Genomic DNA, 56,655 nt, shown 5'->3' with positions numbered 1-56,655 from the left:
AGTAGCAGGCGGAGTGGTATTCGACGATGTCGCCGGTGAACATCACCTCGGCATCGGGCACCCAGATCGCGGCGTCGCCTGCGGTGTGCGCGCGGCCGGGCGTGAAGATGTCGACGCGACGGTTGCCGAGGTAGACGGTCATGGCCTCGGAAAAGGTCGTCGTGGGCCAGGTGAGGCCGGGGATCTCCTCATGCCCCTGGAACAGACGGGGGAAGCGGGCAAACTCGCTGTCCCAATCCTCCTGGCCCCGCTCGACCACCATGGCGCGCGCGGTGTCGGACATGATGATCTGCGGCGCTCCATAGGCGGAAGCCCCCAGCACCCGGACGGCGTGGTAATGGGTCAGCACAAGGTGCGATATCGGCTTGTCCGTGACGGACCGCACGCAGTCGATCACCTTGCGCGCAAGGCGGGGCGTGGCCTGTGCCTCGACGATCATCACGCTCTCGTCGCCGATGATGACCCCGGAATTGGGGTCGCCCTGCGCCGTGAAGGCATAAAGCCCTTCGCCGATTTCGGTGAAGCTGGTTTTCTTTTCGGACAGGTCGCCCGCCGATGCGAAGGCCTTGGCCATGATCTTCTCCCCACTTCTCGGGTCAAGATTAGTGCAGATGCAACGATCCGTCGATAGGGGGGGACATCTGGACACGGGGGCCGCGCCTGCTAGGGTCCGGCGCGACGGCAAACCGGCATTAAGGGGCGAACAATGGCGAAACTGGCATTTCTGGGCTTGGGCGTGATGGGCGCACCGATGGCGGCGCATCTGAAAAACGCAGGCCATGAGGTGACGGTTTATAACCGCACGACGGCCAAGGCAGAAGCCTGGGCTGCGACCCATGGCGGTGGCTTTGCCGCGACGCCCCGCGAAGCGGCCGAAGGCTGTGATTTCGTGATGGCTTGCGTCGGCAATGATGACGATCTGCGGTCGGTCGTTACCGGGCCGGATGGCGCGCTGGCGGGCATGAAATCGGGCGCAGTGTTTGTCGATCACACCACGGTGTCGGCCACGGTCACGCGCGAGCTTGCGGCACAGGCCGCAGCGCAGGGTGTGGGCTATGTCGATGCGCCGGTGTCGGGCGGGCAGGCGGGCGCGGAAAACGGAAAGCTGGCGATCATGTGCGGCGGCGATGCGGCGCATTTCGCCGCCGCCGAGCCCATCGTCGCCGCCTATTCCAAGGCGACCGTCCATTTCGGCGATGTGGGCGCGGGGCAGCTGACCAAGATGGTCAACCAGATCTGTATCGCGGGCCTTGTGCAGGCGATGTCGGAGGGGCTGTTCTTTGCCATGCAGGCGGGCCTTGATCCCAAAAAGGTGGCCGATCTGGTGTCTCAGGGCGCGGGTGGGTCGTGGCAGTTGCAAAACCGCGCAGGCACGATGGTCGACAACCACTTCACCCACGGTTTTGCCGTCGACTGGATGCGCAAGGATCTGGGCATCGCGCTGGGACAGGCCAAGGAAATCGGGGTCTCGCTGCCCGTCACGGCGATTGTCGACCAGTTCTACGCCGAGGTGCAGCAGATGGGCGGCGGGCGCTGGGATACCTCCAGCCTGATCCAGCGCTTCCGCAAGATGACGGGCGGCGACGTCTGACGCCCGTGGCCTACCGCTTTACCGATCCGGGCGTGCTTGCGGCGGCGGGGTTCGACGCGATCCTTGATGTCAGGAGCCCGTCGGAATTCGCCGAGGATCATGTGCCCGGCGCGATCTCCATGCCGGTCCTGTCGGATGCGGAGCGGGCTGAGGTTGGCACGATCTATGTGCAGGACAGTCCCTTCACCGCGCGTAAGATCGGCGCAGCCTTGGTCGCACGGAATGCGGCCGCCCATATCGAGGAACGCCTGATGCAGTTCGGCGGCGGCTGGCGGCCTCTGGTCTATTGCTGGCGCGGCGGGCAGCGGTCGGGGTCTTTCGCCTCGATCCTGCAGCAGATCGGCTGGCGGGCCGAGGTGCTGGAGGGCGGCTATCGGACGTGGCGGCGGCATGTTGTGGGACGCTTGTACGACGCCTCGCTGCCGGTCCGCGTGATCCGGCTGGATGGATATACCGGCACCGCCAAGACCGAGGTTCTCAATCGCGTGGCCGCCTTGGGGGGGCAGGTGATCGACCTCGAGGGTTTGGCGAACCATCGCGGGTCCATCCTTGGCGATGTGATGGGCGACCAGCCTGCGCAAAAGGGCTTCGAGACGGCGCTGATTGCAGCCTTGTCCGGCCTCGATCCCGCCCGCCCCCTTCTGGTGGAGGCGGAGTCGGCGCGGATCGGCACCTTGCGCTTGCCTCCTGCGCTGTGGGTGGCGATGCGCGACGCGCCAAGGATCGTGTTGGTGGCGGAGCCGCAGGCGCGTGCGTGCTATCTCGCGGGGATCTACGCGGATCTGATGGCCGATGCCGAGGGTTTAGCGCGGCGGCTGAACGGGCTGCGTGCGCTGGCGGGCAATGCCACGGTCGACGGTTGGCTCGCCCTTCTGGCGGCGGGGGAGGCGGAAGCGCTGGCGGCCTCGCTCATCGCGGCCCATTACGACCCGGCCTATGCGCGGCTGAGGCGCGCGGACGAGAGCGCCGTGATCGCCCATGTCGATGGCGGTGATCTGGGGCCCGCCGCGCTGGATCTGGCTGCGGAACGGGTTCTTGCGGCGATCGCCTGATCCTCTGCCCCCTTTCCCTTGGTCCCCCCATTGGGTAACTGACACGGCAAACCCGAGACGAGAGGCGTGATCCCATGGACAAGAGCTTTGACGCGACCGAGGCCGAGGCCCGCATCTACGCCGAATGGGAAGCCGCCGGCTGTTTCAGCGCGGGCGCCAACGCGAAACCGGGGGCAGAGCCGTTTGCCATCATGATCCCGCCACCCAATGTGACGGGCGTTTTGCATGTGGGCCATGCCTTCAACAACACGCTGCAAGATGTGCTGACGCGCTGGCACCGGATGCGCGGCTTTGACACGCTGTGGCAGCCGGGCACGGACCATGCGGGCATTGCCACGCAGATGGTCGTCGAGCGGGAACTGGCGAAAGAGGGCAAGACCCGCCGCGACATGACGCGCGAGGACTTCTTGTCCCATGTCTGGGCGTGGAAGGCGAAATCGGGCGGCACGATCCGCCAACAGCTCAAGCGCCTTGGCGCGTCCTGCGACTGGTCGCGCGAGGCCTTCACCATGTCGGGCGCGCCGGGGGCGCCTGCAGGCGAGGACGGCAATTTCCACGATGCCGTCATCAAGGTCTTCGTGGACATGTACGAAAAGGGCTACATCTACCGCGGCAAGCGGCTGGTGAACTGGGACCCGCATTTCGAGACGGCGATCAGCGATCTCGAGGTCGAGAATGTCGAGACCCCCGGCCACATGTGGCATTTCAAATATCCGCTCGCCGGTGGACAAACCTATGAGTATGTCGAGAAAGATGAAGCGGGCAACGTGACCCTGCGCGAGACGCGCGACTATATCTCCATCGCTACGACCCGGCCCGAGACCATGCTGGGCGATGGTGCGGTCGCAGTGCATCCGGGGGATGAGCGATACAAGCCCATCGTGGGATTGCTGTGCGAAATCCCTGTAGGGCCCAAGGAACACCGCCGCCTCATCCCGATCATCACCGACGAATACCCCGACCCGAGTTTTGGCTCGGGCGCGGTCAAGATCACCGGGGCGCATGATTTCAACGACTATGGCGTGGCCAAGCGCGGGGGCATCCCGTGCTACCGGCTGATGGATGGCAAGGCTCATCTGCGCGACGATGGCGCGCCCTATGCCGAGGCGGCCGCCGTGGCGCAGGCCGTGGCCAATGGCGAGCGGACACTCACCGAGACCGAGGCCGATGCGCTGAATTTGGTGCCTGACCATCTGCGGGGGCTGGATCGGTTCGAGGCGCGCAAGCGCGTGGTCGAGGAGATCACGGCCGAGGGCTTGGCCGTGATGACGCAGGCCGACGACCCTCGCCTCGGGTCATCCTCGGGCGCGAGCCGGTCATCCTCGGGCTCGACCCGAGGATCTCAGGGGCAAGAGATCCCCGGTCAAGCCGGGGATGACGGCGCGCAAGCCGCGACTGAGGGCGAAGACCTGCCCAGCCTCGTCCCGCTGGTCGAGGCTAAGGTGATCACCCAGCCCTATGGCGACCGGTCCAAGGTGGTGATCGAGCCCATGCTGACCGACCAGTGGTTCGTCGACACCGCCAAGATCGTTGGCCCCGCGCTGGATGCGGTGCGCGACGGGCGGACCCAGATCATGCCCGAGCAGCACCGCAAGGTCTATTTCCACTGGCTGGAGAATATCGAGCCATGGACGATCTCGCGCCAGCTGTGGTGGGGGCACCAGATCCCGGTGTGGTATGGGTTTGACCTTGGCGCGCATGGGTTCCGCGACGATGAGGGCGACGGCGTGCTTGATGTGGTCGAAATGGGCCGCCTTCTGAGTGCGCAGACGCTGCTGAAGGGGGATGAACGCCACCACGCTGCGGCCGGGTTCGAGGCCGTGAAGGACAAGTTCGCCGATGTGCTGGCGGGTCTGCCCATGCCGCTGAACCACGCCGCCGTGGTCGAGGTCGCCGACCGGGCCGAGGCCGCGCATCTGTTCGCCGAAAGCCTTGCGCAGTACGCACTGACCGAGGATCTGACCCATCTGGTCTACCCGGTCTGGCGCGACGCAGACGTTCTCGACACCTGGTTCTCCTCCGGGCTCTGGCCCATCGGGACGCTGGGCTGGCCGGAGCAGACGCCGGAACTGAAACGCTACTTCCCGACCTCAACCCTGGTGTCAGGCTTCGACATCATCTTTTTCTGGGTCGCCCGGATGATGATGATGCAACTGGCCGTGACAGGCGAGGTGCCGTTCCGCGACGTCTATGTCCACGCCCTCGTCCGTGACGAGAAGGGGCGCAAGATGTCGAAATCCATCGGCAACGTGCTCGACCCGCTGGAGCTGATCGACGAGTTCGGCGCCGATGCCGTGCGGTTCACGCTGACCTCCATGGCCGCCATGGGGCGCGACCTGAAACTCAGCAAGGACCGCATTGCAGGCTACCGCAATTTCGGCACCAAACTTTGGAACGCCGCCCGCTTCGCCGAGATGAACGCGTGCAAGCCGGTGCCGGGCTTCGATCCCGCCGCCGTCACCCAGACGGTCAACCGCTGGATCGTGGGCGAAACCGCCCGCGCGCGGCTGGCCCATGACGAGGCGCTGGCAGGCTACCGCTTCAACGACGCGGCCAACGGGCTTTACGCCTTTGTCTGGGGGCGCGTCTGCGACTGGTATGTGGAATTCGCCAAGCCGCTCCTGTCTTCGGGCGACGAGGCGGTGATCGCCGAGACGCGGGCCACGATGGCTTGGGTCATCGACCAGTGCCTGATCTTGCTGCACCCCACCATGCCCTTCATCACCGAAGAGCTTTGGGGCGCGATCACGACGCGCGACACCATGCTGGTCCATGCCGATTGGCCGATCTACGGGGCCGAGTTGATCGACGAAGGCGCAGACCGCGAGATGGGTTGGGTCATCGGGCTGATCGAGGAAATCCGGTCCGTCCGCAGTCAGATGCATGTGCCCGCAGGCCTCAAGGTGCAGCTCTTGCAGGTGGAGCTGGACGCGCGCGGGCAGGCAGCTTTCGCGCGCAACGCGGCCATGATCGAGCGGCTGGCGCGCCTGTCCGAGGTGACGGTGGTCGGCGCCATGCCGAAGGGTGCCATAACCGTCGCGGCCGAGGGCGCGGTGTTCGGCCTGCCCATCGCCGATCTGATCGACGTGGCCGAGGAAAAGGCGCGGCTCGACAAGGTACTGGAAAAGCTCGGAAAGGAGATCGGCGGTCTCAAGGGGCGCTTAAGCAACCCCAAGTTCATCGAAAGCGCGCCCGAGGAGATCGTTGACGAGGCCCGCGAAAACCTTGCCGCGCGCGAGGATGAGGCTGGAAAGATCAAGGCCGCTCTGGAGAGGTTGGCGGCGATCGGGTGAGCCGCAAACCTGCAGTTTCTCGTGTCGGAAAACCCGGGTTTTCCTGCGGCGAAACTGGTGGGATACCGCCATTGCGGGAAAAAGGTCAGAACGTCAGGCTGTCGGATGACAGATCACACCTGACAGGAGATCAGCCATGCACCGTCTCGCCCTTTCCGCCCTTTCCGCCCTCGTCCTTGCCGGGCCCGCCGTTGCGACCGCCGATGGCCCCGATGCTTGGCGCGTTACAGGCGTCGCCTCGAACGACGTGCTGAACGTGCGCGTCGGGCCGGGGACCGAGTATTTCGCGATCACCGCCCTGCCGCACAATGCCCGCGGCCTACAGGTCGGCACCTGCACGCCCACGGTCACGCAGACGCAGTATTTCAGCCTGTCCCCGGCGGCGCAGCAGCAGCTTGGGCGCTACAGTCGTTGGTGCGTCGTCAGCTTCGCGGGCGAGCAACTGGGGTGGGTCAACGCGCGTTTTCTGATGGAAGACGGCTGACACGCCTCATGCGTGGTTCTTTTCGGACGCGCTTCAGGCGTGGTTCTTTTCGGACGCGCTTCAGGCGTTGTTCTTTTTGTGACGCGCCTCAGGCGCGATGCGCGCCCGCGGCCAACCCCGCGACGAAGGCGGCAATCTCAGCCACCGTCTTGCCCGCCGCGATTTGCGCCACGATGGCCGATCCCACCACACAGCCGTCGGCCACGCCCGCGATGGCCTGCGCGGCCTCGGGCGTCTTGATCCCGAACCCCACGATCACCGGCAGGTCTGTTTGCGCCTTGATCCGCGCGACCTCGGGGCCGACGTCCGCTGCCTGCGCCTCGGCCGCGCCCGTGATGCCGGTGATGGAAACATAGTAGACGAAGCCCGACGTGTTTTGCAGCACCTTGGGCAGGCGCTTGTCGTCGGTCGTCGGCGTTGCCAGCCGGATGAAATTCAGCCCGGCCTTCTGCGCTGGGATGCAAAGCTCGTCATCCTCCTCGGGCGGCAGATCGACGATGATCAGGCCGTCGATCCCGGCCTCTTTCGCCTGTGCCAGAAAAGTATCCACGCCGCGCGACCAGATCGGGTTGTAATAGCCCATCATCACGATCGGCGTCTTGTCATCATCCTTGCGCAACTCGCGCGCGATCTGGAGCGTCTTGTCCAGCGTCTGCCCGCCCTCAAGCGCGCGCTGGCCGGCCAGCTGGATCGTCTCGCCATCGGCCATCGGGTCGGTAAAGGGCATGCCAAGCTCGATGATGTCGACGCCCGCCTCCGGCAAGGCCTTCACGATCTGGAGCGAGGTCTCATAGTCAGGGTCGCCCGCCATGACATAGGCCACGAAGGCCTTCTTCCCCTCGGCCTTGAGCCGCGCGAAAGTATCGTCGATCCGTGTCATGTCCGCCCCATTGGTCCGTGGTCCGGCCGGGTTTGGGCCATGGGCGCGGGGAAATCAATGGGGCAGGGGTGGTTTCGGGGGCTGCGTCAGGTGCCAGTAGCGCAAAGGCAGCACCACGGCGGCCGTCGCAAGGCCAAGCGCAAAGCCGATCCAGACGCCGACCGCGCCAAACCCAAGGGTAAAGCCCATCGCATAGCTGGCGGGCAGGGCCACAGGCCAATAGGCGATCAGCGACACCATGGTCGGCCAGCGCGCGTCAAGCATGCCGCGCAGCGCGCCCAGTGTTGTCGATTGTACGCCGTCGGCCACCTGCATGGCCGCGACGGCAAGGAACAGCGTGGCCGCCAGCGCCACGACTGCCGGATCGTCGGACAGCGTGCCCGCGATGGTCTCACCCGCGATCAGCAGGACGGCCATGACCCCCAGCATCCAGACCGTCACGATCAGCAGCGCGGCCTTGAGGAGCGGCCTGAGCCGCGCGCCTTCGTCCGCCCCTACTGCCAGCCCGACGCGGATGGAAGCCGCCCCCGCCATGCCCAGTGGAAAGACATAGGCGACCCCCGCCACCGCATGCACGATCTGGTTTGCCGCCAGCGCCTCGGCCCCCAGCCAGCCGATCATGACGCCGATCAGCGCATAAGACCCGCCCTCGCCTGCGTAGCCCAGCATCAGCGGCCAGCCGTCTCGCCATTGGGCGCGCATGCGGGGGGCAAGGCCGCGGGCAGGCTGGCGGAAGGGGGCAAGCGCGCTCCAGTGCCGCCAGGCGAGGAGAGCGGCGGCGAATGTGGCCAATTGCGAAAGCAGGCTTGCGAGCCCGGCGCCTGCGAGGCCAAAGCCAAGGTGGTAGATCAGGAGCCAGTTGAGCGGCACATTGAGCGCCACGCCGAGATAGCTGAGCGCCACGCCCGCCCAGGGCCGCCCGATGGTGTCGAACAGCACCTTGAGCGCGAAGAACATGGTGAAGGGCACCAGCGCCACGGCCACCAGCGCCCAATAGACCGGCAGGGCCGTCACAACCTCGGGCGGCTGGCCGATCAGCCCCAGAAACGGCAGCAGCGCAAGCATCAGCACCGCGCCCGCAGCTCCGCTCAGGCCGCCAAGCGCCACCCCAGCCCGCAACTCGCCCGAGACCGCGCGCGCGTCGCCCCCGCCATGGGCTTGCGCCATGCGCACACCGATGATGGTGATGATCCCCCAGAGGCTGGCGAGAAACAGGATGCCGACCGCCGAGGCGATGCCCACGGCCGCCAGCGGCACGGTTCCCAAAGGGGCCACCATGACGGTATCGACCACGCCCATCAGCGTCATCGCCGAAAGACCCACCATCATCGGCACGGACAGCGACACGAGCGGGCCTATCTCGGCGCGAAGCGCGCCGGGGGCGGGGCGGGGAGGGGCAGCCATGGGGCAATCCATCTGCACCCGCGGCGGGCCCCCGGGATGCATCATTGTCTGAACAGGCCCCAGCCACGCGGGGGCGGCCATGCCGCAAGCCCGAGGTGGGCCGCCCGCCTGCCCAAGTCAAGCCCGCGCCCGCCTTGACGCCAGTGCCCCGCCCCCCCTACATGCCCGCGAATTCCCCGTGCCGGCAAAGGATGCGCAGATGGGCTTCAAGATGGGCATCGTGGGCCTGCCGAATGTCGGCAAGTCGACGCTTTTCAACGCGCTGACCAAGACCGCGGCGGCGCAGGCGGCGAATTTCCCCTTCTGCACCATCGAGCCCAATGTGGGCGACGTGGCCGTGCCCGACCCGCGGCTGGAGAAACTGGCCGCGATGGCCGGATCGAAACAGATCATCCCGACACGGATGACCTTTGTCGACATCGCCGGTCTGGTGAAGGGCGCGTCGAAGGGCGAGGGTCTGGGCAACCAGTTCCTTGCCAACATCCGCGAGACCGACGCCATCGCCCATGTGTTGCGCTGCTTCGAGGATGGCGACGTGACCCATGTGGAGGGCCGCGTTGACCCGATCGCGGATGCCGAGACGATCGAGACAGAGCTGATGCTGGCCGATCTGGAAAGCGTGGAAAAGCGTCTGCAGAACATCACCCGCAAGATCCGTGGCGGCGACAAGGAGGCGGTGGCGCAGGAACGGCTCCTCAAGGCCGCGCAGGCGATGCTGGAGGAGGGTAAGCCCGCCCGGCTGGTTCCGGTCGACGCGGATGACCAGAAGGCGTGGAAGCTGCTGCAGCTTTTGACCTCCAAGCCCATCCTCTATGTCTGCAACGTGGAAGAGGCCTCGGCCGCCACCGGCAACACCCAATCCGCCCGCGTGGCCGAGATGGCGGCGGCGCAGGGCGCGGCCCATGTCGTGATCTCCGCACGGATCGAGGAGGAGATCGCACAGCTGGATGCCGAAGAGGCCGCGATGTTCCTAGAGGAAATGGGGCTGGAGGAGGCGGGTCTCGATCGGCTGATCCGCGCGGGCTATGCGCTTTTGGGGCTGCAGACCTATTTCACCGTCGGCCCGAAGGAAGCGCGCGCCTGGACCATCCGCCGCGGCACGCTGGCCCCGCAGGCGGCCGGCGTCATCCACGGCGATTTCGAACGCGGCTTCATCCGGTCCGAGACGATCGCCTATGACGACTACGTCGCGCTGGGCGGCGAGGTCGGCGCCAAGGAAGCCGGCAAGATGCGCGTCGAAGGCAAGACCTACGAGGTCAAGGACGGCGACGTGCTGCATTTCCTGTTCAACGCCTGAGGTTTGGGGGCCTCGCAGGTCCCGGTGCGACAAACCGGTTCACAGCCGTGCTGGACATGCGCTAGCTTTCCCTGGGGACACGGCGGGTAGGGCGCGGATGTTTGAGTGGTGGGCGGGGTTTGTAGCCTAGGCAAACGCCAATGGCGGATTGATCAGCCTTCTTGTGGGTGTTCCGGCCGTGGTGGCCGTGTTTGTCATAGGGTCAAAGGCGCGTGAGGGATCTCCATCCTTGGGCGAAACGCTTCAGGATCGTGGGTCATGGCCAGAACTGATCCGCCGCTGGCGGGGCAACTCTGCGCAATCTTATGACATGGCCATCGCCGAGGTTCTGGCCTTGGCCGACGCGGTCTATGGCCCGCGCCCGCTGTCATGGCGGGCCTTTGATCGGTGCCTATTGCTGGCGCTTTTCTACCCGCTCATCGCCGTGGTGCTGGGCTGGGCGCTGTTCAACACCCACAGCCCGGCGGGTCTGACATTGTTCGTGGACGAACCGCGCCTCCTGCCCCGGATCGGGCGCGCAATCGCACTGGTTTTTGCCATGGCGGTGGCGGCATGGGTTGTCGCGAATGCACAGCGGTTTGCGGATTTCGTGGTGGACAGGGTTTTCGGTCCGCCCGAGAATTCGCCCGCCCGGCCCGGTTTTCTATCGAAGGCGGGCCGGGCGGGCGTCGATCTTGTTGCCGTTGCCGTTGCCTTTGCCTTTGCCGTTGCCTTTGCCGTTGCCGTTGCCGTTGCCGTTGCCGTTGCCTTTGCCTTTGCCGTTGCCTTTGCCGTTGCCGTTGCCTTTGCCTTTGCCTTTGCCGTTTTCAACGACGACACCGCGACCGCAGCCTTTGTCCTTCTGCTCTATGCCTTCCTGCCCCTCCTCAATGCAGTTGCCGACTGGGTCTCGCTCGCGATCACCCGGTCCTTCCTGCGCGGTCACGGTCGCGGCCCGCGTCCGGCCTTGGCGGTCATCGGGGTCCGGGCTGTCGCCGATCTGGCGCTTGCCCTCGTCTGCCTTGGGGTCCTTTTGGCGGCGATTGCCTTGGGCCTCGACCTCTGGGGCCGGATCAGCCCCGCGACCCTGCCTTTCACCGCCGCCACCTATATGGCCGAGATCAGGGCCGACCCGACGCGGGGCATGGCGCTCTACCTGATGGTGGCGACAACTCTGCTGCCCACCTTCGTGCATGTCTTGCTTGGCCTTGGCGCTGTGCTCAGTCATCGTGGTCACATGCTGTCGGACGCGGCTTTGGTGCTGGAGGCGAAACTGGCCAGCGGTGCCGCGCTGACGGTGATCGAGCGTGCTGACATGGTCGGCCATGTCCGCAGGGCGCGCTGGGCGGGATATGGTGCGGCGGCAGTGATCACCGGGGTGCTCTTCGCGCTTGTGCTCTACCCGATCTGGCACCTTGTGATCTGAGACCCCGCCGCCTTCACCACAGATAGCCGCCCCCTCAGGTTTCCCCTTGCCGACCCCGCCCCCGATCCTTAAACGGGTCAGCGGAGACGTGGCCGAGTGGTCGAAGGCACACCCCTGCTAAGGGTGCAGGCGGGAAACCGTCTCGAGGGTTCGAATCCCTTCGTCTCCGCCACCAGCCTTTGTTCGCAATCATTAATCCTGTGACTTTTCGCTCAGGCCGGCGTTGCTGCACAACTTTGACTTCCGAGGATTCACACTCTGAATCCAAGCGGTTGGACGGGCTGGATGAGCAAGCCATCGCCCGCCCGTTACCGCACCACAAACTGGTCCAGCTGCCCGGCGTCGCTGCTCAAGCGCGGGTCATTGCCGATCTGGTTGGACATGGACATGACCTGGCGGACGCCGTCTGACGGCAGTCCGGGTAGGCCCGCCGTGTTCTCCGATGCCGCGATCCAGTTCTGCTTGACCATCGCCCGGCAGGGCACTGCGCCGCCATGTCCCGAGAGGGGATCAAGGTTCTTTTCAATCTGCCCTTGCGGCAAACGACCGGGTGATGGCCAGCCTGGTGAAGTTGGCTGATCCGCATTGGGCTGTGTCGGACTATACGACGCTGTGTCGGCCGCAGAAAACGCGGGTGGTCCCGATCCCTTACCGATACGCTGATTACCCTCTGAACCTGCTCACCGACAGCACTGGCATCAAGTTTTTGGGTGATGGTGAATGGCAAGCCCGCAAGCATGGCGTTCAGGGCCCACGCCCGTGGCCCAAGGCGCATCTGGCAATGGACACGATGACTTCGGACTTTCGAATTGTCGAGATCCCGCCCGGCAGCGACAGTGACAGCCCCATTCTACCGGAACTGCTGGAGCCGATCCCCGGAGCTGAGACAATCGGCACCGCCACCGCAGATGGCCCCTAGGGATGCTGCACTGAATCTGGCTCCGCATGGCGCCACCAAAAAACGATATGTTGCGCTTAAGTTCGGCACACGCGCTTTCGGTGGAAACAGTTGCTAGAGCCATCCGCAAGTTGGTGGCACGCCACCAGATGCAGGCTGCTGAACGAGCAAGCCGGACGATACGATCCGCGTACTGATCCCCCCTGAAGATGCGCGAATAAGGGGCGGACGAACTTCCTGCCCCCCCTGCTGACCAGAGGCCCGGCGCAGACCAAACTCAAGACCCGCATATCCCGCGCGCCATTGGCCGGGCATGGGACTGTCGGCGGCGCAGGGAGGCCGGTGACTTCGGCACGGCCCGTCCCGCGCTGGTGCCGAAGGCGAGAGTGTGCGCCGGCCTATAGCGCCGGCCACAAGGCTCAGACTAGCGGGTGGATGACCGTGTATTGCGCCACGATAAAGGCGATGTAGCATAGCACCATCGCCGTCCCCGCTGTCCTGCCGATCCGGCTGCCAAACAGCAAAAATCCCGCGAAGAGGATGGTGACTGCCACGACCACAGGCATGTCGAACACCGCAAAGCGCGGTTCGATCACCAGCGGCTTGAATGCGGCGCTCAGCGCCAGCACCGACAGGATGTTGAAGATGTTCGAGCCCAGGATGCCGCCGACGATCATCTCGGACTGGCCCTTGCGCGCGGCGGCGACACAGGCGGTCAGTTCGGGCAACGACGTGCCGACCGCGATCAGGGTCATGCCGATGACCGCCTCGGGCACGCCCAGCGCCACGCCGCCCGCGACCGCGCCCTGCACAAGAATTTCGGAGCCGACAACCAAGGTGGCGATCCCGGCAAACAGCATGAGCCAGGGTGCCGGCGCATCGTGGTCGGCGTCCTCGACCGCGTCCGTATCGAGCCGCGAGGCGCGGTATTGGTAGATCACATAGACCACCAGTGTCGCCATCATCGCGACACCCGCCCAGCGTGGCATCAGCCCCGATATCACGGCCGGGATCATCGCGGCGGTAGCGCCCAGCATGACGAGCGTATCGACCCGCACCTCCCGCCGGTCGAACAGCACGGGCGCGATCACCGCGCTGACCGCCACCACAAGAAAGATGTTGGCGATGTTGGACCCGATGACATTGCCCACCGCGATGCCGGGAAAGCCCGACAGGTTGGCGTTGACCGAGGTGAAAAGCTCGGGCGCCGATGTGCCGAAGGCCACGATGGTGGCAGCGATGAACAGCTTCGACACGCCCGACCGTTCGGCGACGATCACGGCGTTGTCGACGGTCCAGTCGCCGCCCTTGACCAGCAGAAAGACACCGAAAGCAATGGCGCCCAGCGCGATGACGGCAAGCTGGTATGTCTCGAGGGAATGCATGGATCGCTCCGATGGGGCCGGCGCGAGTCAGGGGTGCGCGCGGGGCAGATGGGGGGCGGATGTCACGGGATGCGATTGCCCGCGCCTAGCGCCTCGATCTCAAAACTTGCAGCCACAATTTGCCTGCAGGACAAGGCGGCGGCGGGCTGCGCGGCGCGGGCTACCCTGCGCCGTTGCCCCCCGTCGCTGCGGGCTTCGCCCCCACCCGCCGCCGCCTGCGCACGGCTGACATGATCGGCAGCACGATCGTCAAAACAACCGCACAGAGCAGGATCGCGGAAATCGGGCGTTCGACGAAGATCATCGGACTGCCGAAGGACAACAACAGCGCCTGCCGGAGCGAGGTTTCCATCAGCGAAGCCAGCACCAGCGCCAGTACCAAGGGCGGGCGTGGCACGTCGAACTTGATCATCGCATAGCCCAACACCCCGAAGGCAAGCGACATCCACACCGTCGCCATATCGAGCGTTGCGGCATAGGCCCCCACCAGCGAGATGCCCAAGATCGCGGGCGCAAGGTAAACGTAGGGAATGCGCAGCAATGCGGCAAAGACGGGCGCCATCGGCAGGTTCATGATCAGCAAGAACACGTTGCCCACGAACATGCTGGCAATCAGGCCCCAGACCAGAACGCTTTCCTGGCTCATGAGTTGTGGCCCCGGACGGATGCCGTGCAAGATCAGCGCGGCCAGCAGGATGGCCGTGGAGGCCGACCCCGGAATGCCCAGCGACAGCATCGGGATGGCAGCACCATGCGAGGCAGAGTTGTTGGCCGCCTCGGCCGAGGCGACGCCGTCGATGGCGCCCTTGCCGAACATCTCGGGGGTGGTGCTGAACTTGCGTTCCGTCAGATAGGCCAGCAGCGACGCGATCGAGGCACCGGCGCCGGGCATGATGCCGACGAACAGCCCGATGAAACCGCCGCGGATGATGGCGAAGCGGCATTTCCGCCAGTCTTCCATCGTCAGCCACATGTCGCGCAGGCGTGTCTTGATCGGCTTGACCGATTCGATCCGCTCGAGCGAGTGCAGCACCTCGGCCACCCCGAAGACGCCGATCACGACGGGAATGAAATCGATGCCTTTCAGCAGGATCGGCTGATCGAAGCTGAGGCGCGGCGTGCCAGTCAAGGGATCGACACCGATCAGCGCGATCATCAACCCGATCAGCGCCGCCCCCAGCGACTTGATCGGCGATCCGCCAAGACTGCCGATCGCCAGAATGCCCAGCAGGGCCAGCAGGAAATACTCGGGCGCATTGAACCGCAGGCCGAAGCTGGCAAGCGGCGGAGCCAGAACCGCAACCGCCATCACCGATCCGATCCCTGCAATGAACGACCCGATGGCCGAGATTGCGAGGGCCGCACCGGCCCGCCCCTCGCGCGCCATCGCGTTCCCGTCGACCGCGGTCATCACGCCCGACGCCTCGCCGGGCACCTTGATCAACACCGAGGTCAGCGTACCGCCGTATTGCGCGCCGTACATGATACCCGCCAGCATCATGATGGCCGTGACAGGTTCCAGACCGAAGGTCAGTGGCAACAGCAGCGCCATACCCGCCGACGGCCCAAGACCGGGTAACGCGCCGACCACTTGGCCGATCAGCACGCCGATAAAGATGAACAGCAGGTTGTTCGGCAGCAACGCCGTCGAAAAGCCGATGAGAAGCTGGTCAAGCATGAGGTGATCCTTGCCGGTATGTCAGGTCAGATGCCGAAAGGCATGGGAAGCGGCACCGCGAGCCACCGGATGAAAACGACGTGGACCAGCCCCGCGACAATCACCGCCGAGGAGACTGAAGGCACAGGCGGGCAGCGCAACACCACGAGCAGCATCGCCAGCATGAACACCGCGAGCATGGGGACGAACCCGATCAGGGGAATGCCCACCGCCAGCGCCACAAGAGCAGCGAAACTCGCGCCGACCCGGACCGCGCCCAGAGCATCGGGAAATTCGACCTCGACCGTCTCCAAGCCGCGCCGCTGGGCCAAAAGCAGCAGGACACCGATGATCGCGCCGGCCCCCGAAAGTGCCATCGGGAAAAAGCGCGCGCCCGGTGTGGGCCCGTCCCACAATCTCAGGCCAGTGGTGCCGGCGTAGATGGCCGCCGCCAGGATCAGGATGAAAAGGGCTGGAACAGCCTCGATGGGGCGCATGGTCGCGTCCTCCCTTTGGGCTTTGGATCGGTTGGTCCGCGGGGCGCATCGCCCGCGGACCGGCTGTTCATGGACCGCGCGAGGGCGGCCAAGGCATTCTGGCGCAGGTTTACTGGGCCAGACCGATGCGGGTCAGGACTTCGCGGAACGTGTCCTGTTCGGCCGCGAAATAGGCACCGGCTTCGTCCAGCGTGACCATGTCGCTGCGGTAGAGGTTTTCAGCCAGCCAGGCCTGGAACTGCTCGGTCGCGGCCGCCTGCTGGAACCTGTCGGCCCACCATGCTGCAACGGCCGGGTCGAGATCTGCCGGTGCGCCCACGCCCCAGAACTGGGTGTAGATGACGTCGACGCCCTGTTCGGTGGCAGTGGCGATGCCCGACAGCGCATCCTCGGTGCGGCGCTCGGCCGAGAAGATGGCCAGCGGTTTGCCGGAGCCGCTGGCGATCAGTTCCAGCCCTTCGGACACAGTGGTGAAATGCAGCTCCACATTGCCGCCGAGGAATGTGGCACGGCCCGCGCTGCCGCTTTCGTGCGGAATGTAGGTCAGCGTGGTGCCCGTGGTGGATTCGATCAGGCCGGTCAGGACATGGTCGTTTCCGCCCGAGGCACCGCCTGCCACGCGGACGCGGCCCGGATTCTCGGTCGCAGCCGCCACGACATCGGCCAGCGAATTCAGATCGCTGTCAGGCGTGGTGAACAGCAGCAGTTCGGATTGCACCAGCGCCGCGATGGGCGTGATCTGGTCGATGACCGACGGCGTGCCCTGCACGATCGGGGTGGTGAACACCGGCGAGGCCAGCGTCAGCAGGGTGTTTTCGTCACCCGGAAGGCCCAAAACGTGGTTGTAGGCGTTGGAATGCCCCCCGCCCGAGCGGTTCTGCACGACGATCGGGTTCTCGACGATGCCCTGATCATTCATGATCTGCGCAAAGGTGCGCATGATGATGTCGGGCGAACCGCCGGCGCCCGCGCCCACGGTGAATTCGATGGGGCCGGTGGGCGCGCGCATATCCTGCGCAAAGGTTGCTCCGGCGGACAGGACGCCGCACAGGGCGGCGACGCAAAGGGTGTGGGTCAGTCTCGGCATGTAAAATCCTCCCAAGGTCATGCGCAAGTTTCTTGCCCCCTCACGTCTCGAGGAGGGTCGGATCGAACAATTCCCTTGCGTCCACGAGGCGTGGCGCGAGGTACTGTTCGAAGGAATGGCGGCACATGGCCGCGATTTCGGGTTGGGCACGCTGGAAACCGTAGGGCCAGTAGTCGGGCCCCATTGCGGCGCGCGTCCGCTCCATGGAGGCATTGAGCCAGGGCAGGCTGAGCCGGTTGGCCGACCCGAGCCAGACCTCGCGCAGCCGGTCCAGCGCGATGTCGCGCGCCTGGCTGAACGCGTCGAACAGGGCGCGCGCAAGCCAGGGATGCGCCTCCGCCACGTCACGGCGCAGCGCGATCACATGCATGATCGGAAAAAACCCGGTGCGCCGGTGCCAATCCTGTTCCACGGTCTCGAAGTCGGGGAAAACACGTTCGATCCTTGGGTCGCCCTCGGAAAAGGCGCGGGGCGGGTTGGGGGCCAGCATCCCGTCGATCTCGCCCGCAAGCAGCAGGTCCTGCAGCGTCTGCCCTTCGGCGACGGGCGTGATCCGCAGGTCGGGCGGTGGCGTAAGCGCCAGACGCTCGTGCCGCACGCCCTGATCCAGCGCGCCGGTGCGCCAATGCACGGCGGTGGGCGTCACGCTGTAGTCGTCGGCCATGATCGCGCGCATCCACAGCGCTGCGGTCATCTGGTATTCCGGCACGCCGATGGCACGGCCCGCGAAATCGGACGGCGATGCGATGCCCGATCCCACCCGCCGGTAGAACCCGTTGTGGCGGAAGGCGCGGCTGACGAAGGCGGGGATGGCGACATAGTTCGCCTGCCCGCGCGCCACTTGCAGGATGTGGCTGGACAGCGACAGTTCGGTGACGTCGAAGCGGGCTTCCTGCACCGCGATGGGGAAAAGCTTGGTCGTGGGCAGGATATGCGGCGTGACGCTCACGCCCGGTATCGTCACGCGACCGTCCTGTACGGCCATCACCCGGTCATGGTCCCAGGTCGCGACCGACAGCGACAGCGGCGCGGTCAAACGCGCAACCCCATGGCGGGACGTGCCCGACGGTCGCGCTGCATGCGGATGCTGTGCGGTGTTTTCATCATCGTCGCCTCCCCCGTTGGTGTATATTGATCCGGATTGATCTTTGGCAAGCATGAATGTTGGTCCCCGGTAGCGCGCACCTCATGGGTACACGACCTGCAGCCGACCTGGGGGCAGGGTGCCGATGATGACAGCCAGTGTTCAACGGGGGCAGGCGCGCACGCGGCCCCGCACCGTGGCACGTCATGAACCGATGCGGGGCCTACATGCAGGGTTGGGGCCGATCAGGGCCACGCAGCACGCCCCGCCTGTGGGCAAGGGCGTGTTGCGGTGTCGAAGGGGTCAGGCCACGGTGACCGTCAGGCTGCCGACGCCCGCCACATGCCCTTCCATCACATCCCCGCGCACCACGGGGCCGACACCGGCAGGCGTGCCGGTCATGATGATGTCGCCGGGTTTTAATTCGAAATAATCCGACAGATAGGAAATCATCTCGGGGATCTTCCAGATCAACTGGTTCAGATCCCCCTCTTGCCGCAAAACCCCATTTACTCTCAAGGTGATGCTCCCCGAGGTCAGATCGCCTGTCGTGGTGGCGGGCACGATCGGACCCATCGGGGCCGAATGCTCGAAGGCCTTGCCGATCTCCCAGGGGCGCCCGAGTTTCTTGGCCTCGCCCTGTAGATCGCGGCGGGTCATGTCGATCCCGACGGCATAGCCCCAGACGCAATCGAGCGCCTGATCCACCGGGATGTTCCTTCCGCCACGCGCAAGCGCCACCACCAGTTCGATCTCGTGATGCACATCCGAGGTTTGGTCAGGGTAAGGAAACGTGCCGGAAAAATCGAGGTTGTCAGGGTTCTTCTGGAAAAAGAACGGCGGTTCGCGGTCGGGATCATGCCCCATTTCGATGGCATGCGCGGCGTAGTTGCGCCCGATACAATAGACGCGCCGCACCGGGAATCGGTCCGCGTGCCCAGCTATGGGAGCGGTCACGACTTCGGGGGCTGGGATCACGGTCTTGATCATCGTATTCAGTCTCCTGTCTTGATCTCGGCGGGCGTGGCATATCCAAAGTGGCAAATCAATCGGTATTGATCCTGATTGCGCCGCCGCGTAGGGTTCGCCACAATGAAAAGGGGCAAGACGATGACCGAGCAACCCCGGGTGGGTCTGGACGAGGCGCGCGCCGATGCGGCCTTGCATGAGGTTTCCGATGCCGCGGCAGTGTCGCAGATCCGCGCCTTCATCATGGAAGGTGGCTTTGCAGCGGGCGACAAGCTGCCGCCCGAGCGGCGGCTCGGTCCGGAACTGGGCTTGCGTAGGTCATCCTTGCGCAAGGCGCTCGAGATCCTCGTTGCCGAAGGTGTCTTGTGGCGCCATGTCGGCAAGGGCACGTTCGTCGCCGATCTGGCGGACGGGTCTCAGGCGGGCGGTCTGCAGGCGCTTGCCCGCGACATCAGCCCCGCCGACGCGATGCGCGCGCGTGCCGTGTTCGAACCCGCCATGGCGCGCGAGGCGGCGCTGCACGCATCCGCTGCCGAAATCGCACATCTCAGGCTTCTGGCCGACCGCTCGCGGCGCTGCGCCAGCTGGCGCGAATACGAGGTGCTGGATGCCGATCTGCATCGCGGCGTAGCTCTCGCCTCGGCCTCACCGACGCTGTTGGCGCTGTTCGATCAGCTCAACATGATCCGGCGGATGGTCTCGTTCGGCACCGCAACCCGCGTGGGGAGCAAGCCACCAGAGTCGCATGCGAGCTTTGTCGAACATGATGCCATCCTCGATGCCATCGCGGCCCGCGATCCCGAAGCGTCGGACATGGCGATGCGCAGGCACCTGTCCTCCGTCGGAGGTCGCATCGAACCCTGATTGCGAAGACGGCGTTCGAGCTTCCCTTAGGTTTGTCGAGGCCTTGCTTGGGGTAGGGATCCATTCTCTCGATATGGCCAGAACATGACGGTTGCGGCGAAGGCGACGGCTGAGAGGAAGACCTTGCGGCACCTGTCGTAGCGCGTGGCCGCCCTGCACCAGTCTTTCAGGCGACAGAACATGATCTCGATCCTGCCGCGGCGATCGTAGCGGCGCTTATCGTCCTTGACAGGCTTGCCATGCGACTTCCGACACGAGATGCAGGGCCTGATCCCCATGTCTTTCGACGCATCTCTGAACCAGTCGGCATCATGGCCGCGGTCGGCGCAAATGAAAGACCGGCTTCTGGGGCGAACGCTTATGTCGCCAACCCCTCCAGCACCCATACGGCAAACCGTTCTTGCAGGGCCGTCGTCTGGCTTTGATCACGACGACCACTGTCGGGAAACCGCTGATCGTCCGCTTCACGGTGCTTTTGCCCAGTTCGGTGTAGCGCTGTATCGTACCTTTGGAACACCAGATGCCCGAGCCGTCATCGCGCGCCTTGTCTGCTACGGACATGTTGATCTGTTTGCGGGCAGCGGCCCCGAAGCGGCGTTCGGCGTAGTCATTCGCGACGCGCCAGCTCATTGCAGGGCCTCAACTTGCACAGTTTAATACGGAAATCCCGTCCGCAGCGACGGATTGGCCGGGAAATCAAGCCTGCGTTTCCACAGTGCCCTTCGCAAGCCCCTGACAAAAATCCTTGGATTAACGGGCTTTTTGGCGACCCCGACAGGATTCGAACCTGTAACCTGTCCCTTAGGAGGGGTTCATTCATTTTCCTGATCCTTCTTTGTTTTTCTGTGCTTACGCTTCTTAACCGGGGCCACCTGTACATGGTTTGTACGAAACCGCGCCCTGACTGCAGCCTCGTCCGTCTCTGCATGGGCGTAAATTCGCATCGGCAATGTGGCGTCTGACCACCGCCCTGCCTTGGCCGCCGTGACGGGATCGACCCCCTGCCGCACCACCAGTTCGGTGTAGAACCCGTGCCGCCCGGCGCGGTGGGCGGACAGGTACGGGATACCCGCCCGCTTGCAGATCGTTTTCCAGCGATTGTTGTAGCCGGTGGAGCTTCCATATCCGAAGACGCGGGGCGACAGCACTTGCCCAGTCTTGAGGTTCTTTGGCCGTTTGGCCTTCAACGCGACCAGCTCGGCCATCATCTGCGGCGAGACGGTGATCCACCCTTCAGGGTGACCCTTCTGTGCCTTGATCTTCACTTGGCAGGATGCTGGTCTCAGATCGCCGGGTTCGATCGAGATCGCTTGGTCGATCCGGGCTGCTGTCTCAAACATGAAACGGGCCAAGGCTGCGTTGTAAGGATCAGCCTCAGCGCAAAACGCCTCGATCCAGTCGCGTGTCGCCGGGGTGCGTTCGACCCGGCTCGTTTTGCCACGGCGCTCGTCCTGCGCGATCCGCTCGAACTTGTCGTAGCGTTTGACCGTCAGATGCGGCGTCCCCTTGTGCTCATGCGCATGGTTGATGACTGCCCGCGCCGGGGTCACGATCTCGCGCCACCAAGTATCGGTGCAGGCATTCGGCTTCAGCTTGCGACCAAGGCTTTTCAGCAGCGCCCCTGTGATTGCTCCCAGCGGCATATCACCGATCTGGTCCAGGATCGGCAAAAGTTGCCGCGCATCTTTGGCGGTTGCCGGGTAGAAATTGACCGCATCGGCGAACCGCAGACTATGCTCTTCGCCGACAAGGTGTCTGCGGATCTGAAGCTGCGTTTCGTCGTTTATCCAGTCCCGCGCGCCAGCTTCAGTAGTCGCTCGCGTGCTTTGGCGGTATGGACCGGCGATCGGTCGGCCATTATATTCGACCCAGCCCTTGACCCAGAAGACGGAGCCACGCTTGTAGATTTCGAGCGGCATGCCTGTCCTTCCTCGAAGATGGTGTCAATTTGCGCGGGCGTGATGAGCATGGTCCGCCCCAGCCGGAAGAACGCGCCGGTGTCGTTGGCCTTCTCGCGCAGGGTCCGCTCGGAAATCTCGATCCCGTGCGTGGCCATGATCTCGACCCACTGGGCGGGCGTCTTGCCGATGGTGAGGATCTGGGACTGCTCCGCATGTTCGGTGTTCATCATCGCCTACCCCTTCCCGCCGAAGCGGGCCGTCTTGGGCGCTGCGGCGACGGTGAACAGCGAGGCACATTTCTCCGATGCCCCGGTCTGGATCTTCGGATGGTAGGCACTGGGGGCCGTGACGATGTGATCAGCTCGGCTCGAGCATTCGGGAACGATCTGCACCCGGGTGACCGATAAGTGTGCATTCCGGTCGTCCTTCGAGACATGTGCTTGCGTTCCATGTGTCAACGCTGTGCGGGGCATGGACATCTTGTTTTCCCTCTTTCAATCAACTTGCCCCAAATCCCCCTCAGGCCTCTTCCTCTCTAAATCCGGACCCCGGGTCGCGTGCTGCTGGAAGCGCTCCCAACCGGTCATCGTCAGCCTCTTCGTCTTTGAGGATATCTCGACGAACTCTAGACGCCCCTCGTTCATCAACGCGCGAACTTGCGCGGGGCTCAGTCCGACTATTTCGCCTAGTTCCTTGGGCGAAAGCAGTTTTTCTTGTGCCAAAACCATCTCCTTTTCGTAAGGTGGGACGAATCGGGTCAAACGCAGCAAAGCACCACGCCCGAACTGGAACACGTCAAATTACGTTCATTTGTGCGTATAGCACTCAATCGAGCGTCACAGCAAGGGTCTTGCCGTCAAAAATGGTGGATCGTCCGCATGACTACCTGAGCGCCCTGGGCGCGCGCATCGCGATCGCGCGCAACGAACTTGGCATGTCCCAGGCCAAGATGTCGGCAGCGCTCGGGATATCGCTGCGCGCCTACCAGAGCTACGAGCTGGGCAAGCGCTCGATCCCGGTCGAGGCGCTGGTCGAACTGCACCGTCAGTTCGCCGTGGACCTCAACTGGATACTCCTCGGCGTCGAAGCGGTGCGGCTAGAACACGACCTGACTGCGCTCGAGGAATTCGAAATCGCGCTGGACAAGCACCTGTCCGCCAGCGGGATCAAGATAAGAAGCGAAAAGCGTGGGGCGATTGCCGCGCGTTGGTATCGCTCCTTTCTGGAAGGAAAGGAAATTGCCATGGACGACGTCCACACCTGGATCGAACTGTTGAGAGAATAAGAATGAACCTGAGACAAACCGAGGCGTGGCAGCGCCACCAACTGGCCACCACCGAGCGGATGCAGGCCGACATTGGCCGCTTCACGCGCCCGGTGATGATCACCATGTGCGTCAGCTCTCTGGCCTACCTGATGTCCTGGGGGCCGCTCATGGGCCTTGGGGATGCGGACAACATGCCATGGCTTCCACTTCTGATCGCGGGACTATCTGCCTGCATCATGGCCGTGACCACTCCGGCCTTCACCTTGGCCGTCGCGATTGAAAGCTATCTCCGACGTCGCCTGCAGCGCGAAAACTTCAGCGCCAAGCAGGGGGTGATCGTTCGCCTGAAGACATTTACTGGAAGGACTTCCGATGGCCGAAGCGCGCACCTCTGATCTCGGCTTCGAGGCCGATCTGTTCAAAGCCGCGGACCGCCTGCGCGGCAACCTTGAGCCGTCCGAATACAAGCACGTCGTCCTTGGCCTCGTCTTCCTGAAATACATCTCCGAGGCGTTCGAGGGCTACCACGCCAAGCTGGCATTGGACGACTACGCCGACCCCGAGGACCCCGAGGAATACCTCGCCGAAAACATCTTCTGGGTGCCGCAGGAGGCGCGCTGGTCCAACCTGCGCAACAAGGCGCGTGACCCCAACATCGGCAAGATCATCGACGACGCGATGGAAGCGATCGAGCGTGTCCCGGCCAACGAAAAGCTCAAGGGCGTCTTGCCCAAGAACTACGCCCGCCCCACGCTCAACAAGGAGATGCTGGGCGATCTGATCGACCTCTTCTCCAAGATCGACATGCGCGGCAACGCGACCGAGGCGCGCGATCTGCTGGGCCGGGTCTATGAATACTTCCTGTCGGGCTTTGCCTCATCCGAAGGCAAGCGTGGCGGTGAATTCTTCACCCCCCGGTCAGTCGTCAAAACCCTGGTCGCCATGCTGGAGCCGAAAAAGGGCCGCGTCTATGACCCCTGCTGCGGGTCGGGCGGCATGTTCATCCAGTCCGAGAACTTCATCGAAGATCACGGCGGCCGCCGCAATGACATCTCGGTCTACGGGCAAGAGATCAACCACACCACATGGCGGCTGGCGATGATGAACCTTGCCGTCCAGGGCATCGACGCCGAGATCAAGTGGAACAACGAAGGCTCGTTCATCCGCGATGAGCTGCCCGACCTGCGCGCCGATTACATCCTCGCCAACCCGCCCTTCAACATCTCGGACTGGGGCGGCGAGCGGCTGACGGATGACGGGCGCTGGAAATACGGCACGCCGCCCAAGGGCAACGCGAACTACGCCTGGCTGCAGCATATCCTGCACCATCTGGCCCCGCGCGGCACGGCAGGCGTGGTGCTGGCCAACGGCTCCATGTCCTCGCAGCAATCGGGCGAGGGTGACATCCGCAAAGCGATGATCGAGGCGGACAAGGTCGATTGCATGGTCGCCCTGCCGGGGCAGCTGTTCTATTCCACGCAGATTCCCGCCTGCCTGTGGATCCTGGCAAATGACAAATCCGCCAATGGCCACCGCGACCGGCGGGGTGAGGTGCTGTTCATCGACGCGCGCCAGATGGGCCATATGGTCGACCGCGTGCGCCGCGACTTCGACGATGCCGAGATCGACAGGATCGCCGACACCTACCACCGCTGGCGGGCCAAGGCGCCGGATCAGCCCTACAAGGACGAACCGGGGTTCTGCGCCAGCGCCGATCTCGATGCGATCCGCAAGCATGACTACGTCCTGACCCCGGGCCGCTATGTCGGCGCTGCGGATGAGGAGGACGACGGCGTGCCGTTCGAGGAGAAATTCGCCGCCCTCGCCACCCAGCTTGACGCGCAACTGACGGAAAGCGCCCGCATGGCCGACCTGATCCGCCGCACGCTGGCGCGCATCCCGGGAGGGCCGCAATGAAGCTGGAGCTGTCATCCTTCGAGAAAGCCCTCGCCTCGCTGGACGAGGCGCTGGCGGAATACGACCGCACCCAAAGCCAGTTCGTCAAGGATGCCTGCATCCAGCGGTTCGAATACACCTACGAACTGGCCCACAAGCTGCTGAAACGGCAGTTGGAGGCGATGTCGCCCAACCCGTCCGAGATCGACCAGATGAGCTTTCCCGACATGATCCGCACCGGCGCTGAACGCGGGCTGTTGTCGCAAAGCTGGGATCACTGGAAATACTTCCGCGATGCGCGCAACGCGACCAGCCATGCCTATAACGAGAAAAAGGCGAACGAGGTTTTTGTGCGCATCCCCGCCTTTCGGGACGAGGCGGCGTTCCTGCTGGCGCGACTGCAAGAGCGGAACGCCGAATGACCGCCAAGATCGATATCAGCCCCGAACAATTGGCCATCGTGCAGGTGCTATTGAAGGATCACCTGCCCAACGGAACGCTGGCCTGGGCCTTTGGCAGCCGCGTGACGTGGACGGCCAAACCCTTTTCCGATCTGGACATCGCGCTGGAAGGGGCCGAACCCTTGCCATCCGAGGTGCTGATCGATCTGGAGGAGGCCTTCGAGGCCTCAGACCTGCCATGGAAGGTGGACGTGATCGACCTGAACGCCGTGTCGCCGGAGTTTCGGGAGATTGTGGAACGGCAGAGGGTGCCTGCGGATTGGCGTGACCTTCAGCTCCATGAAGTCGGAAAGATTGTCACAGGGAAAACACCTCCAACGTCCAACCCGGACTTCTACGACGGATACATCCCGTTCGTGACGCCATCGGACATGGACGGAAGGCGACGGATCGAGACTACAGCAAGAAACCTATCGGCTGATGGTGCGAAGAAAGTTGGGTCCTCCTATGTCGATCGCCCAGCCATCTCTGTTTCCTGCATCGGCTCAGACATGGGAAAAGCGGCCCTAGTGGATCCTCCTTTTGTCTCAAATCAGCAAATAAATTCGGTCATCGTTTCAGATGATTACGACAGGCTGTTTATCTACTATAATCTTTCAGCCCGAAAAGAAGAGATACGCAATCGGGCGGGCGGCGCTGCGCAGCCAATCATGAATAAGTCAGACTTTGGAAAGCTGAATATCTATGCGCCGTTCAAGCCAGAGCAAACACGAATTTCGAACATATTGGGCACCCTCGACGACAAGATCGAGTTGAACCGGCGGATGAATGAGACGTTAGAGGCGATGGCGCGGGCGGTGTTTCGGGATTGGTTTGTCGATTTCGGCCCCACCCGCCGCAAGGCCGCAGGGACCGCCGACCCCGCCGCCATCCTCGGAGGCCTCCTCCCCGACCCGACCCAAGCCGCCCCCCTCGCCGCCCTCTTCCCCGACAGTTTCGGAGCGAACGGGCTGCCGGAGGGGTGGGAAGAGCGCGAGGTCGGCTCATTCGCCAAGTTGAAAGGTGGTAAACAGCTCCCGAAAACGGAGTTTGTTGAAGACGGCGATATTCCGGTTTTTGGCGGTGCTGGCCTTATGGGCAATACCGACAAAGCGAACGCCTCTGGTTATGTCATTTCCGTCGGAAGGGTCGGAGCTTACTGCGGCAACTTCGTTGCCCACCGTGGGCGAGCATGGATCAACAACAACGCCTCGTTCTTTGAACTCGAAAACGGGACTAAGCCCGAATGGTTTTTCTATGCGCTCCGCGAACTCGACCTGACAACGATACGCAAAGGCGCTGCCCAACCTTTCGTGTCAAATAGCGATATTGCGAAGCTGTCGCTTGTTTTCCCGGGGGATCCAGTGCTTGAGACATTTCATGGCATTCTGTTGCCACTGGTCCAGCTAATCGAAGCAAACGAACAAGAAAACCAAACCCTCGCCGCCACCCGAGACCTCCTCCTCCCCAAACTCATGTCCGGCGAACTCCGCCTGACCGGTGTGGAGGATTTGTGAGCGAGCTTTATCCAAATATCACTCGTTTTTGTGTCCATTGGGCGCATGCTCCGATGATTCAGCAAACACTAGATGCCCTTCAGCGCGAATATGCCGCCGGAAATGACGCGGCGATCGATGCAGCAAAATGTATGGTTGAATGCGCGTGCAAGACGCTTGTGCAGGAGCTGGATCACCCAGGGAACCCGATCAAGACGCACCCAAACTCCCCAATCAAGGGGGCTAATCCGACCTTAGGAGATTGGCTAGCAGCTACGACAACTTTGCTGTCACTCGTCGACGAACGAGATGATCCGATGAACAAAATTGTGTCGCAGTATAACAAGCTTGTAACCGAGCTTGGTGAGTTCCGGAAAAAAGCTGGACCACTCAGTCATGGGAAAATCGGATTTGTGAGTCGCTTGAGCGAACATCACAGGCGGATGGCTGTAATAGCGGCTGATACAATCGTCGGCTTCCTACATGATGCATATCTTGATCAGCAAACAGATCCGGTTCGGACTTTTGAGCCCTATGAGAGGTTTGAACATTTCAACCAAAGGATTGACGCGCATATCAGTTTTATTTCTGCTCGAATTGAGGACGGGCTTCTTCTTGTGGGCGTAGCGTTCGACAGTGACGACAGGCGCGAAATTGAGGTTTCCATCTCTCAATTTTTGTTCGGCTTGGAGCGCGAGACATACAAAGAAGCGCAGATGTTTACCGCAACTTTGCCTTTCCCAACCGAAGAGGTCATTCAGGATGATTAACGAAGACCTCGTTGAGCAAGCCGCTTTGGCGATTTTGCAGGATCAGGGCATTCCCTATCTGGGGGCTGATGTGATTTCGCCCGATGGGTCGGCGCCAGAGCGCGCCTCCTACGGTGAGGTGTTATTGATGGGCCGGCTGGAAGAGGCCGTGGCGCGGCTGAACCCCCGCATCCCCGAAGACGCCCGCCGGGACGCGATCCGGCAGGTCACCGGGGCTGCGTCGCAAAGCCCGACCGAGGAAAACCGGCGCATCCATGCTCTGCTCGTCAATGGCGTGGACGTGGAGTTCAAGGCGGATGACGGCACGATCCGGGGCGACAAGGTCTGGCTGGTCGATCTCAACGACCCGCAGGCCAACGATTGGCTAATGACGAACCAGTTCACCGTGATCGAGGGCAAGCACAATCGCCGCCCGGATGTGGTCGTGTTCCTGAACGGCCTGCCCGTCGCGGTGATCGAGCTGAAGAACGCCGCCAGCGAGGCGGCGACCATCGAGGATGCATTCGCCCAGCTTCAGACCTACAAACTGCAGGTTCCATCCCTGTTCCGGACGAACGCGGTGTTGATCAGTTCGGACGGATTGCTGGCCCGGATCGGCTCTCTGACGGCGAATGAAGAGCGGTTCATGCCGTGGCGCTCGGTCACCGGCGCGGTAGGTGATTTCACACCCGAGGGGCCGCAGGAAATGGCGACGCTGCTTAAGGGTGTGTTCGACAAGGGGCGGTTTCTGGAGCTGCTGCGCGATTTCACGGTGTTCGGCGATCTGGGCGAGGGGCCGTTCAAGATCATCGCAGGCTATCACCAGTTTTTCGGCGCCCGAAAGGCATTGGCCAGCGCGATCGAGGCGACCCGGCCCGAGGGCGACCGCAGGATCGGTGTGATCTGGCACACGCAAGGATCGGGCAAGTCGCTGCTCATGGCGTTCTTCGCCGGGCTTTTGGTGCGCAGCCCTGCGATGGAGAATCCCACGCTTATTGTCCTGACGGACCGGAACGATCTGGATGATCAGCTTTTCCAGACCTTTGCCATGACGAAAGACCTGATCCGCCAGACGCCCGAGCACGCAGAAAGTCGGGAAGAACTGCGCGATTTGCTGGCTCGGCAATCCGGCGGCGTGATCTTCACGACCATGCAGAAGTTCACCCCGGAGAAGGGTGAGGAGCGGTTCCCGACCTTGACCGACCGTCGGAACGTGATCGTCATCGCCGATGAGGCGCATCGCAGTCAGTACGGTCTGGATGCGAAGGTGAACACAAAGACCGGTGAGCGGAAATACGGCTACGCCCACTACGTGCGCCAGGCGCTTCCCAATGCCTCGTTTGTCGGCTTCACCGGCACGCCGATTGAGACCGCGGACGTAAACACCCCGGCGGTTTTTGGTGGCTATGTCGACATTTACGACATCACCCGGGCCGTCGAAGACAAGGCCACGGTGCCGATTTATTACGAGAGCCGGTTGGCCCGGATCGAACTTGACGAAGACGAGAAGCCGAAGATCGACGAGGAGATCGCGGCTATCCTGGAGGACGATACGTTGTCCGAACAGGAGAAGACCAAGGCCAAGTGGAGCACCGTTGAAGCGCTGGTCGGTGCAGAAAAGCGGCTGAAGCAAGTGGCCGCCGATCTTGTAAAGCACCTGGAAGCGCGGACTTCCGCCCTTGGTGGCAAAGCCATGGCGGTTTGCATGAGCCGCCGGATCTGCGTCGCGCTCTATAACGAGATCGTCGCGCTTCGCCCCGAGTGGCATTCGGACGACGATGCATCCGGCGCGGTCAAGGTCGTCATGACTGGCTCAGCATCGGACCCGCTCGAATGGCAAACGCATATCGGAAACAAGAAACGGCGCGATGACCTTGCGAAAAGGGCGCGCGACCCGGATGACCCACTGAAGCTGGTCATCGTTCGGGACATGTGGCTGACCGGCTTCGACGCCCCGTGTATGCACACAATGTATGTCGACAAGCCCATGCGTGGACACGGGTTGATGCAGGCCATTGCCCGGGTCAACCGAGTCTTTCGGGACAAGCCGGGCGGACTGGTGGTCGACTACATCGGCATTGCCCAGAATCTGAAGAATGCTCTGTCACAGTATTCCGACGCCGACCGCGAACGCACCGGTATCGACGAGGAACAAGCGGTGGCGCTGCTGGCTGAAAAGCTCGACGTCGTCCGGCACATGTTCAATGGGCATGACTACAGCGCAGGCCTTCATGGCGCGGCTCAGGCGCGCTTGCAGGCGCTCGGTGATGCGGTCGATTGGATCGTCGGGCAACAAGCACAGGCAGCACGCCAGAAGTCGTCCGACGTCGAGAAGAAAAAGGAGCTATCGCGGTTTCAGGACGCAGCTGTGGAACTGTCACGCGCCTTTGCTCTGGCATCGTCCAGCGATTTGGCAAAGGACGTCAAAGACGAGGTCGGCTTCCTTCAGGCCGTTCGCGCGGCGATGACCAAAACCACGGTCAAAGGTAAACTCTCTTCTCGGGCGAAGCAATTTGCGATCGAGCAGTTGGTCAACAAGGCGGTCGCTGATGCGGAAATCGTAGACATCTTGCATGCGGCGGGCATCAAGACGCCCGATATTTCGATCCTGTCCGATGAATTCCTTCTCGAAATTAAGTCTATGGAGCGCAAGAACCTTGCCCTGGAGGCGCTCAAGAAGCTCCTGAACGGAGAGATCAAAAGCAAAGCCAAGCGAAACATCGTCGAAAGCCGCGCCTTCAGTCAGCGCCTCGAAGAGGCAGTCGCCCGCTATCACGCAAACGCCATTTCCACGGTCGAGATGATCCAGACCCTGATCGACCTTGCCAAAGACGTGAAAGCTTCTGCGGCCCGTGGTGAGGCCGAAGGCTTGTCCGACGAAGAACTGGCCTTCTACGACGCCCTGGCACAGAACGAGAGCGCCGTTGAAGCCATGGGCAACGAACAGTTGCGCCTGATCGCGCATGAGCTGCTCGATCAGGTTCGCAAGAATGCGACCGTTGACTGGCACAAGAAAGAAAGTGCTAGGGCGCGGATGCGCATTCTTGTAAAGCGCATACTCAAAAAATATGGCTATCCGCCTGATTTATCTACTGAAGCTGCGCAGATCGTTCTCGAGCAGGCTGAAACCCTCCTGAAAGATTTGTAAGGCAAGCAAGAACCCCAGCTGACGCACCGTCGATCAAGGCGGCGTGCCTAATAGCTCTTAGGCTATATTTTTCTATTATAGCTCATGGGGGATATTTACAAATTATAGCCCTTAAGCTATGCATTCATGATGAAAGCGCCCGCATACCCCATCCGAAGCCTGCGCCAAGCCGGGGCCGTGCTGAAGGCGCGGCGCGCGGCGCGGAAGATCAGCCAGAAGCAGCTGGGCGAGATGACGGGGACGGCGCAATCCACCATTTCCGACATCGAGAACGGCGTCGTTTCCGTAAGCCTCGATGTCTACCTGCGCCTCCTAGAGGCCCTCGGTGCGGAACTGTCCGCGACGGACCGTATAGCTGACCCTGGGCAGCGCTAGGATGGCACGGATCGCCCGCGCGGGCCGACGCACACGCCAAAGCAAGACCGCCGTCTGGTACGAAAGGGCGCGGGTGGGCACGCTGACCCGCGCGACGGATGGGGCCATCGCCTTCTCCTACGATCCTGACTGGCTGGCGTCCGAGGCCGCTTTTCCGGTTGCCAGTGCCCTGCCGCTGACCAAGCTCAAATGGCAGGGCGATCCCGTTGTCGCCGCCTTCGACAACCTTTTGCCCGATGCCGAAGGCGAGCTGCGAGAGAAGATCGCCGCGCGCGTAGGCGCACAGGGCAAGGATGTGTTCTCTCTGTTGTCCGTGCTGGGGCGCGACTGTGTCGGCGCGCTGCAATTCCTGCCGCTGGACGAGGCCCCGTCCGAACAGGACATGCAGTATCGCGTCATTTCCGAAGAGGAGATGGTTGCCGACCTGAAGAACCTCGCCACAGCACCCCTCGCCCTGGGTGAAGACGAGGATTTCCGGATTTCCATCGCCGGTGCGCAGGAAAAAACGGCCTATCTGCGTATCGACGGGCAGTGGGCCAAGCCGTGCGGCATCACGCCGACCAGCCATATCTTCAAGACGCCCATGGGCCTCATTCCGGGCCCCGAGGAGATCGATCTGAGCGACAGCGTCGAGAACGAGTTGTTCTGCATGCCACTGGCGCGCGAAATCGGCCTGCCCGTCGCAAATGTCGAAAAGCTCACCCTGCCCGGGCAGGTCGTGCTCTCGGTCGAACGGTTCGACCGCGTCTGGCACGGCGACACCCTGAAACGCCTGCCGCAAGAGGATATCTGCCAGTCGTTGGGTTACCCTTCCGCCATGAAATACCAGAGGCTGGGCGGCCCCGGCATCGCGCAGATCATGGAGCTTTTGCGGGAATCCGACACACCCATCGAGGATCGGGAAACGTTCTTCCGGGCGCAGATGTTCTTCTTCCTGATCGGAGCCTCTGATGGGCACGCCAAGAACTTCAGCCTGCGTCTGGGGCGTCGTGCGCGGTTCACGCTCGCGCCCCTCTATGACATCCTGAGCGTCGCCCCGGTCGTCCGCGCCGGACGCTTGCAGCGTAAGCGCTACCGCCTCGCCATGTCGATCGATGGCCATTACGGCATCGACGAGATCGTGCCGCGCCACTTCGAGGCCGAGGGCCGCGCAGCGGGTCTGCCCAAGGGCCGCGCCCTGGAGCTGTTGCGGGACATGGTAGATCGACTGGGCCCTGCGCTGAAGCGGACGCTTCTGGCGGTGGGCGATCAGGTCCCGGCGGCGGTCAGCGAGCCGATCGCGAGCGATGCGACACAGCGGGCGGCGCAGATGCGGGACCTGCTTTAGGGCTTCGGGGCCTCTGCCCCCAACCCCTCCAACGCCTTGTCGACCTCGCGCGTCTTCGCGGCCAGCTGTGCCTCCCACAAGATGCGGAACTCTTCCGCGAATTCGACCAGGCCCCCGGCGAAGGTGCGGATCGTGGTCATGTCCTCGTCGGTGAAGGGCAGCGGGCGACCGCGCAGTTTGGCTTCGTTCAGCTTGCGGGCGATGTGGTTGACCGCAGCGCCTTCGGTGGCGACCTGCTCGCCCCACGCTTGCAGATGGTCCAGCACGACCGGATCGACCGGGCGCAAAAGGATGTCAGCGGCCCCCATCAGTCGGCGCAGGGCGGCAGGTTGGTCGGTGATGCCGCGACGCGCCAGCGCGGCCTGGAACCCCGCCAGCTGGCGCGCGCTCAGGCGGGTGCTGATCGTCGTTGTGGGGCCCGGATGCGCGCCTTTGGCCCGGCTCAACGTGTTGTAGATCGTACGGGTCGATACTTCGAAGCGTCGGGCCAGAGCAGCGGCAGGGGTGCCCTCGGCGCGGGCCTCGATGATCTGGCGGCGTTCGTCGTCGGTCAGTTTGCGATGGTGGCGCATGTGAAGTTTACGTTCCTATTTCTTGCCAACTTCCTCCAAGCCCCCCGCCTCCCAGCGTCAGCGGAGGTGGGTCAGGGGCTTGGAGTCCGTTTCGGTTGGTGTGCTTGGTTGGACGGGGCGCAGGGGGCGCGATGCGGGAAACGCGATGCGCAAAGCACGTGGCACCGGACGCGGCGCAAAGGACGCGATGCGGAAGGCGCGGCGCAACGGACACGGGACACGGCACACGCTCCGGAAAGCGCGATGCACGGGACGCGGTGCGCGGCGCAATTTGCAGAGGACGCGCCGCTCATCCCGCCAACCCCGCCGCGCGAAGCTGGCCATCGGTCACCAGCCCCGCAGCCATCAGCGCCGTCACCTGCGGGGCGGTGATGTGTTTGCACATCGGGCTGCGGTCGCGGACCCATGCGGCCAGTCGGGCGTGATGATCGGCGGCCAGCGTTGTCCGGGCCTCTCGCTCCTCGGCCGCCATTTCGAGGAAGCGCTGCCAGCGGCGGGCGGCGAACCAGTTGTCGGCGAAACAGACCTTGGAACGGGTGAAGCCCGCGCTCTCGGTCGCATAGGCCCGCACTGCGCGCAGCAGGTCGTCGGGGTCGATGCCTTCGGCCAGCGCCTCGGCAATCGCCCCCACGCTTGCCGCCTTCCCGCGCTGCCGGTCCTTGGGGTAGGCGGCCCAGATCTTCTCAACCCTTTCATCTACCGCCGCCTCCGCGCGCTTGCGCGTAGGTGGTTTATGGATGGTTTCAGGGTGGTTTGGGGTCCACCGTGGACCCCGTACCCCGTCCATGGTGGACCCCGTACCTGGTTCAGGCTGGACGGGGTCCACCGTGGACCCCGTCCCTTCATCGGGTTCGGCCATCGATTCCAGCGCCATGACGCGGGCCAGAACAATGCGGTAAATGACGGTGAAACCGTTCTTGCAGGGCCGCCGCCCGGTCTCGATCAGAATGCCTTCTTTCAGGAAATCGCTGATCGTCCGCTTCACGGTGCTTTCGCCAAGCTCCGTGTGCCGTTGGATCGTCCCTTTCGAGCACCAGATGCCCGAGCCGTCATCGCTCGCCTTGTCGGCCAGAAACATGATGATCTGTTTGCGCGCGGCGCTGCCGAAGCGGCGTTCGGCGCATTCGTTCGCGACACGCCAGCTCATAGCCGCGCTCCACGAGGCTCTAAACCGGCCTCAACTTGTACAGGTTTTGTACAGAAATCCTGTCTGCCGCCCCAGATTTCCCCGGGAATCAAACGGACGTTTCTGCAGCGGCCTCTCCACGCCTCTGAAAAAAAGCCATATTTTATTGAGTTTTTTGGTGACCCCGACAGGATTCGAACCTGTAACCTGTCCCTTAGGAGGGGACTGCTCTATCCAGTTGAGCCACGGGGCCACGCCACCGGTTTTCGGCCATTCGCGGCGCCCGGGCAAGCCGCAATTCGCACGCCGCTTGCGGTGTGCCCCGGTGCGCCCTATCAAATCCGCATGACACGCACCCCCGACCGCCCCGGACCGATGCGCGGACGCAACCCGTTCGACGGCAAACCGCAGATGACGCTGCGCGACGTGGCCGAGGCCGCAGGCGTGTCGGAGATGACCGTCAGCCGGGTGTTGCGCAACCGTGGCGATGTCTCTGCGCAGACGCGCGAGCGGGTCTTCACCGCCGCCCGCAAGCTGGGATACGTCCCCAACAAGATTGCGGGCGCGCTGGCCTCCAACCGCGTGAACCTTGTCGGCGTCGTCATCCCGTCGCTGTCCAACATGGTCTTTCCCGATGTGTTGGCGGGGATCGGCGAGGTGCTGGATGAAACTCCCCTTCAGCCCGTCATCGGCACCTCGAAATACGACGACGATCTCGAGGAAAAGGTCATCTACGAGATGCTGAGCTGGCGCCCCTCCGGCCTGATCGTGGCGGGGCTGGAGCATTCCGACGCCGCCCGCGCGATGATGGCGGGTGCGGGCATCCCCGTGGTCGAGGTCATGGATGTCGACGGCGACCCTGTCGCCGCCTGCGTCGGGATCAGCCACCTCGAGGCCGGTCGCCAGATGGCGCGTGAGATCGCGGCGCGCGGCTACCGGCGTATCGGCTATTGCGGCTCCTCCTCGATCAAGGATCACCGCGCCCAGAAACGCCGCCAGGGGTTCGTGGCCGGTCTGGCCGAGGCTGGCCTGAGCCTGAGCGACAGTTGCCTCTACGCGGGCGCCTCGGGCTTCGGTACCGGCCGCGCCATGACCGAACAGATCCTGACCCGCACCCCGGACCTCGATTTTCTTTACTACAACAGCGACATCAACGCGGCGGGCGGGTTGCTCTACTGCCTGGAAAAGGGTCTCTCGATCCCCGACCGCATCGGGCTTGCGGGCTTCAACTCCTTCGAGGTGCTAGACGGCCTGCCGCTCCGCATCGCCACGATGGACAGCCAACGCCACGCCATCGGTAGGCGCGCCGCCGAGCTCGTCGCCGCCAATGCGCTTAGCGACGAGGTCGTGACTCTGGCACCAGTGTTCCTGCCCGGGGATACGGTGCGGTAGAGGGGCCTCGACGGAGGCTTTGGCCCGGAGCCGCCCAACGGGTCCGAAAACGGCACGATCCAGAGCGGCTACTTGGGAGGCGCGCTGAAATCGGCCAAGGACGAAGCCGCTCGCGCGGCGATGGGGCCGTTGGTAATGGTTGCGCGCTGACCTGAGCGCCGTTCATCTGGGAATGGATGATCCCGCCTGACGATTGGAGCCTCTCAATCATCGGACCTGTGCTTTGCATGGCAACGGAGAGAGTGCGCCCGCTGCGCCAGCGGCGGAGCGAAGACATGGGCATCCGCGGGATAGGCGACAAGGCACAGAAGTCGCACATCCGGGCAATCAAGTATTGTGCGGCCTTTCTCGCGTGATCGCCCGACACGGCGACGCCCGAGGATCTGCGTGCCCATCAGCTTCACCTGACGGACAGCGGGGTCATGTCATCGACGTTCAACGCGCGGATCGTGGCACGGCGGTTCTTTTTCGGCATGACCTGCGGGAGGGAGACGATGAAACGCTACGTGCAATTCCGTACGTAACTGCGGAGGCTGCCGGTCGTCTTCAGCGTCGAGGCGGGTGAGGGGCATCCGGCACCACGGCCTGCCGGCCAGCTCGGTCCGCAAGACCAACCCCACGAAGCGCCGCGCCCTGCTCCGCGTCCAGCAGCCTGACCGGAGAGCCAGTGCCCGAGATCATCCCGCTCACCCTGCGCGAACCGTGCACCTGTTGCGGTGGCCCCATGCGCAGCGTCGAGATCTTCCGCCGCGGACAGACACCCATGTCGCGGCCCCCAACGAGGCAACAGGCCGCATGGCGCATCGCCTGTCATCCGTCGCAAGACAGCACCGGCTGTGTCTCGTTGCCTCGGCCAAGTCGGCGTGAGCCAAACGTTCCCCGACGCGCCACACGCCAGCCTTACGCCACCCGGATCAGCAAACCACCACCAAAGCAGAGATCCATGGTCGATCTTAATCCTGCCGCGCGGACCGTCGAATCTGTCATTGGCGGCACCTGCAAAATCCGGTGATGGCGTATTCACAGAGCGTGAGACGATGCCGAAGAACGCACCTGTGGCAGCTGCATATGCCCCAAAAGCCAACTTGCATCTTGCGGCGCAGGATGTGCATCACGAACCACGTCAAGTAATTTGTGCGATAGCCATTCAAAGGTGCCGGTTTCGGCAAGTTTCGAACCAGACACCGGTGAAGACGGTCACAAGAAAAGGGAATGAAGCTCGCCGGTACCGCCGATGCGTCATATCGGCCTCCAACCTTCCGTCGCGTTGACCCAATCAGTTCGGGCCCACTGGTTACCCGAACCAACCAGAGCAAGGAACACGCCCTGTCCGATCCAAACAACCAAAAGGCACGTGTTGCAATTCTTGGGGCAGGACTTGCAGGATGTATCGCTGCGCTCGAGTTTGCGCACACTGGGCAACGGGTGACCCTGATCGACCGGACACCGCGGCCCATGATGGGTGCAAGCCGCCACAATGAAGGCAAATTGCATCTGGGATATGTCTATGCGGCCGATACGAGTTTGGAAACACACAAGATTCTGGCTGAGGGAACGTTGAGATTCCTGGACACGCTGGAGCGTCTGACGGGGTGCCCCAGGGATCGCTTCACGGTGTCGGACGCGTTCACCTATGTCGTTCCGGACGATTCCGCCCGCACACCGGATGATATCTGGGCGTATTTCAATAGCGTCGACGATACGGTGGCAGAGCTTTGTGATCAAATGGGCCTGTCGCCCTATGAACGAGCCAGAGTTGCGACAAAAGAATATTATAGAACCCATTATGGGGATTGCGTGCAGACGGCCTATCATACCCCGGAGATCGCCGTTGATCCGGGAAGAGTGTCGGATATCGTTGCTGCAGCCGTTTATGCGCACCCGCTGATCACTTTTCTGGGCGCTCGGACCGTTATGGATGTACGTCGTGTCGGTGCGTCCGGTTACCGCATCCGATTGAGCGACCAGACCGAGATAACCCAACTCGACGCGGCAGCGGTGATCAACGCGCTTTGGGAAGATCGCCTTCGGATCGACGAAATGGTTGGGCTTGGCTCGCCCTTTGTGTGGTCACAACGGTGGAAAGCCACGGTTACGATCGAGGTGCCGCCGGAGTCCATCACCCTCCCCAGCACCACCGCATTGGTCGGCCCTTATGGGGATTTTGTGCTGTACGGAAAGGCACGTGTGTACATCTCCTGGTATCCCGCATGCCGGCTGTCGATGTCTACCACCGCCAGCCCCGATCAGGTCCGCGCCATTGTTGACGCGGCGAACCACGACGACATTCGGGTCAGATCGCTGCGGAACCTTTCAAGGCTGATACCGGGTGTGTCGGACTTGCTGGCCTACAAGAACAATACGACGGTCGGCGGAGGGTTCATCATGGCGGTTGGCGAAAGCGACATCGATGACAGGAAGAGCGGCCTGCACGAACGCCATCAAATCGGCGTCGAACATCACGACACCTGGGTGTCACTGTCGACGGGCAAGTTTTGCACGGCCCCGATGTTCGCAGTTCGGGCGGCTCGAGGTTTGAAAGGCGTTCTGACATGAGTTTGCATGACGTCACCTGTCTGATCCCGCTCTACCGCTCTGTTCCGCAGTTGCCCATCGTGTTCGAGAATATCGACGATCATCTCAGGCTCGGCGCTACGGTGCTTTGCTCGGATGAACACGGGCTCGATGACGCCGCACAGCAGATCGCTGATCGCTATGCGTCAAACCCGGATGTGCGGGTGTTTTCCGGCACTGATGGTGGCAACTGGGTAAGCAATTGCAACCGACTGATTTCGGAGTGCAGGACACCGTTTTTCCGAATAACGCCCCACGATGATACCTTTCCCGCCGCCGCGACAGCGCTGCTTGTGCAGCCTCTGCGCTGCCATCCGAAACTGGTATTGAGCCACGGTCGCGTGCTTGCGGAAACCGACAGCGCAGAGCGCCTGCCAAATCGGGACGAACCTCAGGTATGGCCGGAACCTGTTACGGATCAGTTGCGATTCGCGGCCGAATTTTTCTGGAGGGGACACTACAACGGTGCCTTCAAATCCGTCGTTCGCGCCAATGTCGTTGACAATGGCCCGCTCCTGATCCGACCGACTGCATCCTTGCGGCATTCTGAGCGCGCCTGGCTGTTTGGATACTCTCTTCTTGGTGAGTTTACCTTCACACCAGAAGCAACAATGAAAAAGCGATATTGGACCGGCAGTCTGACGGATGGCTGGAAGCGGTCCCCGCACGATATGATCGAAGCGGCGGATGTCATGGCCAGCTACGTCGACGACTTTGTCGACGATCCGGACATCCGTGCTGCGCTGCGCTTCAATCTTTACCTGAATGCAGTGCGACGCGCGGGCAAAGCTGAAGGATATTATACCCGGCACCCTGGCTATGAGCCGACGGGGCTCCCGGTGCATGGATGCCCAAACCCATGAAGGGGATCACGTGCCGCTTTGATCCTCGGTAAGGTCGGTCGCCACGCTTTGGGTGGCAGAACCAAATCCGTAGGGTATCAAGGTCATCATGCCCATCTTGTCGCTTGCGAAGCAGGGTGCAACTGGCCGATTTCGCTAATGGACCCGAAGCCCGGCATAGGCAGCAGACGTCTCCGTTCCACTCTGGGCGCTTCAAACCACTGATTATTGCCAATCAAAAACCTCATGATTTTTGCCAGTAATCGATCTGCGGGAGCAAGCAGCCTGACCTCAGGCGGCGTGAAGTGTTCCCCGGCGGTCTCGTTCGACAGTTCGGCTGGGCGCCGGATGCGTCCCGCGAAGACGAGAGCCATCTGGTGGTTGTCGACGCGGTCGGGCTGAAGGTCGATTTGGGTGAATTTCTCAGTCACCTGATAGTGCAGCCCGGCCTTGACCAATCGGTCCATCTGCGCGGAGACCTCGAAGCGTCCGAAAACGTCCCGGACAGCGGGCGAGTTGCCCTACGGAAGCCAAAACCACCCCGCCAAAACCGCGCCATTCTCCCCGGCCCGACAGCAAGCGTCAGGTGCAAACAGGCAATGCGGGTAGGTTTCGGGATACTGCAAGCCTATCGCCGCAGCCGAAATGCCGAGCGTGTCATGGTGCCATGTCGAAAATGTAGTGCTCATCTCTATCGGCCACGCAGGCCATCGTTCAGCAGGCCATCGCAACCGCCGCCATCTTGGCGCGGCCAGTTGCGTCACGGCGTGGGCGCCCAGCCTGCCGGGCGGACGCGGACCTGTCGTCGCTCCGCATTGGCGCGCCGTCAGCCCAAGGGCGGCCATCCCGGATCATCATGTCATCCGACTTCACCATCCGGCAGGGCGCTCTTGCCCAATGACCTTGGGTGGATCGGGCGAGCTTGGGAAATGGGCGCTGCGATGACCGGAAGCGCCATGCCGGCGTTGCGGACAGATCGACCGCCATGCACACAAATGGGGGGCGCATTGCCGTGAGCCCCAGAGCAGCCTAGTTTCTTGCAACGGTTACACGACATGGTCGGAGACAGCTTTGCCGCAGCATACCTTTCCGCACTTTCGCGAGGTCTTGGGGCAAGACGCCGCCGTTGACGCGCTGATGATGGCGCATGTCGCGCTGATGCAGTCCCAAAGCCCGGCCGAAAGCTGCCATGTCATGACGGCGGAGGCGTTGCGCACCTCGGGCGCGCGGGTCTTTGCCGGGCGCGACGGGTCGGGCCGTGTCGTGGCGATCGGCGCGTTCAAGCCGCTGGCCGATGGTGCGGCCGAGCTGAAATCCATGCATTGCGCCGCAGCCTTGCGCGGGCAGGGGCTCGGGCGCGCCTTGCTTGAGCATCTGCGGTCCGAGGCGCTGGCCTCGGGCCTGAAGAGTCTTTGGCTGGAAACCGGGTCGGCGCCCTGTTTCGGGGCTGCGCGCGCGCTCTATCTTTCCGAGGGATTTGTGGAATGCGAGCCGTTTGGCGACTATGCGGCAGACCCGTTGAGCGTCTTCATGACCGCCAAGCTTTGAGCGTTTACCACCCGCCCGCTCTCGGCTATCCAAGACCCATCGCGGCCCCTTAGCTCAACAGGATAGAGCAGCTGACTTCTAATCAGCAGGTTGAGGGTTCGAGTCCTTCAGGGGTCGCCATCTTCTCGACGACAATCAACGTGCCGCATCTTTACGGTGCATCTTTACGGTCCGTAGGTCTTGGCCGCAAATTGACACTGCTTGCGGCCAGCGCCATCAAGGGGCAGCAACGCAGGGGATAGGTGAGGCGGATGGTGACGGGCGCGGAAGGACCGATTTCGCTTTGGGATGCCACGGCCGAGGAACACCCGCCCGAAGCCTCTGCCCTTCCAGACCGGGTCGACCTCGCCATCGTGGGGGGCGGCTACACAGGCCTCTCCACCGCGCTGCATGCCGCGCAGGCGGGCCTTTCCGCCCATGTTGTCGAAGCCCACGAGATCGGCCATGGCGGGTCGGGGCGCAACGTCGGTCTCGTCAACGCGGGCGTCTGGATGCCTCCTGCACAGGTGCGCGCAGCCCTCGGCCCCGACTACGGTCCGCGTTTCCTGCGCCGCTTCGCCGATGGACCGGCGCTGGTCTTCGACCTGATCGAGCGTCACCAGATCCGCTGCGAAGCGACGCGGGGAGGCACCATCCACGCCGCCCATGGCCCGTCCGGCCTGCGCGATCTGGAGGGGCGCTGCCGGGAATGGACCGGCATGGGCGAACCGGTCGAGATGCTGGATGCCGCCGCCACTGCCACGGCGCTGGGCACCGATCGCTATGTCGGGGGTCTGCTCGATCATCGCGCCGGCACGGTGAACCCGATGGGCTATTGCCGTGGTCTCGCCCGCGCTGCGCGGGCGGCGGGTGCGGGCATCAGCACGGGCGTTCGGGTCACGGGCCTGCACAAGCAATCGGGTGGCTGGCGGGTCGAGACCGATCATGGCGCGATCTCTGCCCGCGCCGTGGTTCTGGGCACCAACGCCTATACCGACACGCTCGTGCCCGGGCTGAAATCCACCTTCACAATGATCCACTATTTCCAGTTCGCGACCCAGCCGCTGGGGCCAGAGGCCGATCACATCCTGCCGGGCCGTCAGGGCGTGTGGGATACCGCGCCGGTGATGACCTCGATCCGCCGTGATGCGCGCGGGCGGCTGATCATCGGCTCGATGGGCCGCGTCATCGGCACCCGCGAAAAGGGCCTGTCGCGGCGCTGGGCCGACCAGACCCTCAAACGCCTCTATCCCACCCTCGGCCCGGTGGAGTTCGACGAGGCCTGGCACGGCCAGATCGCCATGACCCCCGACCACCTGCCGCGTATCCATGTGCTGGACGAGGGGCTTTACACCCCCATCGGCTACAACGGGCGCGGTATCATAACCGGCACGATCTTCGGCCAGACCATGGCGGATCTGCTGACCGGGATGGACCCAGCGGATTTGCCGCTGCCTGTCACCGATCCGAAAGGCGTCGCCACGGCACCGGTGATGACCCGCCTTTATGCGCTGAGCTTTGCGGCCAACCAGTTCATCAAGGGTCTTTGACATGACGCGCCCCCCCATCCGCGTCGGTGTCGACATCGGCGGCACCTTCACCGATGTTGCCCTTGATGCGCCGGGCGGCCTTGTGACTGGCAAGGTCCTGACCGACTACGCCGAGCCCGAACGCGCGATCCTGTCCGCCATCCTTGCCGCCGCCGATCAGGCGGGGATCGACCCCGCCGACATCGGGCAGGTGATCCATGGCACGACGCTGGTCACCAACGCGCTGATCGAACGGCGCGGCGCGCGCATGGCCTTTGTCACCACCGAAGGCTTCCGGGACGTGATCGAGATGCGGTCCGAAAACCGGTTCGAGCAATACGACCTCAACCTCTCGCTCCCCATCCCGCTGGTGCCACGTAAAGACCGCTTCACACTCCCCGAACGCATGGGGCCGAAGGGTGAGGTTCTGCTGCCCCTCGATCCCGCCGCCGCCCGCGCCATGGCCGAACACATCGCCTCGGGCGGATACGAGGCCGCAGCCATCGGCCTGATGCACGCCTATGCCAACGACGCCCATGAAAGGATGATGGCGGATGCGCTGGCCGAGGTTGCCCCCGGCCTCTCCGTCTCGCTCTCCTCCGTCATCTCGCCGCAACTGCGCGAGCTGCCGCGCTTCAACACCGTCATCGCCAACGCCTATGTGCAGCCGCAGGTCTCGGCCTATCTGGGGCGGCTGGTGGAAAAGCTGCGCGCGGCGGACATCATCGCCCCGGTGTTCCTGATGCATTCGGGCGGCGGTCTCATCTCGGTTGAGACAGCGGCCGCGCAACCCGTGCGCCTGCTTGAATCCGGCCCTGCCGGGGGCGCGATCTTTGCCGCCCGCTATGCCCGCGCCCATGGCATCGACCGGGTGCTGAGTTTCGACATGGGCGGCACCACGGCCAAGATCTGCCTTGTCGAACACGCCACCCCCAAGACCGCCAACAGTTTCGAGATCGCGCGCACCTACCGCTTCAAGAAGGGCTCGGGCATGACCGTCTCCACCCCCGTGGTCGAGATGGTCGAGATCGGGGCGGGCGGCGGCTCCATCGCGTCGGTCGACACGATGGGGCGCATTCAGGTGGGCCCGCGCTCGGCCGGATCCGAGCCGGGGCCGGCCTGCTACCAGCGCGGCGGCACCGCGCCCACTGTGACCGACGCCAACCTGATCCTCGGCCGCCTTGACCCCGACGCCTTCGCGGGTGGCGCTATCCCGCTTTCCACACCCCTCGCGCAATCGGCCATGGCCTCCGTCGCCACGCAACAGGGCCTCACGGAACAGGCCACCGCCTTTGGCGTGACCGAGATGGTGGACGAGAACATGGCCAACGCCGCCCGCGTCCACGCGGTCGAAAACGGTCGCGACATCGAGGGTTTCACCATGGTCGCCTTTGGCGGCGGCGCGCCGCTCCACGCCTGCCGGCTGTGCGAGAAGCTCGGCCTGTCCGCCCTTCTGATCCCCCCCGGCGCGGGCGTCGGTTCGGCCATCGGCTTCCTGCGCGCCCCCTTCAGCTATGAGTCGACGCGCGGGTTGTTCCAGCCGCTCGACGGGTTCGACGCGGACCTCGTCAACGCGACGCTGCAAGCGATGGAGACCGAGGCCCGAGCCTTTGTCGACGTGGGTGCCGCGGGCGCCGATACCGTGTCCAAGCTCACCGCCTTCATGCGCTACCGGGGGCAGGGCTGGGAAATTCCGGTGCCGCTTTCGCAATCCCGTTTCAAGGACGCCGACGTCCCCGCCCTGATCGCTGCCTTCGAGGATGCCTACCGCACGCTTTTCGGTCGCATCATCGAGGGTCTCACCCCCGAGATCACCAACTGGTCGCTCACCGTCGCCTCCCGCGCGCCGGAACCTGCGCCGGTCGCGCGCCTGACCGGCGGCACCGATGCATCCCCCGGCCGCACCCGCCGCTTCTTCGACGCCGCCCTGCGGAGGGAGGTCGAGGCGCAGGAAATCCCCCGCGCCGCCATGACCCCCGGCACAGTCGCAAATGGCCCCGCGATCATCACCGAGGACGAGACCTCGACCATCGTCACCTCCGCCTTCCGCGCCATCGGCCAATCCGACGGCTGCCTTCTCCTGATCCGCAAGGAGGGCCAGCCATGACCCCCGATACCATCGACTTCCAGATCATGTGGAACCGCCTGATCGCCGTGGTCGAGGAACAGGCGACGACGCTGATCCGCACTGCCTTTTCCACCTCGGTGCGCGAGGCGGGCGACCTGTCGGCAGGTCTTTTCGACCGGCAGGGGCGGATGATGGCGCAAGCCGTCACCGGCACGCCCGGCCACGTCAACGCCATGGCCGAAAGCGTTGGGCATTTCATCGAACACATCGGCCCACAGAACATTTTTGACGGCGACGTCTACCTGACGAACGACCCATGGATGGGCACCGGCCATTTGCACGACATCACCGTCGTCACGCCCGTCTTCCGCAAGGGCGTGCACATCGGTTTCTTCGCTTCCACCGCACATGTGGTCGACATTGGCGGGCGCGGCTTCGGCCCCGACGGGCGCGAGGTGTATGAGGAGGGGCTGCTTATTCCCATCTCGAAATTCGCCGAACGGGGCCAAGTCAACGACATGCTGATCCGCATCGTGCGCGCCAATGTGCGCACGCCCGACCAGACGGTCGGCGATCTCTATTCGCTGGCTGCCTGCAACGCGGCGGGCGACCGTCGGTTGCATGCGATGCTGGATGAGTTCGGCATCGACGATCTGGACGGCCTGTCGGAGTTTATCCTGACCGCCAGCAGGCGGGCGACCGAGGCCGCGATCGCCAGGGTTCCCACGGGCACATACCGCAACACCATGACCGTCGACGGGTTCGAGGCCCCGGTGGAAATGGTCGTGACGCTGGAGGCGCAGGGCGCCATTATCCGCGCCGACTTCACCGGCACCAGCGGCATGAGCAGCTTCGGCGTCAACGTGCCCGAGGTCTATACCCGCGCCTATGCCTGCTACGCGCTGAAATGCGCCATCGCGCCCGAAGTGCCCAATAACGCCGGGAGCCTCGCACCCTTTGTGATCACGGCGCCCGAGGGCTCGATCCTTGCCGCCCGCCGCCCTGCGCCGGTCTCGGTGCGCCATGTGCTGGGCCACCTTGTTCCCGATGTGGTGCTGGGCGCGCTGCACCTTGCCATGCCCGGCACCGTCCCGGCCGAGGGTGCCTCCGCGCTGTGGAACATCCAGATTTCCGCCCGCCCCGCCGACCCCGACAGCGGGTTGCCCCCTGCCGAAATCCTGATGTTCAATTCGGGCGGCACCGGCGCGCGGCCCACGCTTGACGGGCTTTCCGCCACCGCCTTCCCCTCCGGCGTCTCGACCATGAGCGTCGAGGCGACCGAACACGTCGGCCCCATCATCGTCTGGCGCAAGGACCTGCGCCCGAACTCCGGCGGGGCAGGGGCCACGCGCGGCGGGCTTGGCCAGATCATCGAGATCGGCGCCCGCGACGGCTACGAGCTGTGGTTCAACGCCATGTTCGACCGCGTCCACCACCCCGCCCGTGGCCGCGAGGGCGGCGGGCCCGGTGCGCCGGGCCGGGTGGAGCTGTCGGACGGCACCACCCTCAAACCCAAGGGACGCCAGCCCATCCCGCAGGGCCTGCGCCTGCGCCTGAGCCTGCCCGGCGGGGGCGGTTACGGCAATCCGGCGGCGCGCGACCGACTGGCCCTGCGAGCCGACATCGAGGCGGGTCTGATCGACCCGGAAACCGCCGTGTGCGACGACGGGCAAGACCCCAAAAGCGACTGAACGCCGATCCGAATCGGGCCGCACGGCTTGCCCGATGCGGTGCCCGACAACCGCCTCCATGCTGCCGGTTGGGCCAGAACCCGCCCCGACAGCGCTGAAGGTTGCGCAAAACCGTCCCCTTTCCCGTGGCTTGGCTGTATTCATCGAAAAAGAATGCGCCTATAGTGCAAAGCGAACGCCTGCGCTGTCACCTGGGAGGGACGCCACGATGATACGCTCCGAGCTGATCCAGAAGCTGTCGGACGAGAACCCGCATCTCTACCAGCGTGATGTCGAACGGATCGTGAATGCGGTCTTCGAAGAGATCATCGAGGCGATGGCCAGCGGCAACCGTGTCGAGTTGCGCGGCTTTGGTGCCTTTTCTGTCAAGCAGCGCGACGCGCGCACCGGCCGCAATCCGCGCACCGGCGAAAGCGTCGCGGTCGAGGAGAAGCACGTGCCTTTCTTCAAGGCCGGGAAACTGCTACGCGACCGACTGAACGGAGACGCGTGACGGAACCCGGAGGCCTTTTGACATGATCGTCCTGAGATACCTGAAATACACCTTCCTGATCGTCGTCGCCGTGGCGCTTGTCTTGATGGCGATGGCCAACCGCGAGTCGGTGACGCTCGAGGTGATCCCGGCTGATCTGGCGGCGTGGTTCGGCATCCAGTTCGGGATCGAGCTGCCACTGTTCCTTGTCGTGCTCGGAAGTGTGTTGGTTGGTGTTATGGTCGGGTTCGTCTGGGAATGGCTGCGCGAACACCGCTACCGCGTCGAGGCGGCGACTAACAAGCGCACAGCGCAAGCCTTGGAGCGTGAGGTGACGACCCTCAAGGGCCCTGCGCGAGACAGCCAGGACGAAATCCTTGCGCTGGTAGACGGGCCCCGGTCCGGCCGTTGACCCGATGACGATCGCCTTCAAGGTCTGCGGCCTGACCCGGCCGCAAGACGTCTCCGCCGCCGTGCAATCGGGTGCACGCTATGTCGGATTTGTGTTTTTTCCCAAATCGCCGCGCAATGTGACGCTGGAACAGGCCCGTGCGCTGGCCTTGGCGGTGCCTTCGGGCGTGGCCAAGGTCGCGCTGACGGTTGATGCCGAGGATGCGGACCTGGATGCCTTGGTCGCGGCCGTGCCGGTCGACATGGTGCAACTGCACGGCCACGAATCCCCCGATCGCGTGGCCGAGGTCCGGGCGCGCTACGGATTGCCGGTGATGAAGGCGCTGGGGATCGCCAGTGCCGCCGATCTGGCCCGGATCGACAGCTATGCCGAGGTTGCCGACCAGCTGCTGATCGACGCCAAGCCCCCCGAGGGCGCGGACCTGCCCGGCGGCAACGGGCTGGCCTTTGACTGGCGGCTCTTGGCCGGGCGCAAATACTGGACGAAACCCTGGATGCTGGCGGGTGGTCTGACGCCGGGCAACGTGGCCGAAGCGGTGCGCCTGACCGGCGCGCGGCAGGTCGATGTCTCCTCGGGGGTCGAGTCCGCGCCGGGTCTCAAGGATGCGGGCCGCATGGCGGCTTTTGCCAAGGCGCTGGCCCCATCCAACTGACCCGTGCGCCGCGCCGTCTTTCCGCCGCCTTGCCCTTGCCCCGTGGGGCGCGCCACGCTACCCCTTGTCCTCGACCCAAGCCGGAGGCCCCGATGCCCGACGATCTTTTGAACAGCTTCAAGACCGGCCCTGATGACAAGGGCCGTTTCGGCCAGTTCGGCGGGCGCTTCGTCTCCGAGACGCTGATGCCGCTCATCCTCGAGCTTGAGGCGCAGTATGAATTCGCCAAGACCGACGACAGCTTCTGGGCCGAGATGGACTTCTTGTGGAAGCACTACGTCGGCCGTCCCTCGCCGATGTATTTCGCCGAACGCCTGACCGACCGGCTGGGCGGTGCCAAGGTCTATTTCAAGCGCGACGAGCTGAACCACACCGGCGCGCACAAGATCAACAATGTGCTGGGCCAGATCATTCTGGCCCGCCGCATGGGCAAGACCCGCATCATCGCGGAAACCGGCGCGGGTCAGCATGGTGTCGCGACAGCGACCGTCTGTGCCAAGTTCGGCCTGAAATGCGTCGTCTACATGGGTGCGACCGATGTGGAACGCCAAGCGCCCAACGTCTTCCGGATGCGGCTTCTGGGGGCCGAGGTGATCCCCGTCACCTCCGGGCGCGGCACGCTCAAGGACGCCATGAACGATGCGCTGCGCGACTGGGTGACCAATGTGCGCGACACCTTCTACTGCATCGGCACAGTTGCGGGCCCGCATCCCTACCCGGCGATGGTGCGCGATTTCCAGTCGATCATCGGCAAGGAAGCCCGTGAACAGATGCTGGAGGCCGAAGGGCGGCTTCCTGACACGATCATCGCGGCCATTGGCGGTGGTTCGAACGCCATGGGCCTGTTCTACCCCTTCCTCGACGACACGGATGTGGCGATCATCGGGGTCGAGGCCGGCGGCAAGGGCGTCAACGCCAAGATGGAACATTGCGCCAGCCTCAGCGGCGGGCGGCCCGGCGTGCTGCATGGCAACCGCACCTATCTTCTACAAGATGAGGATGGCCAGATCCTTGAAGGCCATTCGATCTCGGCGGGTCTGGATTACCCCGGCATCGGGCCGGAACATGCATGGCTGCACGACATCGGTCGCGCGCAATATGTCTCGATCACCGATACCGAGGCGCTGGCGGCCTTTCAGCTGTCTTGCGAGACCGAGGGCATCATCCCCGCGCTGGAACCGTCTCATGCGCTGGCCCATGTTGCCAAGATCGCGCCGGATATGCCCCGCGATCACATCATCTGCATGAACATGTGCGGCCGGGGCGACAAGGACATCTTCACCGTCGCCAAGCACCTTGGCTTCGACATGAAGGTCTAGGTCCGCCCGGCCGGTCAGCTTTCCTCGATGCTGGCCAGCAGGTTGCGCGCAAACCGACAGGGCGCATGCGCGGTGTCCTCGGGCTCCACCCCGGTGGAGCCTTCGCATGCGCGCAGCAATTGCACCCGCGCCCGCGCATTGTCGCGCGTCGTGCCCTCGCCCAGTTGGTAAGATTGCCCCGACATCGCGCAGCCCCATTCGCTGCCTGCATCACAAGCCGAGGAGAAGCTGCGGTAAAGGCATAGATCGCGTGCCCACTGGGTCAGATCCGACAGGGGATCGGGTGCCACTTGCGCGGCGTTGCGCAGCGCGGCCGCCCTGTTGGTGCAACCGGACGCCGACCCCAGCGCGCAGGCCAGCGCATAGGCTTGCCTGCGCGACAGGTCGATCGCGGGGTCCATTGCATAGGGATCATCGCTCAGCTCGATGGCACGCGCCGTGGTTCTGCAGGCGGTGGCACTGTTGCCCGCAACGCAAGCCTCGAGGCAGCCGTCGAAATCGCTCAGGCAGGCGCCTTGTTGCCAGATGTCGCCCGCGGCCATGTCGACGCGTGACAGCCACGCATCGGCGGGGCAGGTGGCCAGCAAATCCACGATGCCGGGCACGTTGGCGAGGCGGTCCGCCGCCTGTTGCAAGGCCGCGGCGCCGGGCGGATCGGCCGGCCTTTCTTCGTCGACGCGGGTTAATGACAATACGGCCCCGACCGTGACACCGGCGATGATGTAGAGGACGACGTTGGGTATCCGGAACACGACAGGCTCACCATTTAACAGGCCACAAGATGTCGGGCACCGGGCACAATGGCAATCGCAAAGCGGCCTTCTTGTTAAACCGCGTGCTCGTGCAGCACCTCCAGCGGCACGATGTCGAGCGCTCGGGCATGTGTGGCGGCAAGGTTCACGCGCGGCGCCACCCCATCCTCATGGGCCTGCAAAAAACGGCTGGCGCACAGGCACCACTGGTCGCCCGGCTTGAGGCCAGCGAAGCCGTATTCGGGGCGCGGCGTCGACAGGTCGTTGCCCACGTATTTGGAAAAGGCGAGGAATTCCGCCGTCATCACCGCGCAGACCGTGTGGCTGCCGCGATCCTCGGCGCAGGTGTCGCAGGCTCCGTTGCGGAAAAATCCGGTCATCGGGTCGCGCGAACACTCCTGCAACGCGCCCCCAAGCACGTTGACGGAGGCCTCCATCTTGATCGGCATGTCGTTTCCTTTCCGCGTGGTCCTGTTCTCAAGCTAGCCATCTTGTGGCGCCGGGCAAGGATCACGCGCGCCAGTCGATCCAGCGCCCGTGATAATCCACCCGCGCCAGCACCCTCGGCCGGTCCATCCCCGGCCAGACCTGTGCGGTCAGGGCCGCGCCCATCGGGTCGCCGTCGGCCTCCATCGCCACATGGGCTATGGGTGCGTCGGGCGTGGCGCGCGCGCCCGCGACCTCCAGCGCAGTGCGGGCCGAGGCTTGCGTGGCAGGCGGGAAATACTGCCACGCGATCGTATGGTAGACGAGATGGAGCCGCCCGGGATGGCGCGTGGCCAACCGGTCCGTCAGCCAGAAGGCGGCATCGCCGCGATCGGGCGCGCCATGGGCCAGCGCGATGGCGGCCCGGGTCCGCGCCATCCGTTCGGGCTGGTCGGGCCAGAGATATGCTGCAAGCCGCAGCGCATCACGCGGGTCGGTCGGGTCGAGCGGGTTGAGATCCACGCCGCCCCGCGCCGCGACGCGGAGGGGTCTGGGGTCGGGTAACGGGCCGGTCCAATCCGGCGACAGGCGCACCGCGCTGTCGGGCACCCCGTGCAGATCGCCGCCGACCGACAGGGCAAATCGGTCCAGCGACAGGTTCAGCCCCGCGCTTGCTCCCAGTTCCGACAGGACGAGCGGCATGTCGAAATGCCCCAAGGCCCACCAGATCGCCGGGATCAGGGCGGCGGCACGGCGCACCTCGTTGGTCTGCGGGGCCCGGTCGAGCCATTCCATCAGCCGCGCCTCGTGACGGTCCAGCGCCCCCTCGACGGCGGCAAAAAGTGTATCGTCCTCCACCTTGTTCGGCGGGTAGACCGCGACCAGCCCCCCATCCGCCCCGTCCAGAACCAGCCCGTGCAGCGCGCCGGCAAGGCGCAGCGGCACCGATTGCCCGCCCGGTCCCAGATCGCCCTGCCAGTCCAGCACCCGCCGCGCTACGGCGCCCGTGGGCTGCAAGCTGTCGGCCAAAAGCGGCATCAGCCGCCCCATGAAGGGCGAGCCGAGACGCGCACAAGCAAGCCCCTGCCCACGGAAGGCCGCGCGGATATCGGTCTCGGGCCCGGTCAAAGGCTGTCCGCGATCAGCCGGAACATGGCGATGTTCGCGTCATCCACGCCCGGCTCCCGGAACCCACGGTCGGCCCCGTTGGTCGCGATCACCACGCCGCGCGGTTGGTCGATGTAGAGATACTGGCCGTAGATGCCGCGCGCCATGAACTGCCCCGGTCCCGCACCCACGGGGACCCACCATTGGTAGCCGTAGCCGATCGCCCCCGGTGCCGTCGGGGCCGAGGGCGCAGTGCTCTCAGTCACCCAGCCCTCGGGCAGGATGCGGGTGCCCTGCCAGACGCCGTCTTGCGCGATCATCTGGCCGAAGCGCGCGTAATCGCGGGTGGTCAGGTTCAAGCCGCCCAGAACGAAGGCCACGCCTTCCCCATCGGTCAGGTAATAGGGCTCGGCCTCCAGCCCCAGAGGCACGATGAGGCGTTCGGACAGGAGCGAGGGGATATCGCGCCCGGTCGCGCCGCGGATCACCATGCCGATCACATGGGTATCCATAGAGACATATTGCCATGCGCTGCCGGGGTCGCGGGCGCGAGCCGTCAACCCGGCGGTGAAGCCGTCAAGGGTGCCGCCCAAGGCGATCTCGCGGCCCATGCGGTTGATGTCGGAATTGTAGTCGAGGTAATCCTCGTCGAACGCCACGCCCGAAGCCATCTGAGCCACGTTGCGGATGCTCGCTCCGTCATAGGCAGACCCGGACAACAGCGGCACGTAGTGCGTGACCGGCGCGTCGAGGTCGGGGATCGTGCTATCGGCCACCAGCGTGCCCAAGAGTGCCGAGAGATAGCTTTTAGCCACCGACCAAGAGATGCGGCGGTCCTCGGGCATGGTGCCGAGGTGGTAGCTTTCATGGACGATCGCGCCGTTCTGAAGCACGACCAGCGCGGTGATTGCGCGCGCGTCGATCCACGCGGCCACGTCGGGCGGCAGGTCGGCGGGCGCAGCTTGGGGCAGCGGGCTGACCGGGCCATCGCCGCGCGGCACCGGCACGGTCAGGAATGCGCGATCCATATGGCTGAAGTTGGCCACGATCCGGCCTTCGTCAAAGAGCGTGTTGACGGCCATCAACCGTGCGATTTCCTCGCGCTTCCACAGGCCAGCCGCCAGCGCCAGGAGGGCGAGAACCGCCAGAACCCGCAGGATGATCTTGAGATATCGGCGCATGTCATCTTCCCTGTTGCGCGCAGCAAAGCATGGTCATTCGATCCCCGGAAAGCGCGGCGACACCGATTTAGCGGAACTTGTCGAGAAGGCGCTGCATCGGGCTGCGCGCTTCGGGTGCAGGGTCGGGTGTCGGTGCGTCGTCGGTGCTCGTGGGCGGCTTTCCGGCCTTGGCCACGGTGGTCGAGGACCGGGGCGGCGCGGTGCGCAGCGCGACGGCATTCAGGAACCGCGCGCTGTCACCCCGGGCCAGATCGGTCGCGCCATCCGAGATCCCCCGCATCAGGTCGTCGAGCCACTCCTGTTCGGCCTTGGCGAAATCCGACAGCACATAGCCCGCCACACGGTCCTTGTGGCCCGGATGCCCGATGCCGAGGCGGACACGTGCATAGGCCTCGCCGATATGCTGGTGCATCGAGCGCAGACCGTTGTGCCCCGCATGCCCGCCGCCCGATTTCACGCGACACTTGCCCGGCGCAAGGTCCAGCTCGTCATGGAACACCGTCACGTCGGTGGCGGCGAGCTTGTAGAACCGCATCGCTTCGCCGACGGATTGACCGGACAGGTTCATGAAGGTCTCGGGCTTGAGCAGCATCACCTTTTCACCGCCCAGCGTCCCCTCGCACAGGTTGCCCTGAAACTTGGTGCGCCATGGGCCGAACCCGTGGTCGCCCGCGATCCTGTCCAGCGCCATCCAGCCGATATTGTGCCGGTTGGCCGCGTATTTCGCGCCCGGATTGCCCAGTCCGACCCAAAGCTGCATCGCATCCGCCCCCTTTGGCTGCCTGCCCGGTGATGCCAGCCGGGGCGGCATTTGCCAAGCCGCAAGGCCGCGTGTCAGGGTGGCCGGACCCGACAGGAGGTCGATCCATGCCAGAGCTCTCCAATTCCATGCGCGCCCTGATGCTGACCGCCCGCGACCGGCTGGAGGTGCACGACATGCCCGTGCCCCGCCCCGGTCCGGGACAGATTCTGGTGCGCATGGCGGCCTCGCCGGTCAACCCGTCCGACCTGATGACACTCAAGGGCGCCTACGGGATCGGCGCGGCCTATCCCTTTGTTCCGGGGCTTGAAGGGGCGGGTACGGTCGTCACTTCAGGCGGCGGCATCATGGCCCGCGCGATGCTGGGCCGCCGCGTGGCGCTGGCCACGGGCGTGGGGGGTATGTGGGCCGAATATTCGGTGGTCGACGCCAGCCGCGCCATTCCCCTGCCCACGGGCGTGTCCTTGGGCGCGGGGGCAATGTCGGCGGTCAATCCGCTGACCGCCATCGCGCTGGTCTCCATCGCGCGCAAGGGCGGGCATGGCGCTGTCGTCTCCACCGGCGCGGGCGGGCAACTGGGGCGGATGATCCGGAAACGGGCCGGGGAAAAGGGCGTCAAGGTCATCAATGTGGTGCGCCGCGCCGAACAGGTGGCGGCGCTGGAGGCCGAGGGGGCGCGGCATGTGCTCAATTCCAGCGATGCGCGCTTTGACACCGATCTGGCGCAGCTCTGCCGCGACCTGCGCTGCCGCATGGCTTTTGATGCTGTCGCCGGCGAGATGACCGGCCGGCTGGCGGTGGCGCTGGGGCCACGCTCGCAGATCCTTGTCTATGGCGCGCGCGATCAGGCGCAGGTCACGCTGAACCCCGGCACGATGATCTTCCGCGAGGTGACGGTCAGCGGCTTCTGGCTGTCGAAATGGCTGCCGCGCAAACCGCTGCCGCTGATGCTGTGGCATGCGCGCGAGGCGACGCAGGCGCTCAAGGGCGGGTTCGCGGTCAGTGACGTGGCGCGGATCGTGCCGCTCGGGCAGGCGGCTGATGGCATCGCCGCCTATGCGGGCGCGATGTCGGCGGGCAAGACGCTGATCCGCCTGTCCGACGAGGATCTTGGCGTGACGCCTGTTGCCTGAAGCCCTCATTTTGCCATGGTCATGGGCGAGGCAGCTGCCCATGATCTGCCCAATTCCCTTCGTCCCGAGGCCCGCACCGTGCATGAGTTTCGCCTGAACGGCATTTCCCTCAGCTTGCCCGCCGGGCTGGCCACGCCCGAGATCCTGAGCAAGCTCGGCGATGGCACCTATGAGGCCGATGAAGCGCGGTCTGCCGACCGCTGCGTGCGGCCCGGCTTTCGCGTGCTCGAATTGGGGGCGGGCATCGGCTATGTCACCGCGATGTGCGCCAAGCGGGCGGGCCCGCAAAACGTACTGTCGGTCGAGGCCAACCCCGCCCTGATCCCGGTGATCGAGGCCAATCTGGCGCGCAATGGCCTGTCCGGCGTCACCTTGGTGCATGGGGCTGCCACCGGCCATGTCGAGGAGGGTGCGACCGCCGATTTCGCCGTGTCCGAGGGCTACACCGGGTCCAGTCTGGACGGAAAGGGCCGCGCGGTGACGGTGCCGCTGATCTCGGTCCACGACCTGATCCGGGCGCACAAGCCCCATGTGGTGCTCATGGATGTGGAAGGCGCCGAGGCGGACATGTTCAACCGGGTCTGGAAATGCCCGCTCAGGTTTTGCGTGATGGAACTGCATCCCAAGAAATACCACGCGCGCACGATCAAGAAGATCGTCGATCTCATGTCGGCGATGGACATGACCTATGACCCGGTGACCTCGCGCGGCAAGATCCTTGGGTTCCGCAAGGTCTGGGGCGCGGGCGACGCGCCCGAACCGCTGGAAGATGACGGCGAGGGCGAGGCGTAGAACGGAAAACGCCGCCCCGGTGAGGGGGCGGCGTAGGATCAGTTGGCCGGCGGCTCGCGAAGGCGTCAGCCCTCGGCGGCTTCCTCGGCTTCGGCATTGTCGCTGCTGACAAGGCCCGAGGGGGCCGACACGTTGGCGATCACGAAATCGCGGTCGATCGTGGGCTTTGCCCCTTCGGGCAGGACCACGTCAGAGATGTGGATCACGTCGCCGATGGCGCGGCCGTCCAGATCCACGGTGATGTGATCGGGGATGTCACCCGCCGTCACGACCAGTTCCACCTCGGCGCGCACGACGGTCAGGACGCCGCCGCGCTTGAGACCCGGCGATTTCTCGTGGTTGATGAATTCCACGGGAATGAACAGGGCTACGCGCGAGGTGCGGCGCAGGCGCATCAGGTCGACATGCGTCGGCAGATCCTTGACCACGTCGCGCTGAACGCCGCGGCAGATCACGCGCACGTCGTCATGCCCCTCAACCTTGAGGTTGAAGAGGGTCGACAGGAACCGTCCCTGCTTGAGCCGCTTGAGCAGCACGTTGTAGGGGATCTGGATCGCCAAAGGATCCACGCCGCCACCATAGACGACCCCGGGCACCTTGCCTTCACGGCGAGCTAGACGGGCGGCCCCCTTGCCTGTCCCCGTCCGTGCCTCGGCGATAAGATCTGGAATCTCACCAGCCATTGCTATTCTCCATTATCCGAAGGGGCTGCCTCCAAGGGTGTCGGGCCCCGGTTGAAGCGCGCCGGATAGGGCGGAATCGCCAGATTGTAAAGGTCCAATCAGGCCGCGCGGTCGATGCCCAGCCGCGCCCGGAGGGCCGGGGGCAGGTGGCGGGCGGCTGTGACGCGGGGCAGTGCCATCTCGGCGATCGGGCGGTCCCGTCCGTAGCGCGCCAGATATGCGGCGTGATCTGCGAACCCCGCGCGGTCTGCGTAAGGAACAAGGCTTTCGGCCGGGCAGCCTTCGGCCAGCAAAAGACAGTGCGCCTCGGTCTCGACATGCCAGTAGGCGAAACGCGCCGGAAGTTGGTGCTGGGGGGCGGCCCGTATCGTGGTGCCGTTGACCAATGCGCCTGCATTGATCAGCAAGCCGTCGATGCAGATCGCGTGATCCGCCGTCACGGTCAGATCGCGGCTGGGGCAGCCTGGGCCAAGACAGCCCTCGGACAGTCGGACCGGCGCCAGCCCATCGCCCATGCCAAAGATGTTGGTGATGTCTTGCCGCCAGACCCAAATCACGGGTGTGCTGCCGCCATCGGTGGTTGTGACCAGATCGCCGGGTTGCAGCCTTTCTATGGCGCAAGGGCCATCGGGCGTAGCGATGTGGGTTCCATCCAAAAAGCAGTTGGCGGCCGTGGCGAGCGTAGGGGAATAGAGGGTCGTCACTCCGGCTGACAGAGCAGCACTGCCGAAAATGTCATGGTCGGCCTTGATATAGGGCACGGCGTAGATGCTGTGGACGAGGAACACCCCGTAGAACTTGCCTTCGATATCGAGGTAGAACCCGGTAAATTGTCCGCCCACAAAGGTGTCGGTCTGGTCAAGCGCGCCGCTGGGCGCGGTGTCGATCACATCATGCCGGTCTGCCTGATCATGGGTGCCCGTCCATGCAAGGCTGCTGTCGCCCGCGCGGCTGGGACCCATCAGCATGACCCAATGCGTCGCGGGAAAATTGGCCAAAACGAGGTCCTGAGTACGCTGCCCGTTCAACTATCCAACCGATCGTCCGGTCTGGAGGTTAATTTTTCGTTAACCCGCCTTAAGGCTCGAAAGGTTCGCTTAACCTTGAGCTACCCCCCGAAAATTGGACAGTGACGGAAGCTACGATCTGAGGTCTGCTGATCCCCAAGACGAGGAGATCAGAATATGTCGAAACGCAGG

General features: G+C 64.2%; 51 protein-coding genes, 4 tRNA genes and 5 pseudogenes (1 of these 60 only partly in view). 35 read left to right on the top strand and 25 right to left on the bottom strand.

The window, feature by feature from the left end:
- Nucleotides 1-574 carry the 5' portion of an MBL fold metallo-hydrolase gene (locus tag C7455_RS17915; RefSeq protein ID WP_109670579.1) on the bottom strand. 374 nt of this gene lie to the left of the window's left edge, so 574 of the gene's 948 nt are visible here — the first part of the coding sequence; the start codon lies at nt 572-574; the stop codon falls past the left edge of the window.
- A gap of 132 nt (nt 575-706) precedes the next feature.
- Here C7455_RS17915 and C7455_RS17910 point away from each other — a divergent pair, with 132 nt between their 5' ends.
- The 4 genes from C7455_RS17910 to C7455_RS17895 all read left to right on the top strand — a co-directional run bounded on the left by C7455_RS17910 (nt 707) and on the right by C7455_RS17895 (nt 6,420).
- Nucleotides 707-1,591 (top strand): NAD(P)-dependent oxidoreductase, encoded by an 885-nt coding sequence (locus C7455_RS17910; RefSeq protein WP_109670577.1) that lies wholly within the window; start codon nt 707-709, stop codon nt 1,589-1,591.
- Nucleotides 1,592-1,596: 5 nt separating this feature from the next.
- Nucleotides 1,597-2,643 carry a tRNA 2-selenouridine(34) synthase MnmH gene (gene mnmH, locus C7455_RS17905; RefSeq protein WP_109670575.1) on the top strand — a complete coding sequence of 349 codons (1,047 nt, stop codon included), beginning with the start codon at nt 1,597-1,599 and terminating at the stop codon, nt 2,641-2,643.
- Nucleotides 2,644-2,717: 74 nt separating this feature from the next.
- Nucleotides 2,718-5,936 (top strand): valine--tRNA ligase, encoded by a 3,219-nt coding sequence (locus C7455_RS17900; RefSeq protein WP_109670573.1) that lies wholly within the window; start codon nt 2,718-2,720, stop codon nt 5,934-5,936.
- A gap of 136 nt (nt 5,937-6,072) precedes the next feature.
- The gene (locus C7455_RS17895) at nt 6,073-6,420 is read left to right on the top strand and encodes an SH3 domain-containing protein (protein ID WP_109670571.1); all 348 of its coding nucleotides are present in this window, start codon (nt 6,073-6,075) and stop codon (nt 6,418-6,420) included.
- An 88-nt stretch (nt 6,421-6,508) separates the two neighbouring features.
- On the opposite strand, the gene trpA is transcribed toward C7455_RS17895, so the two are convergent.
- Both trpA and C7455_RS17885 read right to left on the bottom strand, forming a co-directional pair.
- Nucleotides 6,509-7,300 (bottom strand): tryptophan synthase subunit alpha, encoded by a 792-nt coding sequence (trpA, locus tag C7455_RS17890; RefSeq protein WP_109670569.1) that lies wholly within the window; start codon nt 7,298-7,300, stop codon nt 6,509-6,511.
- Nucleotides 7,301-7,354: 54 nt separating this feature from the next.
- Nucleotides 7,355-8,704 carry an MATE family efflux transporter gene (locus tag C7455_RS17885; RefSeq protein ID WP_109670624.1) on the bottom strand — a complete coding sequence of 450 codons (1,350 nt, stop codon included), beginning with the start codon at nt 8,702-8,704 and terminating at the stop codon, nt 7,355-7,357.
- 199 nt (nt 8,705-8,903) lie between these two features.
- On the opposite strand from C7455_RS17885, the gene ychF reads away from it, so the two are divergent.
- The 4 genes and pseudogenes from ychF to C7455_RS20635 form a co-directional block, all read left to right on the top strand.
- Complete coding sequence (gene ychF, locus C7455_RS17880) at nt 8,904-10,001, top strand: redox-regulated ATPase YchF (protein ID WP_109670567.1); 1,098 nt, start codon at nt 8,904-8,906, stop codon at nt 9,999-10,001.
- 229 nt (nt 10,002-10,230) lie between these two features.
- Complete coding sequence (locus tag C7455_RS20240; protein ID WP_170119135.1) at nt 10,231-11,406, top strand: hypothetical protein; 1,176 nt, start codon at nt 10,231-10,233, stop codon at nt 11,404-11,406.
- 82 nt (nt 11,407-11,488) lie between these two features.
- A tRNA-Ser gene (locus tag C7455_RS17865) sits at nt 11,489-11,578 on the top strand.
- 113 nt (nt 11,579-11,691) lie between these two features.
- Nucleotides 11,692-12,319: pseudogene (locus C7455_RS20635) on the top strand (IS5 family transposase); the annotation flags it as partial.
- A 404-nt stretch (nt 12,320-12,723) separates the two neighbouring features.
- Here C7455_RS20635 and C7455_RS17855 read toward each other — a convergent pair.
- The 6 genes from C7455_RS17855 to C7455_RS17830 form a co-directional block, all read right to left on the bottom strand.
- Nucleotides 12,724-13,689, bottom strand: coding sequence for a calcium/sodium antiporter (locus C7455_RS17855; protein WP_109670561.1), 966 nt, complete (start codon nt 13,687-13,689; stop codon nt 12,724-12,726).
- Nucleotides 13,690-13,849: 160 nt separating this feature from the next.
- Entirely contained in the window at nt 13,850-15,367 is a 1,518-nt protein-coding gene (locus tag C7455_RS17850) for a tripartite tricarboxylate transporter permease (protein ID WP_109670559.1), read from the bottom strand.
- Between the two features lie 26 nt (nt 15,368-15,393).
- On the bottom strand, nt 15,394-15,843 hold the full coding sequence (locus tag C7455_RS17845; protein WP_109670557.1) for a tripartite tricarboxylate transporter TctB family protein: 450 nt from the start codon (nt 15,841-15,843) through the stop codon (nt 15,394-15,396).
- A 109-nt stretch (nt 15,844-15,952) separates the two neighbouring features.
- On the bottom strand, nt 15,953-16,930 hold the full coding sequence (locus C7455_RS17840) for a Bug family tripartite tricarboxylate transporter substrate binding protein (protein WP_211315518.1): 978 nt from the start codon (nt 16,928-16,930) through the stop codon (nt 15,953-15,955).
- 40 nt (nt 16,931-16,970) lie between these two features.
- Nucleotides 16,971-17,966: a substrate-binding domain-containing protein gene (locus tag C7455_RS17835; protein WP_109670620.1), complete on the bottom strand. Its 996-nt coding sequence runs from the start codon at nt 17,964-17,966 to the stop codon at nt 16,971-16,973.
- Nucleotides 17,967-18,317: 351 nt separating this feature from the next.
- Complete coding sequence (locus C7455_RS17830) at nt 18,318-19,004, bottom strand: fumarylacetoacetate hydrolase family protein (RefSeq protein ID WP_109670555.1); 687 nt, start codon at nt 19,002-19,004, stop codon at nt 18,318-18,320.
- A gap of 120 nt (nt 19,005-19,124) precedes the next feature.
- Between C7455_RS17830 and C7455_RS17825 the strand changes: the two genes are divergently transcribed.
- Nucleotides 19,125-19,847 (top strand): FadR/GntR family transcriptional regulator, encoded by a 723-nt coding sequence (locus C7455_RS17825; protein ID WP_109670618.1) that lies wholly within the window; start codon nt 19,125-19,127, stop codon nt 19,845-19,847.
- A 26-nt stretch (nt 19,848-19,873) separates the two neighbouring features.
- On the opposite strand, the pseudogene C7455_RS17820 reads toward C7455_RS17825, so the two are convergent.
- The 4 genes and pseudogenes from C7455_RS17820 to C7455_RS20530 all read right to left on the bottom strand — a co-directional run.
- Nucleotides 19,874-20,182, bottom strand: a pseudogene (locus C7455_RS17820) (transposase); the annotation flags it as partial.
- Nucleotides 20,157-20,477, bottom strand: coding sequence for a hypothetical protein (locus C7455_RS17815; protein WP_245904417.1), 321 nt, complete (start codon nt 20,475-20,477; stop codon nt 20,157-20,159). The pseudogene C7455_RS17820 and the gene C7455_RS17815, both read right to left, overlap by 26 nt.
- 133 nt (nt 20,478-20,610) lie before the next feature.
- Nucleotides 20,611-20,717: transfer RNA gene (locus C7455_RS20235), tRNA-Arg, on the bottom strand.
- A 110-nt stretch (nt 20,718-20,827) separates the two neighbouring features.
- Nucleotides 20,828-21,187: pseudogene (locus tag C7455_RS20530) on the bottom strand (tyrosine-type recombinase/integrase); the annotation flags it as partial.
- On the opposite strand from C7455_RS20530, the gene C7455_RS20525 reads away from it, so the two are divergent.
- On the top strand, nt 21,113-22,081 hold the full coding sequence (locus C7455_RS20525; RefSeq protein ID WP_245904413.1) for a hypothetical protein: 969 nt from the start codon (nt 21,113-21,115) through the stop codon (nt 22,079-22,081). The pseudogene C7455_RS20530 and the gene C7455_RS20525 sit on opposite strands and share 75 nt — an antisense overlap.
- Nucleotides 22,082-22,242: 161 nt before the next feature.
- Here the strand turns inward: C7455_RS20525 and C7455_RS17800 are convergent, their stop codons facing one another.
- Nucleotides 22,243-22,542: a hypothetical protein gene (locus tag C7455_RS17800; RefSeq protein WP_146200042.1), complete on the bottom strand. Its 300-nt coding sequence runs from the start codon at nt 22,540-22,542 to the stop codon at nt 22,243-22,245.
- 68 nt (nt 22,543-22,610) lie between these two features.
- Here C7455_RS17800 and C7455_RS17795 point away from each other — a divergent pair, with 68 nt between their 5' ends.
- The 9 genes from C7455_RS17795 to C7455_RS17755 all read left to right on the top strand — a co-directional run bounded on the left by C7455_RS17795 (nt 22,611) and on the right by C7455_RS17755 (nt 32,446).
- Nucleotides 22,611-23,033, top strand: coding sequence for a helix-turn-helix domain-containing protein (locus tag C7455_RS17795; RefSeq protein ID WP_109670548.1), 423 nt, complete (start codon nt 22,611-22,613; stop codon nt 23,031-23,033).
- Nucleotides 23,034-23,035: 2 nt separating this feature from the next.
- Nucleotides 23,036-23,410, top strand: coding sequence for a hypothetical protein (locus tag C7455_RS17790; RefSeq protein WP_109670547.1), 375 nt, complete (start codon nt 23,036-23,038; stop codon nt 23,408-23,410).
- Entirely contained in the window at nt 23,388-24,932 is a 1,545-nt protein-coding gene (locus tag C7455_RS17785; RefSeq protein WP_109670545.1) for a class I SAM-dependent DNA methyltransferase, read from the top strand. The genes C7455_RS17790 and C7455_RS17785 overlap by 23 nt, the downstream gene beginning before the upstream one ends.
- The gene (locus C7455_RS17780; RefSeq protein ID WP_109670543.1) at nt 24,929-25,333 is read left to right on the top strand and encodes a nucleotidyltransferase substrate binding protein; all 405 of its coding nucleotides are present in this window, start codon (nt 24,929-24,931) and stop codon (nt 25,331-25,333) included. The genes C7455_RS17785 and C7455_RS17780 overlap by 4 nt, the downstream gene beginning before the upstream one ends.
- A complete protein-coding gene (locus C7455_RS17775) occupies nt 25,330-26,868 on the top strand; it encodes a restriction endonuclease subunit S (RefSeq protein ID WP_109670542.1) in 1,539 nt (512 codons plus the stop codon). Before C7455_RS17780 ends, C7455_RS17775 begins: the two co-directional genes overlap by 4 nt.
- Entirely contained in the window at nt 26,865-27,617 is a 753-nt protein-coding gene (locus tag C7455_RS17770; protein WP_146200041.1) for an abortive infection family protein, read from the top strand. Before C7455_RS17775 ends, C7455_RS17770 begins: the two co-directional genes overlap by 4 nt.
- On the top strand, nt 27,610-30,744 hold the full coding sequence (locus C7455_RS17765) for a type I restriction endonuclease subunit R (RefSeq protein WP_109670538.1): 3,135 nt from the start codon (nt 27,610-27,612) through the stop codon (nt 30,742-30,744). Before C7455_RS17770 ends, C7455_RS17765 begins: the two co-directional genes overlap by 8 nt.
- A 129-nt stretch (nt 30,745-30,873) precedes the next feature.
- A complete protein-coding gene (locus C7455_RS17760; protein ID WP_245904412.1) occupies nt 30,874-31,119 on the top strand; it encodes a helix-turn-helix domain-containing protein in 246 nt (81 codons plus the stop codon).
- 1 nt (nt 31,120) lies between these two features.
- Complete coding sequence (locus C7455_RS17755) at nt 31,121-32,446, top strand: type II toxin-antitoxin system HipA family toxin (protein WP_109670534.1); 1,326 nt, start codon at nt 31,121-31,123, stop codon at nt 32,444-32,446.
- On the opposite strand, the gene C7455_RS17750 is transcribed toward C7455_RS17755, so the two are convergent.
- From C7455_RS17750 to C7455_RS17740, 3 genes are all read right to left on the bottom strand, one after another.
- The gene (locus C7455_RS17750) at nt 32,443-33,018 is read right to left on the bottom strand and encodes a helix-turn-helix domain-containing protein (RefSeq protein ID WP_109670532.1); all 576 of its coding nucleotides are present in this window, start codon (nt 33,016-33,018) and stop codon (nt 32,443-32,445) included. The two genes, C7455_RS17755 and C7455_RS17750, sit on opposite strands and share 4 nt — an antisense overlap.
- A 289-nt stretch (nt 33,019-33,307) precedes the next feature.
- Entirely contained in the window at nt 33,308-34,165 is an 858-nt protein-coding gene (locus C7455_RS17745; protein WP_109670530.1) for a hypothetical protein, read from the bottom strand.
- A 155-nt stretch (nt 34,166-34,320) separates the two neighbouring features.
- Nucleotides 34,321-34,397, bottom strand: a tRNA-Arg gene (locus tag C7455_RS17740).
- Between the two features lie 92 nt (nt 34,398-34,489).
- Between C7455_RS17740 and C7455_RS17735 the strand changes: the two genes are divergently transcribed.
- The 5 genes and pseudogenes from C7455_RS17735 to C7455_RS19985 all read left to right on the top strand — a co-directional run bounded on the left by C7455_RS17735 (nt 34,490) and on the right by C7455_RS19985 (nt 38,973).
- On the top strand, nt 34,490-35,536 hold the full coding sequence (locus C7455_RS17735; protein WP_109670528.1) for a LacI family DNA-binding transcriptional regulator: 1,047 nt from the start codon (nt 34,490-34,492) through the stop codon (nt 35,534-35,536).
- Nucleotides 35,537-35,763: 227 nt separating this feature from the next.
- A pseudogene (locus tag C7455_RS20520) lies at nt 35,764-36,057 on the top strand (phage integrase N-terminal SAM-like domain-containing protein); the annotation flags it as partial.
- A 49-nt stretch (nt 36,058-36,106) separates the two neighbouring features.
- Nucleotides 36,107-36,332 (top strand): annotated as a pseudogene (locus C7455_RS20700) (IS91 family transposase); the annotation flags it as partial.
- A 416-nt stretch (nt 36,333-36,748) separates the two neighbouring features.
- Complete coding sequence (locus C7455_RS17720) at nt 36,749-38,092, top strand: FAD-dependent oxidoreductase (protein WP_109670526.1); 1,344 nt, start codon at nt 36,749-36,751, stop codon at nt 38,090-38,092.
- Nucleotides 38,089-38,973 carry a hypothetical protein gene (locus tag C7455_RS19985; RefSeq protein WP_146200040.1) on the top strand — a complete coding sequence of 295 codons (885 nt, stop codon included), beginning with the start codon at nt 38,089-38,091 and terminating at the stop codon, nt 38,971-38,973. The genes C7455_RS17720 and C7455_RS19985 overlap by 4 nt, the downstream gene beginning before the upstream one ends.
- An 86-nt stretch (nt 38,974-39,059) precedes the next feature.
- Here the strand turns inward: C7455_RS19985 and C7455_RS20385 are convergent, their stop codons facing one another.
- Nucleotides 39,060-39,419: a type I restriction-modification system subunit M gene (locus C7455_RS20385; protein WP_211315517.1), complete on the bottom strand. Its 360-nt coding sequence runs from the start codon at nt 39,417-39,419 to the stop codon at nt 39,060-39,062.
- Between the two features lie 604 nt (nt 39,420-40,023).
- On the opposite strand from C7455_RS20385, the gene C7455_RS17705 reads away from it, so the two are divergent.
- The 9 genes from C7455_RS17705 to trpB all read left to right on the top strand — a co-directional run bounded on the left by C7455_RS17705 (nt 40,024) and on the right by trpB (nt 48,622).
- The gene (locus C7455_RS17705) at nt 40,024-40,500 is read left to right on the top strand and encodes a GNAT family N-acetyltransferase (RefSeq protein ID WP_245904411.1); all 477 of its coding nucleotides are present in this window, start codon (nt 40,024-40,026) and stop codon (nt 40,498-40,500) included.
- Nucleotides 40,501-40,543: 43 nt separating this feature from the next.
- Nucleotides 40,544-40,620, top strand: a tRNA-Arg gene (locus tag C7455_RS17700).
- A gap of 131 nt (nt 40,621-40,751) precedes the next feature.
- The gene (locus C7455_RS17695) at nt 40,752-42,029 is read left to right on the top strand and encodes an NAD(P)/FAD-dependent oxidoreductase (RefSeq protein WP_109670522.1); all 1,278 of its coding nucleotides are present in this window, start codon (nt 40,752-40,754) and stop codon (nt 42,027-42,029) included.
- A gap of 1 nt (nt 42,030) precedes the next feature.
- Entirely contained in the window at nt 42,031-44,115 is a 2,085-nt protein-coding gene (locus C7455_RS17690) for a hydantoinase/oxoprolinase family protein (RefSeq protein WP_109670520.1), read from the top strand.
- Nucleotides 44,112-45,767: a hydantoinase B/oxoprolinase family protein gene (locus tag C7455_RS17685; protein WP_109670519.1), complete on the top strand. Its 1,656-nt coding sequence runs from the start codon at nt 44,112-44,114 to the stop codon at nt 45,765-45,767. Before C7455_RS17690 ends, C7455_RS17685 begins: the two co-directional genes overlap by 4 nt.
- 208 nt (nt 45,768-45,975) lie before the next feature.
- A complete protein-coding gene (gene ihfB, locus C7455_RS17680) occupies nt 45,976-46,260 on the top strand; it encodes an integration host factor subunit beta (protein WP_109670517.1) in 285 nt (94 codons plus the stop codon).
- Nucleotides 46,261-46,282: 22 nt separating this feature from the next.
- Nucleotides 46,283-46,651, top strand: a complete 369-nt coding sequence (locus C7455_RS17675) for a lipopolysaccharide assembly protein LapA domain-containing protein (RefSeq protein WP_245904410.1) — start codon at nt 46,283-46,285, stop codon at nt 46,649-46,651.
- A 4-nt stretch (nt 46,652-46,655) separates the two neighbouring features.
- Nucleotides 46,656-47,303, top strand: coding sequence for a phosphoribosylanthranilate isomerase (locus tag C7455_RS17670; protein ID WP_109670515.1), 648 nt, complete (start codon nt 46,656-46,658; stop codon nt 47,301-47,303).
- A gap of 92 nt (nt 47,304-47,395) precedes the next feature.
- A complete protein-coding gene (gene trpB / locus C7455_RS17665; RefSeq protein WP_109670513.1) occupies nt 47,396-48,622 on the top strand; it encodes a tryptophan synthase subunit beta in 1,227 nt (408 codons plus the stop codon).
- A 14-nt stretch (nt 48,623-48,636) separates the two neighbouring features.
- Here trpB and C7455_RS17660 read toward each other — a convergent pair whose 3' ends face one another.
- The 5 genes from C7455_RS17660 to pth form a co-directional block, all read right to left on the bottom strand.
- Nucleotides 48,637-49,374 (bottom strand): hypothetical protein, encoded by a 738-nt coding sequence (locus C7455_RS17660; protein ID WP_109670511.1) that lies wholly within the window; start codon nt 49,372-49,374, stop codon nt 48,637-48,639.
- 74 nt (nt 49,375-49,448) lie between these two features.
- Nucleotides 49,449-49,823, bottom strand: a complete 375-nt coding sequence (locus tag C7455_RS17655) for a DUF2237 family protein (RefSeq protein WP_109670509.1) — start codon at nt 49,821-49,823, stop codon at nt 49,449-49,451.
- A 61-nt stretch (nt 49,824-49,884) separates the two neighbouring features.
- Nucleotides 49,885-50,928, bottom strand: coding sequence for a DUF2332 domain-containing protein (locus C7455_RS17650; protein WP_109670507.1), 1,044 nt, complete (start codon nt 50,926-50,928; stop codon nt 49,885-49,887).
- Entirely contained in the window at nt 50,925-52,088 is a 1,164-nt protein-coding gene (locus C7455_RS17645; protein ID WP_109670506.1) for a serine hydrolase domain-containing protein, read from the bottom strand. The genes C7455_RS17650 and C7455_RS17645 overlap by 4 nt, the downstream gene beginning before the upstream one ends.
- A gap of 67 nt (nt 52,089-52,155) precedes the next feature.
- A complete protein-coding gene (gene pth / locus C7455_RS17640; protein WP_109670504.1) occupies nt 52,156-52,848 on the bottom strand; it encodes an aminoacyl-tRNA hydrolase in 693 nt (230 codons plus the stop codon).
- Between the two features lie 107 nt (nt 52,849-52,955).
- On the opposite strand from pth, the gene C7455_RS17635 reads away from it, so the two are divergent.
- The gene (locus C7455_RS17635) at nt 52,956-53,981 is read left to right on the top strand and encodes an alcohol dehydrogenase catalytic domain-containing protein (RefSeq protein ID WP_170119134.1); all 1,026 of its coding nucleotides are present in this window, start codon (nt 52,956-52,958) and stop codon (nt 53,979-53,981) included.
- Between the two features lie 21 nt (nt 53,982-54,002).
- Complete coding sequence (locus tag C7455_RS17630) at nt 54,003-54,773, top strand: FkbM family methyltransferase (RefSeq protein WP_170119133.1); 771 nt, start codon at nt 54,003-54,005, stop codon at nt 54,771-54,773.
- A 65-nt stretch (nt 54,774-54,838) separates the two neighbouring features.
- Here the strand turns inward: C7455_RS17630 and C7455_RS17625 are convergent, their stop codons facing one another.
- Nucleotides 54,839-55,456 (bottom strand): 50S ribosomal protein L25/general stress protein Ctc, encoded by a 618-nt coding sequence (locus C7455_RS17625; RefSeq protein WP_109670498.1) that lies wholly within the window; start codon nt 55,454-55,456, stop codon nt 54,839-54,841.
- Nucleotides 55,457-55,554: 98 nt separating this feature from the next.
- On the bottom strand, nt 55,555-56,454 hold the full coding sequence (locus C7455_RS17620; RefSeq protein WP_109670497.1) for a Hint domain-containing protein: 900 nt from the start codon (nt 56,452-56,454) through the stop codon (nt 55,555-55,557).
- Nucleotides 56,455-56,655 lie beyond the last annotated feature (201 nt).

Source organism: Roseicyclus mahoneyensis (assembly GCF_003148775.1).
Lineage (GTDB): Bacteria > Pseudomonadota > Alphaproteobacteria > Rhodobacterales > Rhodobacteraceae > Roseicyclus > Roseicyclus mahoneyensis.
This window is presented reverse-complemented; position numbering and strand designations above follow the sequence as displayed.

Coding starts and splice junctions, on each gene's coding strand:
- C7455_RS17850 (WP_109670559.1), bottom strand. CDS start 15,367: ATGCTTGACCAGCTTCTCATCGGCTTTTCGACGGCGTTGCTGCCGAAC.
- C7455_RS17675 (WP_245904410.1), top strand. CDS start 46,283: ATGATCGTCCTGAGATACCTGAAATACACCTTCCTGATCGTCGTCGCC.
- C7455_RS17885 (WP_109670624.1), bottom strand. CDS start 8,704: ATGGCTGCCCCTCCCCGCCCCGCCCCCGGCGCGCTTCGCGCCGAGATA.
- C7455_RS20385 (WP_211315517.1), bottom strand. CDS start 39,419: ATGGACCGATTGGTCAAGGCCGGGCTGCACTATCAGGTGACTGAGAAA.
- C7455_RS17830 (WP_109670555.1), bottom strand. CDS start 19,004: ATGATCAAGACCGTGATCCCAGCCCCCGAAGTCGTGACCGCTCCCATA.
- C7455_RS19985 (WP_146200040.1), top strand. CDS start 38,089: ATGAGTTTGCATGACGTCACCTGTCTGATCCCGCTCTACCGCTCTGTT.
- C7455_RS17630 (WP_170119133.1), top strand. CDS start 54,003: ATGGGCGAGGCAGCTGCCCATGATCTGCCCAATTCCCTTCGTCCCGAG.
- C7455_RS17895 (WP_109670571.1), top strand. CDS start 6,073: ATGCACCGTCTCGCCCTTTCCGCCCTTTCCGCCCTCGTCCTTGCCGGG.
- C7455_RS17690 (WP_109670520.1), top strand. CDS start 42,031: ATGACGCGCCCCCCCATCCGCGTCGGTGTCGACATCGGCGGCACCTTC.
- C7455_RS17815 (WP_245904417.1), bottom strand. CDS start 20,477: ATGAGCTGGCGCGTCGCGAATGACTACGCCGAACGCCGCTTCGGGGCC.
- C7455_RS17735 (WP_109670528.1), top strand. CDS start 34,490: ATGACACGCACCCCCGACCGCCCCGGACCGATGCGCGGACGCAACCCG.
- C7455_RS17765 (WP_109670538.1), top strand. CDS start 27,610: ATGATTAACGAAGACCTCGTTGAGCAAGCCGCTTTGGCGATTTTGCAG.
- C7455_RS17745 (WP_109670530.1), bottom strand. CDS start 34,165: ATGAGCTGGCGTGTCGCGAACGAATGCGCCGAACGCCGCTTCGGCAGC.
- C7455_RS17910 (WP_109670577.1), top strand. CDS start 707: ATGGCGAAACTGGCATTTCTGGGCTTGGGCGTGATGGGCGCACCGATG.
- C7455_RS17790 (WP_109670547.1), top strand. CDS start 23,036: ATGAACCTGAGACAAACCGAGGCGTGGCAGCGCCACCAACTGGCCACC.
- ychF (WP_109670567.1), top strand. CDS start 8,904: ATGGGCTTCAAGATGGGCATCGTGGGCCTGCCGAATGTCGGCAAGTCG.
- C7455_RS17795 (WP_109670548.1), top strand. CDS start 22,611: ATGGTGGATCGTCCGCATGACTACCTGAGCGCCCTGGGCGCGCGCATC.
- C7455_RS17695 (WP_109670522.1), top strand. CDS start 40,752: ATGGTGACGGGCGCGGAAGGACCGATTTCGCTTTGGGATGCCACGGCC.
- C7455_RS17785 (WP_109670545.1), top strand. CDS start 23,388: ATGGCCGAAGCGCGCACCTCTGATCTCGGCTTCGAGGCCGATCTGTTC.
- C7455_RS17670 (WP_109670515.1), top strand. CDS start 46,656: ATGACGATCGCCTTCAAGGTCTGCGGCCTGACCCGGCCGCAAGACGTC.
- C7455_RS17825 (WP_109670618.1), top strand. CDS start 19,125: ATGACCGAGCAACCCCGGGTGGGTCTGGACGAGGCGCGCGCCGATGCG.
- trpB (WP_109670513.1), top strand. CDS start 47,396: ATGCCCGACGATCTTTTGAACAGCTTCAAGACCGGCCCTGATGACAAG.
- C7455_RS17750 (WP_109670532.1), bottom strand. CDS start 33,018: ATGCGCCACCATCGCAAACTGACCGACGACGAACGCCGCCAGATCATC.
- ihfB (WP_109670517.1), top strand. CDS start 45,976: ATGATACGCTCCGAGCTGATCCAGAAGCTGTCGGACGAGAACCCGCAT.
- C7455_RS17845 (WP_109670557.1), bottom strand. CDS start 15,843: ATGCGCCCCATCGAGGCTGTTCCAGCCCTTTTCATCCTGATCCTGGCG.
- C7455_RS17685 (WP_109670519.1), top strand. CDS start 44,112: ATGACCCCCGATACCATCGACTTCCAGATCATGTGGAACCGCCTGATC.
- C7455_RS17900 (WP_109670573.1), top strand. CDS start 2,718: ATGGACAAGAGCTTTGACGCGACCGAGGCCGAGGCCCGCATCTACGCC.
- C7455_RS17755 (WP_109670534.1), top strand. CDS start 31,121: ATGGCACGGATCGCCCGCGCGGGCCGACGCACACGCCAAAGCAAGACC.
- C7455_RS17655 (WP_109670509.1), bottom strand. CDS start 49,823: ATGCCGATCAAGATGGAGGCCTCCGTCAACGTGCTTGGGGGCGCGTTG.
- C7455_RS17840 (WP_211315518.1), bottom strand. CDS start 16,930: ATGCCGAGACTGACCCACACCCTTTGCGTCGCCGCCCTGTGCGGCGTC.
- C7455_RS17855 (WP_109670561.1), bottom strand. CDS start 13,689: ATGCATTCCCTCGAGACATACCAGCTTGCCGTCATCGCGCTGGGCGCC.
- trpA (WP_109670569.1), bottom strand. CDS start 7,300: ATGACACGGATCGACGATACTTTCGCGCGGCTCAAGGCCGAGGGGAAG.
- C7455_RS17780 (WP_109670543.1), top strand. CDS start 24,929: ATGAAGCTGGAGCTGTCATCCTTCGAGAAAGCCCTCGCCTCGCTGGAC.
- C7455_RS17625 (WP_109670498.1), bottom strand. CDS start 55,456: ATGGCTGGTGAGATTCCAGATCTTATCGCCGAGGCACGGACGGGGACA.
- C7455_RS17760 (WP_245904412.1), top strand. CDS start 30,874: ATGAAAGCGCCCGCATACCCCATCCGAAGCCTGCGCCAAGCCGGGGCC.
- C7455_RS17645 (WP_109670506.1), bottom strand. CDS start 52,088: ATGCGCCGATATCTCAAGATCATCCTGCGGGTTCTGGCGGTTCTCGCC.
- C7455_RS17720 (WP_109670526.1), top strand. CDS start 36,749: ATGAAGCTCGCCGGTACCGCCGATGCGTCATATCGGCCTCCAACCTTC.
- C7455_RS17775 (WP_109670542.1), top strand. CDS start 25,330: ATGACCGCCAAGATCGATATCAGCCCCGAACAATTGGCCATCGTGCAG.
- pth (WP_109670504.1), bottom strand. CDS start 52,848: ATGCAGCTTTGGGTCGGACTGGGCAATCCGGGCGCGAAATACGCGGCC.
- C7455_RS17635 (WP_170119134.1), top strand. CDS start 52,956: ATGCCAGAGCTCTCCAATTCCATGCGCGCCCTGATGCTGACCGCCCGC.